This is a genomic window from Ureibacillus endophyticus (assembly GCF_003628435.1).
Taxonomy (GTDB): Bacteria; Bacillota; Bacilli; order Bacillales_A; family Planococcaceae; genus Ureibacillus; species Ureibacillus endophyticus.
In genome coordinates this window covers 1-57,671 of record NZ_RBZN01000013.1, presented here as the reverse complement: position 1 = coordinate 57,671, position 57,671 = coordinate 1, and the positions used below count along the sequence as shown (strand labels likewise).

Genomic DNA, 57,671 nt, shown 5'->3' with positions numbered 1-57,671 from the left:
CACGAATAGCTGCTACATACCCACCAGGGCCTGCACCCACAACTAAAGTATCAATTTCAATTGCAAAATCTCCAACTACCATTATTATTACGCCTCCATTAATAAAAGTTCCGGCTCACTTAGCAAACGTTTTAAATAATTTAAAGCATTTTGCGCTGTTGCACCGTCGATCATTCGATGATCAAAGCTCAATGATAATGCTAACACAGGTGCCGCTACAATTTCACCATTTTTTATTATTGGTTTTTCAGAAATTCGTCCAATACCTAAAATAGCTACTTCTGGATGGTTAATAACTGGCGTGAACCACTGACCACCTGCAGAACCAATATTTGTAATCGACATTGTGCCACCCTTCATTTCTGCTGGTGATAATTTTCCTTCACGAGCTTTTGTTGCTAGCTCATTAATTTCAGCTGAAATATTGAAAACAGATTTTCGATCTGCATGTTTTACTACCGGAACAAGTAATCCTTTTTCAGTATCTGCAGCTATACCAATATTATAGTAGTGTTTTTGAATAATTTCATTTGTCTCATCATCGAAAGAACGAGCAAATTCTGGATATTCACGTAAAGTTGATACTAATGCTTTCACTACATAAGGTAAATAAGTTAATTTAATACCCTTTTCAGCAGCAATATCTTTGAATTTTTTACGATGTGCTACTAATTCCGTTACATCTACTTCGTCCATTAATGTTACGTGAGGCGCAGTTTGTTTAGAGTGAACCATCGCTTTAGCAATTGCTTTACGAATTCCAGAAATTTTCTCACGAGTTTCTGGGAATTCACCTTCTAAGTTAACTGGAATTGTTGTAGCGTTTGTTTCTTCAACAGTTCCAACAGCTTGTTCAACTTCTACTTGTTCTGAAGCTTGAACAGGAGCTGCTCCACCCTTCATGAAGTTTTCAATATCTTCTTTTAAGATACGACCATTTTTACCAGTACCATTTACGAAGCTAATATCTACATCATTATCTCTAGCAAACTTACGAACAGATGGCATCGCGATAATACGTTTATTTGATGAATTTTCTGGAGCACCAACTGAAGAATTTGCTACTGGGGCAGCAACATTTGGTACCTCACCAGAATCACCTTGCACAGGTGCTTTTTCGACAGGTCCGCCATCTTCATTTGTAGCTTGAACTTGTGCTGCAGTTACAGAAGTGTTATTTTCTTCAGCATGCATATCACCTTTCAATTGCATGTTTTCATAACCTGGCGCATCTAAGCGAATTAATACGTCTCCAACAACTGCAACCGTTCCTTCAGCTACTAATACTTCTTCTACCGTACCTTCAACAGGAGATGGAATTTCAACTACTGCTTTGTCATTTTGGATTTCGCACAATACATCATCTTCTTGTACTTTATCCCCTGCTTTTACAAACCACTTAACAATTTCACCTTCATGGATACCTTCCCCAATATCAGGCATACGGAATTCAAACGCCATTTATTTCACCCTTCCCTATAACTAATTAGAATGTAAGAACTTTTTTTGCTGTCTCTATAATATCTTTATAGTTTGGTAACCAAATATTTTCCGCTTGTGGGAATGGATAAATTGTATCTGGTGCAGCCACACGTAAAACTGGTGCTTCCAAACTTAAAATTGCTCTTTCATTAATTTCAGCTACAACATTTGCAGCAATACCAGCTTGCTTTTGTGCTTCTTGAACAACAATCGCACGGTTTGTTTTTTCTACAGAAGCGACAATAGTATCGATATCAAGTGGTGAAATCGTACGTAAATCCACAACCTCTACTGAGTATCCTTCTTTTGCAAGTTCTTCAGCCGCTCTTAAACTTTCATGAACCATTAATCCATAAGCAAAGATAGATAAATCTGTACCTTCACGTTTTACATCCGCTTTACCAAGTGGAATTGTATAAGATTCCTCTGGTACTTCTTCACGGAATGAACGGTATAATTTTAAATGCTCTAAGAATACAACTGGATCATTGTCACGAATTGATGAAATTAATAAACCTTTTGCATCATATGGAGTCGATGGAATAACAACTTTTAAACCTGGTTGTTGAGCCATTAATCCTTCTAAACTGTCAGAGTGCATTTCTGGTGTATGTACACCACCACCAAATGGTGAGCGAATTGTAACCGGCATGTTAAACGTGTTACCCGTACGATAACGATAACGTGCTAATTGACCACTAATTGAATCCATTACTTCATATACGAAGCCGAAAAATTGAATTTCAGGTACTGGACGGAAACCAGTTAAACATAAACCTACTGCTAAACCGCCGATTCCAGATTCCGCTAATGGTGTATCGAATACTCGATCTACACCAAATTCTTTTTGAAGTCCTTCCGTTGCACGGAATACCCCGCCGTTTACACCAACGTCTTCACCGAATACTAAAACGTTATCATCATTTTTTAATTCGCAGCGAAGCGCATCAGTAATTGCTTGAATCATCGTCATTTGTGCCATAGGTTATTTCGACTCCTTTGCTTTGTAGATTTCGTATTGTTCTTTTAGGTTATGAGGCAGCTCCTCAAACATATTTGAAATAAGGTCTGTTACCTTTTGTTTTGGAGTTTCATCTGCTTTTTTGATAGCTTCTTTAATTTCTTCTTTTGCACGCTCGATTACTTCTGTCTCTTTTTGTTCATTCCATAAACCTTTCCCTTCTAAGAAAATACGGAAACGAACAATCGGGTCTTTTGCTGCCCATTCATTATCAATATCTGAAGTACGGTAACGTGTTGGGTCATCACCAGACATTGTATGTGGACCATATCGGTAACACATTGTTTCAATTAATGATGGACCTTCTCCTCTTACAGCACGATCACGAGCATCTTTAGTCGCAACATAAACTGCTAATGCATCCATTCCATCTACTAATGTACTTGGAATTCCTGCTGCAATCCCTTTTTGTGCAATTGTTTTTGCTGCTGTTTGAACTTCACGTGGTGTTGAAATCGCATATTGGTTATTTTGAACAATAAAGATTGCTGGTGTTTTTTGTGCTCCTGCAAAGTTAATTCCTTCATAGAAGTCACCTTGTGATGAACCACCGTCACCTGTATAAGTAATTGCAACTGTTTTTGAACCGCGTTTTTTAAGTCCTAATGCAACCCCTGCTGTTTGAACATATTGTGCACCGATAATAATTTGTGGTGGTACAACATTTACACCTTCAGGAATTTGATTTCCAACGAAATGTCCACGGCTGAATAAAAACGCTTTCCATAATGGTAAACCATGCCAAACAATTTGTGGCACATCACGATAACCTGGTAAAATCCAATCATCTTTTTCCAATGCAAAGTGTGATGCTAATTGTGATGCCTCTTGCCCAGCTGTTGGAGCATAGAATCCTAGACGACCTTGACGGTTTAATGAAATTGAACGTTGATCAAGAATACGTGTATAAACCATACGTGTCATTAATTCTACTAATTCATCATCAGATAAATCAGGTAATGCGTCTGGATTAACTACTTCACCTTTTTCATTTAAAATTTGGAACATCTCAAACTTATTTTCAATCTCATTTAAAGTTTCAGCTGGATTAAATACTTTTGTTATCTTTTCTCCCATATAGCACCTCTCCTTAAGTTCTGTATCAAAATTTTTTATAAAATTATTAGTACAACAATTCGTTAAATTGAGTATATAAAAATAAATTCAATCGGTCAATCATTGATTTCTGTTTATTTTTCACTTTTCTTCTAATCGTAAATTCATACTGTATTACAAACTGTTATACTATTCTCCGAAATCTGTATTATAACAATTATTTCAATGCCTGGAATCCTTTTGTTTTCTCTACATAATAATTACATCTAGTTTCCCTTTCTCTTAATTCACATATACTAATACACCTAAACTTTTCCTAAGTAAAAAACTTTTGATACTTTTAAGCTTAGGAAGTAAGATGTTTTTATGTATACTTAACTTACATAGCTTTTTTGAAAGGAAGTTCATTTATGATTTTAATGGAAGATATAATACGTGAAGGTCATCCAACCTTAAGAACTCGTGCAGAGGAAGTAAAATTCCCATTAACAGATGAAGACCGTAAACTTGCAAATGATATGCTCGAATACTTAATAAATAGTCAAAACCCTGAAACTGCTGAAAAATATGGATTACGACCTGGTATTGGTTTAGCTGCAAATCAAGTAAATTCTTTAAAAAGAATGTTTGCCCTTCATTTAGAAGATGATAATGGCGAATTATTAAGTTTTGTCGCAGTTAATCCTAAAATCGTTAGTCATTCAGTTGAAAAAACATATTTACCATCTGGGGAAGGTTGCTTATCTGTTGACCGTCAAGTTCCTGGTTATGTCCCACGATACGCGAGAATTACTGCAAAATTCTTTACTATTGATGGTGAAGAAAAAAAATTACGATTAAAAGGATTACCAGCCATTGCATTTCAACATGAATTGGATCATTTAAATGGTGTAATGTTTTATGATCATATAAATCAAGACAATCCTTTCGCTGAAGTACCAGATTCATTCCCACTAAACGGTGAATAAAATTATAGAAGGAGGTGCCCCAAAATATAGAGGCACCTCCTTAATTATGAACAAATTGATAAAAATATAGTCCAAAAAACTATATCAAGTCTGCATAAACTATTATTAGAAGCTAGATAATGTTTAAATCTTTCATTATTTTGGCCAAACCATCATCATCCACATGACCTGCAATGACGTCTGCTGATTTTTTAGCTAATTCATGGCCATTCCCCATTGCAACACCCGTTCCTACTGCTTGTAACATTTCAATATCATTCAACCCATCACCAAAAGCAAAGGAATTTTCAATTGGGATGTTCATTCTCTCTAAAAGCTTCATAATACCTCGTGCTTTTGAACCTTCTTTCGGTAAGATATCACAAGAAAATTGATGCCATCGTACAAACTTTACTTCAGGAAAAGTATTTTGATAAAGTTGTTCATCCTTCTCTTCCATAAAGATTAATGTTTGATAAACAGAATTTTCTTCATAGAACAATGGATTGATTGTTGGGTAAGGGTATTTTAATGTGTCTAAGCTACTTTGTATAAAATCATGTCCATCAATTGAAGCAATCATTTCTCGCTCATCAATAAATACTACTGGATGATTTCGTTCATTACCAAATTCAATTATTTTAGCTAAGTAATTTTTATCGACACTATCTGTAAATACTACTTCACCATTATATACAACATACTGACCATTAAACGTAACATATGTATTAATCTCTAATTCTTCAAGTAATGATTCAATCATAAATGGAGCTCTACCAGTAGCTATTGCAATTTCATAACCATTCTCTTTAGCTTTTTGTATAGCCTTCTTCGCAGAATCAGGTATTTTTTTCTCACTGTTATATAACGTTCCGTCTACATCAAAGAATAAAATATTTTTCATTTAATAAATTCCTTTCAGCGCATATTTACATGTAAATGGAAAATACTTTACATATAGAGAAAGTATGCGTATAATTTAACTAAGGAGTGATGTGCCATGTTAAAACGCCTCAAAAAAAGAATTTTGAAACGGTTAAATGGCATCCTCGGAAAAAAATCAATTGCTTAAGCCCTTCAATTTGAAGGGCTTTTCTTTATTTTAAAGGACTTGCATGATAATATAAAGGAAATGCATCATATGGAATAGTTTCACATTAAGTGGAAAATGATAATGAATGCACTAGAATGTACGTAATTAAAGGAGAGAAAACATGATTTACAAAGTTTACTATCAAGAAAATGCTAATGAAGTACCAGTTCGCGAAAATACGAAAAGTCTTTATTTAGAAGCATCTTCTGAAAGAGAAGTCCGCCAATATTTAAAAGACAGAAAAATTAGTATTGAATATATTCAACTACTTGAGGGCAACTATTTAGAGTATGAAAAAAATAGCCCGAACTTCCATTTGGAGAATGCTTAATCTTTTATGAAGTTTGTTAAAAATGATCAAGCAGCTGTTTTCGCACTTGGCGGACTAGGCGAAATCGGTAAAAACACTTATGCTGTGCAATTCCAGGATGAAATCATCGTGATTGATGCTGGAATTAAATTCCCGGAAGACGATTTATTAGGAATCGATTATGTTATTCCGGATTACACTTATTTAGTACGTAACGCTGATAAGATTAAAGGACTATTTATTACCCATGGACATGAGGATCATATCGGTGGAATTCCTTATTTATTACGTCAAGTAAATATTCCTGTATATGGGGGTAAGCTTGCACTAGGATTATTAAGAAATAAACTAGAAGAACATGGCTTACTACGAACTACTAAATTGATTGAAATTCAAGAAAGCGATGTTATTAAATTTAGAAAAACATCTGTAAGCTTCTTCCGTACTACACATAGTATTCCCGATGCTTTCGGTATCGTTGTAAAAACACCTCCTGGTAACATTGTACATACAGGAGACTTTAAGTTTGATTTTACTCCTGTAGGGGAGCCTGCCAATTTAACGAAAATGGCAGAAATAGGACGTGACGGAGTACTTTGCTTACTTTCAGATAGTACAAATTCTGAAGTACCAAACTTTACAATGTCTGAACGTAAAGTTGGGGAAAGTATCCATGATATTTTACGTAAAGTTGAAGGACGAATAATTTTTGCAACTTTTGCATCAAACATTCACCGTCTTCAACAAGTAACCGATGCTGCCGCACAATATGGTAGAAAAATTGCTGTTTTTGGTCGTTCTATGGACAATGCAATTTCAATTGGTCGTGAGCTAGGATACATTACAGCACCAAAAGAAACCTTTGTAGATGCTCAAACGATTAATCGTTTACCAGCTAATGAAGTAATGATTTTATGTACAGGTTCTCAAGGTGAACCAATGGCTGCATTATCTCGTATTGCCAATGGGACGCATCGACAAATTCAAATTCAGCCTGGTGATACAGTAGTATTCTCATCTTCACCAATACCTGGAAATACAATGAGTGTTAATAAAATTATTAACCTTTTATTCCGCGCTGGTGCTGAAGTTATTCATGGTTCTTTAAATAATATCCATACTTCTGGACATGGTTCTCAAGAAGAACAAAAACTAATGTTACGTTTAATTAAACCGAAGTTCTTCATGCCAATTCATGGTGAATACCGCATGTTAAAAATGCATACAAATCTCGCAGTAGATTGTGACGTATTACCAGAGAATACATTTGTCATGGAAAATGGAGATGTTCTAGCATTAAGTCCTAACGAAGCTCATATCGCAGGCCGTATACCATCAGGAGATGTCTATATTGATGGTAGTGGAATCGGGGATATCGGCAACATTGTTTTACGTGATCGACGAATTCTTTCAGAAGAAGGTTTAGTTATTGTCGTAGTTAGTGTAGACATGAAAAAACAAAAAATTGTTGCCGGACCAGATATCATTTCTCGCGGTTTCGTGTATATGCGTGAATCAGGTACATTAATTAGTGAAGCACAAAAAATGTTAAATACTCATTTAAATGAAATGATTCAAGAGAAATCAACTCAATGGACAGAGTTGAAAAATGAAATTACTGATGTTTTAGGTCCATATCTTTTCGAGAAAACAAAACGTCGCCCAATGATCCTTCCAATTATTATGGAAGTCTAATAAAAAATATAAAAAGCCGCAATTGTAGAATTTAATTGTTCTACATTGCGGCTTTCTTATTGTACTTAACTCATTGCCTTTTTTACAAAACGATTGATATCAACATCTGCCCCAATAACTAATAAAACATCACCTAATAAGATTTTTTCATCAGCAGCTGGAGAAATAATAATATTTTCCCCTCTTTTAATACCGACAATATTGATTCCATATTTTGCACGAATGTCTAAATCAATTAATGAATGACCTGCAATTCGATCATTCGCTTTAATTTCCATAATTGAATGTTCATCGGAAAGTTCCAAATAATCCAGTACATTACTCGACATCATATTGTTAGCAATCCGGATACCCATATCCCGCTCAGGATGTACGACAAAATCAGCACCTATTTTTTCTAGCACTCTTGCGTGATAATCATTTTGTGCTTTTACTGTAATCTGTTTTACACCTAAATCTTTTAATATGAGAGTTGTCAAAATACTATTTTGGATATTCTCTCCAATGGCAATGATAACATGTTCAAAGTTTCGTATCCCTAATGATTTAATGGCTGCTTCATCTGTTGTATCTGCAATTACTGCTTGTGTAGCAATTTTTGCAAACTCATCAACTCTCTCTTGATTTGAATCGATTGCTAAAACATCTGCACCAAGTCTTACTAGTTCTTTTACAATACTGCCTCCAAAACGGCCAAGTCCTATTACGACAAATTCTTTTTTCATTTTTTCCTCCGTACCAAAACTTTAATGGCACTATTTTAACTTACTAACTGCTTTTATACAATTATTGGTCTATGTATTATTTTATCCAACATGTTGAGCTAAAGACTTTAATCTATAAGATTAGAAAACATAAAAAAACGCAAGGGGTGGACCCTTACGCTTTCATATCTTACTTAGTTTTGTTCGTTACGCATTTCATCTAACACACGATTTACACGTTTTTCTAACATTTTCATACCGCTTCCGCCAGCTTGGAAGTGACGTAAAACGCCAGATTTATCAAAAACATAATATGCAGGGACATATTCATTTTCGAATGCATCAGTTAATTTCATTTCATTATCTACAAAAATTGGTTGTGTAATATCGAATTGTGCAGCCACTTTTTCGATTTGTTCTAAATCTGTATCTTCTTCAGAACGTGGCATATGAACTGCGATTACATTTAACTCATCTTTATATTGATCACGGAATTTGTTTACATCTGGCATTGCTTCTTTACATAAATAACAGCTTACAGACCAGAAGTGAATTAACGTAGGTTTTTCTCCTACTAATTCATCTCTTGTTACCTGACCATTTAACCATTTCGTTGCGCCTTCTAATTCTGGCATTGGTGAGCGTAATTTCATAATTCTAATCCTCCCTTTTTATAAGTAAAAAATCCCCACGAACAAATGTGGGGATTTACTTGTAATTCAAACTAGATATAACACCCTAATTAAAGAGTTGCTTGACCTGGGCGCCAGTTTGCTGGACATAATCCACCAGTTTGAAGAGCTTGTAAAACACGTAATGTTTCATCAACATCACGACCGATATTGTTGTGGAATACTGTTTGATATTGTAATTCACCTTCTGGATTAATGATGAATAATCCACGAAGAGCAATACCTTCTTCTTCAATTAACACACCATATTCTTTAGAAACAGTGTGGTTTGTATCAGCAGCTAATGGGTATTTTAACTGACCTAAACCATTTTGATTACGATCAGTGTTAATCCATGCTAAGTGAGTATGAATTGTATCAGTTGACACACCGATTACTTCTGCATCAAGATCTTCGAATTCGTCATAACGATCAGACATAGCAGTAATTTCTGTTGGACATACAAAAGTGAAGTCCATTGGGTAGAAGAATAATACTGTCCATTTATCGTTTTTCATATTTTCTTCTAAAGATACTTTACCAAATGATTTGTCAGGCAGTACTGCTTCCATTGAGAATGCAGGTGCTTGTTTTCCTACCATACGTTCAGCCATTAAAATTCCCTCCAATATTATTATCAAATGCTTAAATTAGGATATTACCCACTTTTTACGATAACAAACGACAAATTTTTTTTCAATAATTTGGACAGACTCTTAAATAAGAATTTTTATAAAAGACAAAAATTTGTCAAATTTAATTATTACCTTACTTTTTATTAATTATTCCATATTTTCAATTTCTCATTAAAATTATTGATTTACAACGAAGATTATGTATAATAGTATCGTTATTTGTAAACTCAAAGTTATGTTATTATAAACTTTTCACATTCAAAGTTTACTAACAATAAACTAGGAGAGTATTGATATGCAAATTGGTGCAAAAATAAAAGCATTACGCATAAAAAAAGGATTAACGCAAGAAGAATTAGGTGAACGAACAGATTTAACTAAGGGGTATATTTCTCAATTAGAACGAGATTTAAACTCTCCCTCTATTGAAACATTGTTTTCCATTTTAGAAGTACTTGGAACAAAGCCTAAAGATTTCTTTGATGATTCATTAGAAGAACAACAAGTTGTCTATACAGATCGTGATCAAACGATTTACTATGATGAAGAAAAAAAGTATCAATTACAGTGGTTAATTCCTACTTCTAATGAAAAAGAAATGGAACCTGTAGTTTTAACCCTTGAAGAAGGTGGAGAGTTTAAACAATTCCCTCCATCTTTAGCGGAAACATTTATTTATGTACTTAAAGGTCGTATTCGTGTCATATTAGGGGATCACGAATATATTGCCAGCACTGGGAATGCTATTTATTACGAAGCATCTCAAAATCATCAAATTTTAAATGCGAATAAAGGAGTAACTCAGCTGCTCTTAGTGGCAACTGAATCTTATCTATAGTTAAAGGAGGACAGAACATGAACGATACAATTATTCGTTTTGAAAATGTGTCTAAATCATATGACGATGGAACTGTTGTTTTAAATAATATTAATTTTGAATTAAAAAAGGGAAAATTTTATACATTACTTGGCCCTTCTGGTTGTGGAAAAACAACAATTCTTCGCTTGATTGCTGGGTTCACACTTCCATCAAGTGGGGATATTTATTTTAACGATAAAAAGATAAATAACGTGCCTGCAAACGAACGTCAAGTAAATACTGTATTCCAAGATTATGCTCTTTTTCCCCATTTAAATGTATTCGAGAATGTTGCTTTTGGTTTACGAATTAAAAAGTTAAAAGAAAGCGAAATACAAGAACGTGTAATGGAAGCATTGAAATTCGTTAACTTATCTGGTTTTGGAAACCGTGAAATTTCCGAAATGTCAGGTGGTCAACGTCAACGGGTGGCAATTGCTCGAGCGATTGTAAATGATCCAGAGGTAATTTTATTAGACGAACCATTATCTGCTCTCGATTTAAAATTACGTTCTGAAATGCAATATGAATTACGAGAATTACAACAAAGACTTGGTAAAACATTTGTATTCGTAACCCACGATCAAGAAGAAGCTCTTGCAATGTCTGATGAAATTTTTGTTATCAATGATGGTGAAATCCAACAATCAGGTACTCCTGTGGATATTTATGACGAACCAATTAACCGTTTTGTGGCAGATTTCATTGGTGAATCAAATATTGTGGATGGTGTCATGTTAGAAGATTTTAAAGTTCAATTTACTAGCAAAATCTTTGATTGTGTTGACCAAGGTATGAAACCAAATGAAAAGGTAGATATCGTGATTAGACCTGAGGATTTAGAAATCACGACTGTTGAGAAAGGGAAACTCGTTGTAACCGTTGATACTCAACTTTTCCGTGGTGTGCATTACGAACTTTCTACTTATGATAAAGATGGAAATGAATGGCTAGTCCATTCTTTGAAAAAAGCAAATGTCGGTGAACAAATTGGGTTAGATTTTGACCCAGAGGCAATTCATGTTATGCGTCTTAATGAAACAGAAGAAGAATTTGATAAACGACTAGAATCTTACGGAGAAGAAGAAAATGACTAGACAAAGAGGAGCATTATTTCCTTATATCATTTGGATTGCATTATTCGTTATTGCACCAATTGCCTTAGTTGTTTATTATTCAATGCTCGATTTAAGTGGCAATTTTACCCTTGCCAATTATAAATCATTCTTCACACCCGTTTATTTAAAAATGACGCTAACAAGTTTTTGGTATGCCTTTTTAATCACATTGTTTACGTTAATTATTGCTTATCCTACAGCTTATCTTTTAACAAAAACAAAACATAAACAGTTATGGTTAATGCTAATTATCATTCCATCTTGGATTAACCTATTGTTAAAAACTTATGCTTTCATTGGTATTTTTGGTTTATATGGACCAATCAATGCTTTCATTGAAATATTTGGCCTTGAACCGAAACAAATTTTATTTACTGATTTTAGTTTTATCTTTGTTTCAGTGTATATCTTTATTCCATTTATGATCATACCGATTTTTAATTCATTAGATAAATTAAATCCAACGCTTATTTATGCTGCTAGGGATCTAGGTGCATCTGGTTTTACAACATTCCGACGTGTTATCTTTCCTTTAACAATTGATGGAGTAAAATCCGGTATACAAGTGACATTTATACCAGCTTTATCTTTATTTATGATTACTCGTTTAATTGCTGGAAACCAAGTAATCACATTAGGTACTGCTATCGAACAACAATTTTTAGTTTCCCAAAACTGGGGAATGGGCTCAACGATTGCAGTCTTCTTAATTCTTAGCATGGTTCTTATCATGTTCCTAACAGGTCAAAAGAAAGGAGGCCGTGTACGATGAAAAAACTATCATTACCATCTAAGTTATATCTCATCATTGTTTTTCTTGTTTTATACGCGCCGATTTTCTATTTAATTTTTTACTCCTTTAATAGTGGAGAATCCATGAACAATTTTGAATCCTTTACTTTAGAGCATTATAAAGCGGTATTTGACGACACAAGATTAATTGTCATCCTTATCAATACAGTTATTGTCGCTCTTTTATCTGGCTTAATTGCAACGATTATTGGAACGTTAGGAGCGATAGGCATTGTCTCAATAAAAGATAAGAAAATGCGAAACGTTCTACTTTCTTTAAACAATGTATTAATCGTAAGTCCCGATGTTGTCATCGGAGCAAGTTTTTTAATTTTATTTACAATGATTGGTGTTAAGCTTGGGTTTGCATCTGTTGTCGTTTCCCACGTTGCTTTTAGTATTCCAATTGTTGTTTTAATGGTGCTACCAAAGCTATTAGAAATGAACACGTCTTTAATCGATGCTGCGAAAGACTTAGGAGCATCTAAACGTGACGTATTAACGAGAGTCATCTTACCTTACATTCAACCAGGTATATTTGCTGGTTTCTTTTTAGCTTTAACTTATTCTTTAGATGATTTTGCCGTAACATTCTTTGTAACAGGAAATGGCTTTTCCACTTTGTCCGTTGAAATCTATTCAATGGCACGTACCGGAATTACATTAACAATCAATGCGATTTCTGGCCTCGTGTTCCTTGTTACTGTGTTAGTTGTAATCGGTTATTACTTCTTTAACAACCGTGCAAAACGCATCCAAGAGGGGGTACAACGATGAAATCTTTAGTTCAAGCTACTATCGCCATTATTGTCGTTTGTTCTCTTCTCTTCTTTGCAACAAACAGATTAGAATCTGCTGGCTCAAAAGGTAGTAAGGATACTCTTACTGTGTACAACTGGGGAGAGTATATTGATCCTGATTTACTTGATCAATTTACTGAAGAAACAGGTATTAAAGTAATTTATGAAACGTTTGATTCTAATGAAGCTATGATGACAAAAGTTCAACAAGGCGGCTCTGCTTATGATGTTGCCGTTCCGTCCGAATATATGGTGCAGAAGATGATGGAAGAAGATTTATTAATTCCTTTAGATCATTCAAAGATACCAAATTTAAAAAATATCGATCCATACTTTTTGGATTTAGCCTTTGATCCAAAAAATAAATATTCCATCCCTTACTTCTGGGGTACAGTAGGGATTGTTTTTAATCCTAATTTAATAGAAGAGCATTTAACATTTACAACTTGGGAAGATTTATGGGATTCTTCCCTAAAAGATAAAGTATTTTTAGTAGATGGTGCCCGTGAAGTGATGGGAATGGGCTTAAACTCTATTGGTGAATCATTAAACGCAAAAGATGAAGATTTACTTCGAAAAGCAACAGATAAATTGGTTACATTAACACCTAATGTAAAAGCAATTATTGGGGATGAAATTACGCCATTAATGATCAATAACGAAGCAGCAGTGGCGCTTACATGGTCTGGGCAAGCTCAAGATATGATGTGGGAAAATGAAGATTTAGACTTTGCAGTACCTGAGGAAGGGTCAAATCTTTGGTTTGATAACTTTGTTATTCCAAAAACAGCAGCAAACATTGACGGAGCACATGCATTTATTAACTTTATGTTGGATGCAGAAGTATCTGCACAAAATAATGATTATGTCGGATACTCTACACCAAATAAAGCAGCTATGGAATTAATGGACCCAGAAGTAATTAACGATGAACGCTTCTACCCTACAGAAGAAGTACGAGAACATCTAGAAGTATACGAAAACCTAGGACCCGAATGGCTGGGTAAATATAACGAATACTTCATAAAATTTAAAATGAGTTTAAACTAAGAAAAGCGGAGCGCGTTCGTTCAGCCGTGACAGAAGCTGGAGACTTCTGACAAGTGTGCTCGCACACGCTGGAGGAAGTCGAAGTTTCCGAACGGCTAACGCGCGGAGCTAGACAACTAGAAAAGCGGAGCGCGTTCGTTCAGCTCCGACAACAACTGGAAGAATCGCTAAAAGGGCGCTTTTTGCCCTTGCAGACGATTCTGAAGTTGTCGAGGAGCTAGCGTTCGCAGCTAGACAATTAGAAAAGCGGAGAACGCTCGTTCAGCTCCGACAACAACTGGAAGAATCGACAAAAGGGCGCTTTTTTCCCTTGCAGACGATTCTGAAGTTGTCGAGGAGCTAGCGTTCACAGCTAGACAATTAGAAAAGCGGAGAACGCTCGTCCAGCTCCGACAACAACTGGAAGAATCCTTGCAGACGATTCTGAAGTTGTCGAGGAGCTAGCGTTCACAGCTAGACAATTAGAAAAGCGGAGAACGCTCGTTCAGCTCCGACAACAACTGGAAGAATCGACAAAAGGGCGCTTTTTTCCCTTGCAGACGATTCTGAAGTTGTCGAGGAGCTAGCGTTCGGAGCTAGACAACTAGAAAAGCGGAGCGCGTTCGTTCAGCTCCGACAACAACTGGAAGAATCGCTAAAAGGGCGCTTTTTTCCCTTGCAGACGATTCTGAAGTTGTCGAGGAGCTAGCGGAGGCAGCTCGCTAATGCTCATAGGTGGTGTCTAAGAGTAAAATCTCTTTGGACACCACCTATTTTTTGTACTGTTCTTCACTTTTCCTGCTCAAACCAATTCCCATATTACCGCAACACGATTTTATTAACCTGTTACAGAAAAATGCCATTGACCATTAATCATTCGTTTTTCAATTTTCCCCCGACTAATGGCGTATTCCAAATATCCAATTATCTCAGATATAATAAAAACAAATAAGTTTTCAATCCTTTTTCCATATAGAGCTTCTGCAATATCGGCTGTAACTTGATACCCATTACCTACAGCTTCAATAATTCTAGATTCTTTCTTTTTTATTCGTTCAAATTTATTCTCAATCTCTTTTTCATGGTGTTGAAATATGTTTTCATGACCTGCAAACACCCAATTAGTATATAAAGGTAAAGATTTACTTAGAGAAGATTCATATTGCGTTACAGTCGGGAGCAATTGTAAATTGTCATCAAAATCTAATAATGCGTTAGTAGAGATATTTTCTAAAACTAAGTCACCTAGAAATTGCCACCCTACCGATTCATCATAAAAGATAACGGAATCTGGCGAATGGCCTGGCACTTCGATGACTTTACAATCTTCAATCATATCGCCTTCTTGCAAAGGGTAAATGTCCCCTCTAATTTTTAACTCATTTCGATTTTTAAGTGTTTGATTCATTTTTTCAAAACGTTTTTCTGATAAATGTAAACACCCATACTCTTCATAAAGATCTTTAAAGAAATCTATTTTATTCTGTAAATAAACTTTATCAAAACGTAGTCGAGGAATTGCTTTTTTATGAGCATATATTGGTACCTGTTTTTTAGACAGTATTGTATTTACAACGCCAATATGATCGTCATGATGGTGAGTTAAGAAAATTTGGTCAATATCTTCTATCGATAATCGATAATGTTTTAAAGATTCGTTAAAAAAATCCATAAACTCTGGGGTTTTGATACCCCCATCGATTAACGTTAATGTAGAACCATTATCATATAAATAACAGTTAACTGATTTCATCGCTCCATATTTTAACGGAAAAATAATCGGATAAACCGATTTATTATTTTGTTTTATCGGATCTAACATTCAGTCACTTCCTAACTAACCATTTTTTGTATTTATAAGACTATAAACTAGCGTAAATCTTTTTAATATAAAAGTATATTGGACATTTTACTGAATTTTCCCCCTTATGTATTTAATATCTTTTTCTAGTTTAACTTTTTCTATTATGTTAATCTATAGAATACACGCTATAAGGGGATATCAGGGAAAGGTGGGCAGAAATGTCACAAAAGAAGAAAAAAATAGCATTACTATTTTTAATGTTTAATATGTTTATTACAATGGGGGGAATTGGTATTATCATTCCTGTACTTCCCTCATATTTAGAAATTTTCGGTGTAGGTGGTCAAGTTTTAGGATTTTTAACTGCTATATTTGCTTTTGCACAATTTTTATTTTCGCCAATATCAGGCGATCTCTCTGACCGTTATGGACGAAAATTATTTATAGTCGGTGGATTAATCATTTACGGTACTGCTCAAATCCTTTTTGGATTAGCTTCGGAAGTTTGGATTTTATTTCTCGCACGTTTCCTAAGTGGATTTGGTGCGGCATTTATTATGCCTCCAGTGATGGCTTATGTTGCAGACATTACAACTGTTGAGGAACGCGGTAAAGGTATGGGCATGATTGGCGCAGCTATTTCTTTAGGTTTCATGATAGGACCTGGTTTAGGTGGGTTTTTATCAAAAGTAAATTTACACTTCCCATTTTATTTAGCAGGTATTGTTGCCATCATCGCAGGTATTCTATCAATCATTGTATTACCAAGCATAAAGCCCCAAAATTCAGATACTAATAGTCAGCCAAGAGAAAACTTAATTTCCCAGTTAGTACGTTCTGTAAAAACACCATATTTTATTTTATTAATTGTTGTATTTACTTTTAGTTTTGGGATTGCTAATTTCCAAGCGACTTTATCAATGTTCCTAACAATTAAATTTGATTATTCACCTAGTGATATAGCCATCGTAGTTACTCTTGGCGGACTTTCTGGCGTTATCCTTCAAATGTTCATTATCAATAAATTATTTAAAAAATATGGTGAAATGAAAGTCATATTAGTTAACTTAGTAGTTGCTGCCGCTACAATGTTACTAATGATTTACGTTAGTGGTTTCTTTATGATTTTACTAATTTCTACGCTCTTCCAAATTGCTACAGTCTTCATTCGACCTGCTGTAAACACATTAATATCGAAATTCGCAGGAGCGGATCAAGGTTTTGCGGCTGGTATGAACAACGCGTATATGAGTTTAGGAAATATGGTCGGTCCTGCATTAGCTGGTATTTTACTTGAATGGAAGTTATCTTCTCCATTTATTTTCGGGACCTTCATATTATTAGGATGCTATGCATTAGCTTTTGGATGGACTCGTAAAAAGGCACCATCTCTAATGCATGCAGAGGTGAAATAAATTTATCTATCTAACTAGTGGGGAAAAATTATTATTTCCTTCACTAGTTTTTTATTTTCGTAGAATTCTTAACAGTTTATCTGGTCTACTTTTGCAGTAGTTTTAATAAAACTCTAATTACTATCATATCTACAAAAAAGGAAACATTTTTTTGATATGGGGGTAATTCAATGATTCAAAATAAAGTTGTACTAATTACTGGTGCTGGACAAGGTATTGGGTTAGAAATCGGGAAAGAATTTTATCAAAGAGGCTATAAAGTTGTTTTAACAGATATAGATAAGGACAAAGTAAAAAAGGCTGCTGAAGGTTTAGGAGAAGATTCTCTTGGCATTAAATGTGATGTTACAAACGAAGAAGAAATAAAGTCAACTATTATTAGAACAGTGAATACATTCGGACGTATCGATGTACTTATAAATAATGCAGGCTTTCAACACGTTTCCATGATTGAGGATTTTCCAACTGAACGTTTTGAATTAATGGTGAAAGTCATGTTAACTGCCCCTTTTATCGCTATTAAACATGTATTACCTATTATGAAAAAACAAAAGTTTGGGAGAATCATTAATATCGCTTCGATTAACGGCCTTGTCGGATTTGCAGGAAAAGCTGCATATAATTCCGCAAAACATGGTGTAATTGGATTAACCAAGGTTGCAGCTTTAGAAACAGCTACTGATGGCATCACTGTAAATGCAATATGCCCAGGTTATGTTGATACACCACTTGTACGGAACCAATTACAAGATCTAGCAAATACACGTAATGTTCCTTTAGAGAAGGTTTTAGAGGAGGTCTTGTATCCATTGATTCCTCAAAAACGGTTACTCGATGTAAAAGAAATTGCCAATTTAGCAGTCTTTCTCGCAAGCGAAGAAACAAAGGGAATGACTGGACAAGCTGTAGTATTAGATGGAGGGTATACGATACAGTAAATAAAAAGGCGACTCACGATACACCATGAGTCGTCCTTCCTTTAAATATTTCGAATAAACTGTTCTACAAAATCCACATTGAATGCTAATAAGTTTTCATCAGGAGATAATTTTGCATGATGTAATCCGTGGTCGCAATTTGCACCAGCCCAGAATAATGCACCAGGAATCTCCTTTAGAAAATAACCAAAATCTTCACCTGTCATAGCAGGTGGACATTCTACTGCATTACACCCTTCGAATGATTTTGCGAAGGATAATAAGTTATTAGCACAAGTTTCTGTATTATTTACTTCATAGTACATAGCGCCATAATCAATATCAATAGAACATTCGAAAGAAGCTTCGATACCTGCACACACAGCTTCTATTCTGCGCTTCACTTCATTCATCGCATCTGCACTTAACGTACGAATCGTTCCTTCTAATCTTGCGTTTTCTGCAATAATATTTTGAACGGTACCGCTCGTTAATTTTCCAATTGTAATAACCGCACTGTCTAATGGATTTACATTTCGACTAATAATTGTTTGCAATTGCAATACTAAATTTGCCGCAGCAACAGTCATATCTCTTGTTTTATGTGGATATGCTGCATGTCCACCTAATCCTTTTAAGTCAATAAAAAGTTCAGATGTGTTGGCAAATAAAAGTCCAGCTCTCGTAGCAACTGTCCCAACTGGATATTCTGGAGCGATATGCAATGCATAAATTTCGTCTGGCAATAAATCTGGTCTTTCTTGTTTTAACCAGTTTAGCATCGGTTCTGCTCCACCTGGTCCTTCTTCAGCTGGTTGGAAATAGACAATTACATTATGCTTTGGTTGATTTTCTGCAAATGCCTTCACAAGACCTAAAGCAATTGTCATATGACAATCATGTCCACACGCATGCATATTATCTTCATGTGTTGAAGCAAATGGTAATCCAGTTTCTTCAATTATTGGCAATCCATCAATATCTGCACGCCAACCGATTGTTTTTTCTGGGCTACTACCAGAGATTTTCACAACTACCCCTGTTTCCCAAGTTGTAACTTCCAGAAATTGTTGAGGTAATTTAGCTATCTTATCTAATAAATACTTTTGTGTCTTAAACTCCTGAAAACCTAACTCAGGAATTTGATGTAAATCTCGTCTAATTTGGATGAGTGAATCCAATCTAAATCACCCTCTTAAATATTTCTTAACGCGTCCATAATTTCTGTTTTTGATTTTGTTTTTTCATCTAGTTGTTTTAAAACGCGCGCTGGTACTCCACCTACAACAGTATATGGTTCAACATCACTAATTACAATTGCGCCTGCTGCAACAACTGCACCTTTTCCAACGCGTACACCTTCTAACACAACAGCGTTTGCACCGATTACAACATCGTCCTCAATAATAACTGGTGTTGCAGAAGGTGGCTCAATAACACCAGCAAGAACCGTACCTGCACCAATATGACAGTTTTTACCTACTGTCGCACGACCTCCTAATACCGCACCCATATCGATCATCGTTTTTTCACCGATTTCTGCACCGATATTAATGATTGCTCCCATCATAATAACTGCATTGTCACCAATTGTAACTTGATCGCGGATAATTGCACCTGGTTCAATACGTGCATTGATATGTTTTGTATCAAGTAAAGGTACCCCTGAATTGCGGCGGTCATTTTCAACAACGTAATCAGCAATTTTATCAGCATGCTCTTTTAAAGCTGCTTCAATTACACTCCATTCACCAAATACTACAGCGCTATTATTTTCACCAAATACTTTTGTATTTTCTCCGTAATTTAAATTCGCAACCCCTTCACCTGATACATATACTTTAACAGGTGTTACTTTTTTAGCATTACCAATAAATTCAATAATTTCTTGTGCATTTAATTTTTTTGTCACGATGATTTCCCCCATATATGTAATGATTTATAACATTAAATTATTGTACTAAATTTTTCATTAATTAGCACGTAAAAATTTCTGAATATACTTGCTAATTTAAATTAACCAGCATTTATTATTTCGTATAATCGTACAAACAGCTTGCGTGTTGTTTTACCACTTCAACAAACGCTGCTACTTGTCTTAATTCAAAGGAAGAATCATAGCCAATTAACCATGTATCACGAGTTAATCCTAAATCTTTTTCAGTATTTGTAATCGGAATTTTATTTACTTTTTCTTCACCGTTCAAAGTGATGGAAGGTAATATCGCATAGCCTATACCATTCAACGCCATTTGTTTACATGTTTCAATTTGATCTACAAATATTTGTCTTTTTGGATTTGAAGAAAAATGTCGTTGCCACCAAAGTTGGATTTCTTGATAATAACTCGAGTCACTTTTAAATTGAATAAATGGTCGATCAGTCGTTATTAATTCATCAAGTTGCTTTATTTCTTTATCAACTAGATACATCATATCGCGAAACAGATGTACTTTTTTCCCTTTCCATTCAGCTTGTCCGCGCACAATTCCAACATGAGCTTCTCCTTCATATAGTGCTTTAACGATTTCGGAACTCCAACCAGTAATTAAGGATATCTTTGCATCTGGATACTGTGTGACAAAATCTTTCAATACTTTAGGAAGCCAGTTTTGACCAACTATTGAAGCACAAGCTATTTTTAATGTTCCATGTACTTTTGAATTTAATGCTTGAATTGTTTCAAAAACTTCTTCTTTCCGAACTATTGTTTCGATTGCGTATTGTATGACTAATTCTCCTGCTGGGGTCGGAGTTAATCCTTTTTGAGATCTGATAAAAAGCTGCGCCCCCCAGTCCTTTTCTATGGTCTGTAAGCGTTGAGAAAGGGCTGGTTGTGTTAAAAAAAGTCGTTCCGCAGCCTTTCTCATATTCTTTTCTTCAGATAAAATTTTTATTATTTCTGCTTCAGTTGTATTCAAAATAGTCATCCCTTCAGTTTTAAAATAATGATACCAGTGAAAAAATCGACAAAATCCAAAGGAAGGATTTTGTCGACTCTACTAATCTACTGAATAAATGTACTTTTTTAATTGTTTTAAAATGACACGACGAGTTAATATTCCAACGAATGTACCTTCATGATCTACAACACACAAAAATGCATGGTTAATAACTAGATCAAGAGCTTTTTGGAATGTATCTGTTATTTTAAGATACGTTACCCCTCGATCCATAACATCATCTACTTTTATATTTGCAAGTTTTTCATATTCGATACGCTCAAGACCTAATATAGACTCAGTAATCATTTTCGTACTTAATAACCCGTGTAATCGAAACTTGATATCCAATACTGGCACTGATGAATAACCGGTTTTCGTCAATACTAATAAAGCATGTTCAGCACTATTCCCTATTTGTACATGAGCGACTTTTTCAGATGAAATAATAAACTCGCTAATTGGAGTATCTAATAACGCTTTTCTACTTGTTGAAATCATTGCCTTCTACTCCTTTTTCTGTCGAACTATTCAGAACAGGACACTACGTTACTTATATGATATCACAAATTGTTCACAAATGACCATTATAAGAAGGTAGTATTTTGGAGTAGAAGGATGATTTTTCTAAAATATCATATACTAATAGCCATAAACGGCCCAGTAGTAAAAGATCATTATTCCAGTAAATAAACCAAAGATAACATACATGATAATAATTGGGTTCATTGCAATTGGGTGATCACGTATCACTTTACTGATTGGTGTATCAGTTGCTGCAGCTCGTTTTCGAACATTTTTCATAACTCCAACTGACATATAATACGAAACTGCTACTAAAATGATACCTGTTATTAATGCTGGTATGACCCACATTCCCATCATTACAACCTCCTTTACATTAGAGTTGTAATTAGTATGCATCTCAATTCTTTTGTTATTCCAATGTACAAGTTATCAATAACTAGAATGGGTATTGATTTAACCACTGACCTCCATCTAAAGTGACACATTCTCCATTCATATAAGAAGCTTTAGGGGATAAAATAAAAGCAGCTAAATCTGCAATTTCTTCAGGTGTTCCTAGTCTTTTTAATGGAACTGCTTCAATTGTTCGTTTTGTATGTTCTTCCGATTGCCACAATCTTTCTGCTCCACCAGTTCGATCGATCGGACCTGGTGCAATTGCATTAACCCGAATCCCATATTGATGTCCCCATTCAACAGCGAGAGATCGAGTTAATGACAAAACACCTGCTTTTGCAGCAGCTGAATGGATGATTCCAGCACCTGCACCCCAAGCATAAGTAGCAACCATATTTAGAATTTTTCCTTTTATTCCATTTTCAATCCAGTACTTTCCTATTTCAGAAGAACAATAAAAAGTACCGTTTAATACGATATCAATAACTGCCTTCCAACCGTTAGGAGATAATTTTTCTGCTGGCACAATAAAATTTCCTGCTGCATTATTTACTAGAGTTGTAATCGTACCAAATTTATTAATTGTAAACTGAGCCATTGCTTGTACATGTTCAACTTCACGAACATCCATTTGAAATGTTTCTATCGTACTACCTTTTTCTAGGATCTCGCTTTTTGCTTTTTGTAATCTATCATTATCTCGGCCTGTAATAACAACATTAGCCCCTTCACTAACAAATTGCTTTGCCATTGCTAAACCCATACCACTAGATCCGCCAGTAACAATGATTGTTTCACCTTTTAATAACATTGTATCCCCTACCCCCTCAAATGAATGACTATTCAGAATCCATTTTACCGCATATTCAATCTACTGTCATTCAATTGTCAGAAAATATTGTTAATAATATAAAGTTATTTGCAAAAAAATAGAGTTTGCGACAAAAAGCGATTTTTCAAATTTATTTTAGAAATATTAGTGATGAAAATCTGTTATTTAGAAAAAGTTGATTGGAATGGAGTGTGGCTGAGTGTAGCTGACGGCATTCGCCTTTCGCTACATAGCAAAGCTTCCTGCGGGAATCGCATGAGCCGAAAATCCATTTTTGCCGGCCATAGACGGCAAAAATTAGTTGAGGCCATGCCCGCAGAAAGCGTCCACACTGAATGGAAATCAACGTCCTTCATATCAAAAAGACACCATTTTCACGTTAGAAAAATGGTGTCTTTCTAGTTTTGTCCCAGCCTGATGTTACTTCACTAAATATTGTTCAATTATGTCTTGTACCGGGAGTGGTTTATTATATAAGTAACCTTGACCTTTTTTACAGCGGTGTTGTTTTAAGAAGAGTTCCTGGGACTTCTCTTCCACACCTTCAGCTATTACATCCATTCCGAGATTTTCAGAGAGTGCTATAATCGCTTTCACAATTGCTTCATTTTTCTCATCTTTATTTAAATCAGCAATAAACGATTGGTCGATTTTAATAATATCAATGGGATATTTTTTTAAATAACTCAACGATGAGTATCCTGTTCCAAAATCATCCACAGATACGTAAACTCCTAATTCTTTCAAACTTCTTAAAATTGCTTGTGTTTCCTCGGCATTTTCCATAGAGCTTTCTGTAATTTCCAGCTCAATAAACTTCGGATTCACATCATACTTGTTTAAAATTTGTTTAATTTTTTCTGCAAAGCCTTCCTGTTTAAATTGTTTAAGAGAAATATTCACAGCAATTCGGACAGGTCTGTATCCTTTTTCACGCCATTGTTGCTGGTATTTACATACTTGCTCTAATACCCAATCCCCAATTTGTATAATTAATCCTGAAGACTCTGCAATTGGAATAAATTGCGAAGGTGGTACAAAACCAAATTTCGGATTATTCCATCGAATTAATGCCTCAAAACTGTCAATTTCATTTGTTTCAAAATCGATTTGTGGTTGTAAATGAATACTCATTTCGTTAAATTCTATTGCCCTACGTAAATGAGCTTCCATTAACACTACATTTTGGAATGTATGACTCATTTCCTCACGATAAAATCGATAATGGGATCGGCCATGTTTTTTTACATAAAATAAAGCTTGTTCAGCTTGTAATAGAAGTGTTTCTAAATCTCTACCTTGGTCAGATAAAATTGTTGAAATACCAATTGAACATGTTACAAAATACTCTTGTCCATCAATCATAAATGGATCTTTTAATTTTTCCAAAATTAGGTTTCCTAATAAATCAAGTTCTTCTCGTAAATAATACCGAACGAGGAAAAGGAATTCATCACCGTTATAATGGAATAATTCATAGTTTTCATTTTGCAACTCACTAAAACGTTCACTGATTTGTTTTAACATATTATCTGCTTTTTGTTTACCCAGGGATTCATTAAATTTTTTAAAGCGATCTAAGTCAATTAATATTAAAGCAATATTCTTATCGTCTTTATATTCTCGATATTGTTCAGACCATCTAGCATTAAGTGCACGTCGATTTAATAACCCAGTTGTTACATCTTGAAAAGACACTAAACTAAATGGGCTATTGTTATGTAAAACTTTTTTGATTATCAATGCATAATAAATATCTTCTTTATGCGCTATCGGTTGAACATAAATCGATAGCATTTTTAAATTATCAATTGATATGTATTGGATTTCTCCAGTTGGATTTTGTATGATTTCAGAAAACTGCTCCCAATCTAACAATTGAAAAAATTGTCTGGCATCCATCCCTTTTATAAAAGCAGTGGGAGATAAATTTGATGCTTTTGAATTAATCATTTCAACAGAAAATGCTTTTTGTGCCTGTTTTTGTTTTAATATGACAACTGCTTCAAAAGGGTTTAGTTTTATAATCTCATGTAAATATTCTTCAATTTCCACAATCGGAAAGTTTATCATTTTTATCCCCCATTATATTACTTACATAAGCTAGTATTGGGGGTTCCAAAAAGTCAAAACTATTTGGACACCCTCTCCCCTACTTGGTAAATATCTCCTAGAAAAAATTACTTTTGTAGGAGTCGTCCCGCAATGACTTTTCAGACGCCTCCCACACTATCCTTCGTAAATCATAAACGATTTACTCTTCTACGACAACGGTACTCACCGCTTCTAATAAGAAATATTCCTGTGAATTTAACTTCATTGAACTATCACGCTCTTTTTTATAATGATACTTACCAGATGAATTTTGGATACGTGCTTTTGCCGTATCATTTAATTCGGTTAAAAGTATATGCATTACTCTTTTCTTTATCTGATCAGAATAAATAGGGAATAAAATTTCAACTCGTTTCACCATATTACGTGTCATCATATCCGCTGAAGATAAAAATACTTTATTTTCTCCATTATGATGGAACCAAAAAATTCGAGAATGTTCTAAAAAACGTCCTACAATACTTGTCACAGTTATGTTTTCACTTATGCCAGGAATTCCTGGTCGGATACAACAGATACCACGAATTAATAATTCAACTTTTACCCCATTTATTGAGGCTTCATATAGCTTCATCATTAAATCTTTATCCGTTAAAGAGTTCATTTTTGCACGAATAAATCCATTTCCATATTCTTTATGCATTCGAATCTCTTCATCAATTAATCGAACAAATTCATCACGGATGTCATACGGTGCAACTACTAAGTGATGGAAAACTGGCTTTTCAGTATATCCACTTAAGTAATTAAAGAAATTCGTTGCATCGATGCCAAATTCCTTATTAGATGTAATAATACCCATATCCGTGTAAATTTTTGCTGTTGCATCATTATAATTCCCCGTACCTAAGTGAACAAAACGCTCAATTTTTCCATTATTTCTTCTAACAACTAATGTAATTTTCGAATGGGTTTTTAAATTATTCATGCCATAAATTACTAAACAACCTGCTTGTTCTAATTCTTTCGCCCAGTGAACGTTATTTTCTTCATCGAACCTTGCCTTTAATTCTACAAGAACAGTTACTTGTTTCCCATTTTCTGCTGCTTGTTTTAATGCATGGATAATTGGTGAGTTGCCACTAACGCGATATAATGTTTGTTTAATCGCAAGTACCGTAGGATCCGTTGCTGCATCTGTAATAAAATCAACAATAGGCTCAAAAGATTCATATGGATGATGGAAGAATATATCCTGCGTTAACGCTTTTTCAAAAATATCTTCATCTGAATCTAAATCTTTCGGGCGCTGTGGTATAAAACTTTCATATTCTAAATGTTCAAGACCTACAGAAATTTTCTTTACAAACCCAAATAAAAATGTAAGATCTAACGGACCATCTATCTTAAATACATCTGACTCTTCAATTTCAAATTCTTCTAATAGATAATCCAGAACTTCGTCACTCATTTCGCCATCGCGCACTTCTAAACGACTACCGACACCCCATTTACGTTTCTTCAACTCTTTTTCAATTTCAACTAGTAAATCTTGTGCGCCTTCTTCGTGAATCGTTAAATCAGCATTTCTTGTTAAACGGAAAGCTTGTGTAGATTTTACTTTATAACCATAGAACAATTGATCAATATGACTTGTAATGACGTCCTCCAATAATACAAATTCCTTTTCGCCTTCATTACTTGGCAGTTCAATAAATCGTTCTAAAACAGATGGAACTTGTACAATCGCCACTTTTTCATTTTGTTCTACTGTATTAGTTTCTTCTAACATTACAAGTAAATTTAACGTTCTACCTAATAACGTTGGGAACGGTCTATACGCATCCACAGCAACAGGTGTGAGAACAGGAAAAATTGTTTCTTCAAAGAATTCATCAATGCACCTTTTTTGAACAATATCTAAAGATTTAAAATCCTTAATTCTCACGTTTTCTAAAGGCAATAATTCATAAACTAAATGACGAAATAATTCCATTTGTCTTCTTACTAAAGATTGAGTTCGCTCAGCTATTTTCGTTAATTGTTCTTTTGGTGTTAAACCCGATTTATTTTCTGGTTTATTAAAACCTGCACGTACTTGATCTTGTAAACCTGCAACACGTACCATAAAAAATTCATCCAAGTTTGAACTAAAAATGGCTAGGAACTTTAATCTTTCAAGTAAAGGATTTTCTAGATCTTCAGCCTCTTCTAACACTCGTTCATTAAATGCTAACCAGCTTAATTCACGGTTATTATAATATTCTGGCTTAGCAATTTCTTGCATTAATTGCTCATAAGTGGTAACTGTTCCATTTTCCCTTTCCCCTTGAGAATCTCTCTGTATTTCTGTAGTCATCCCATTTCACCCTCTTTTAAAAATTGAATTATTACAGGCTTTTTGAATACACGTTCAATATGTTTTTTTTGACGTTCAGATTGGTAGATTTCCGCCATAGGATGTTTACTTGCTACAATGTTAATATGAACTGTATCGTTGATTAGCTCTAAATGAATTGATTTTACTAAGTTTCGCTTTGAAACATTTAATGAATAGACAAATTTTAACAACGCCCCATATTCTCTCAAAACTTTAAGTTCATCACGATTAAACCAATTTAAAAACGGAGCTGAGAAACGGCGGAAATAGTCTTTATTTTTATAAGAGGCTAACAATGCTAATTTAACACGATCTCTATGACTCATCCCTGCAATGGATTGATTCGCTAATAGATAGAACGTGTGTTGATTAGATGAATCATTTTCTATATATTCCCCAATTGAAAAGACTTGTGCAGCTTTTTTTAGTAAACTTAGATGCTTTTCATTGAATGTGAAAAGGTTCAATTTGCAACATTCCAAATATAACTGTTCTGTAGAAGAAGTTAACATTAGACATTCATCTTCAAACCGACCATACTGGTACATTATTCTTTTTGCATTTTCTTCAAAAACATTAAACTTATTGAAGCTATTTGGATCACTCTGTAGTACACGATGAATAATAAGCCCTTCTCGTAACCCCTTTTTACTAATTTGAAACTTCTTGGCTCCAACCACACCCATTAATGTTCTAAATACCTCTAATGCAATTTCGATAATATCTGCTCGATCCGTTGAAAGCCCGTCTAGTTGTTTTAACTGATCAAATGACATTCTACTTAAAAATGTATTTAATACTTCTAAATCATCAAATTTCATTTCATATTGATGTATTCCTGAAATTGGATAGTCTATTGTATGTTGATGTACTTGAGCTAGATTACGGGCACTTCCACCAATCGCAATCACCGGTAATTTTACATCTTTAATCCAATTTAATTTGTCAAATTGCTTTTTTATATATTGACGTAATAATTTTTTTTCTTCGTCATTTATAATATCGCCCGAAACAAATTTTTGCTTAAGGGATACGGTACCAAATGGAAAACTTATTGATTTTTGTAATGTTTTATTTTCGAATAGTGTTATTTCAGTAGAACCACCACCAATATCAATTGTTACCGCTGATGGCGTATCCATCGAATGAGCTACTGCTAAAAATCCAAAAAAAGCTTCTTGTTCTTCACTTAACAAGTTAATGGTAATCCCAGTCTCTTTTTTCATTCGATCAATAATTTCTGTATTATTGGTTGCTTGTCGAACAGCAGCAGTTGCAGCAGCATAAATATCCGATACTTCATAATCATCTAAAATCTTTTTATATGATTTTAATGTTTCCAATAAAATATTTATGCCCTGTTCTGACATTTCTCCATTAGGATTAATATATGTTCTTAACCTTGCAACAGTTTTTATATTTCCAAATTCATTAAGCCCTTCTTTAGGATTGTATTTATAAAGTACGAGACGAATTGTATTTGATCCGATATCTATTATCGCTATTTTTAACTGTTCCGTTGGGATCCCTACTCTCTTTTTATATTTATTCGGGGTACCAATAATATTGAACCCTATCTATAAGTAAAGAATGGTTAAATGAATCCGGAATTATGCAATATTTGTAAGGAAACTAAGTATACCTTTTCCTACCTGATCAATAAAAAAGATCGGATTGCCAAAGGGGTATCCGACCTTAAGTTAAAATTTATAAAATTTAGGATACCAATGCACACAAGTTATAAAATCAGTTCATCTGCTTTTAGAATTAACTCGGCAATTTCTGGCTTACTAATTTGGTCCTCTGCCCCTACTTCCTCGCCTTTATGACGCAGGTCATCTGTAATTAGACTTGAGAAAATAATAACTGGTAATTTCTCTAATGCAGGGTTAGATTTGATTTTTTTCGTTAAATGGTGGCCATCCATTTTTGGCATCTCAATATCCGTAATAACTAGTTGTACTTGATCTTCAATTGGTTTTCCGGTATTTAATAAACCTTCTAAATAATCTAATGCATCGCGTCCATTTTCAAAGAATTCAAGGTTAACATAACCTGCTTCAGTCAATGTGTCATGAATAAGTTTGCGCAATAATGGCGAGTCTTCTGCACAAACAATTTTCTTTTCAGATCGTTCACGTTTCCCAAGTTTTTTAACCGACTCCATGCTAATACCAGAATCCGGATTAATATCTACCATAATTTTTTCAAAGTCTAATAGTAAAATCATCGAGTTATTTTGTTTAATTACACCAATTACTTGTGAAGAACCTCCTTGATACATATCTGATGGTTTTTCAATATCATCCCAAGAGATTCGGTGAATTTGCGTTACATTGTCAACATGGAAAACCACTTTTTGCTTATTAAACTCTGCAACAATGTACTTTTGTTGAACGTTATATTGAGCATGTGGAATGCCTAGTACTTTTAACATATCAACTACAGGTAATACCTCTCCACGTAACTGCACAATCCCTTCAACGTGTGGATGTGCATGAGGGATAAATGTAACTGGAATTGGTTGAATGATTTCTTTTACTTTAATAACATTAATTCCAAATTTATTACTCGCCACTTCAAATTCAACTATTTCAAGTTCATTTGTACCACTTTCAAGTAAAATCCCTTTTTGTTCCATAGTTTTGGCGCTCCTTCCCTATTCTTACTGTATCTAGTAATCTAATTAGATTGTATCATAGGGAAGTCTTTTCTCCTATAAGCGATTTTGGGTTTCAGGTTTAACTTGTAGATGTACAAGAAGTCCAATAATTGTAAGGATTATCAGTGAACCTAAGGCAACTCGGCTCGCTAAAGTGCCATAATCTTTTAACAAAAGTGTCACAGTTCCATAAATTGCCGGTCCAATGATGGAGGATACTTTTCCTGAGAAAGCAAATAAGCCAAAAAATTGACCTCGTTTCTCTTCAGGTGATAATTCGATAATAAGCGTTCGAGAAGTAACCCACATGGAACCAAGGGAAATACCAAACATACTACCCGCAATCCAAAACATCCATTGAGCAGTTGCAAAGACTGCAAAAATTAATGCTACAATCATTAGAAGGGAAACAATTGATACTGCACGTTTTGAGCCAATTGCTTTTGTAATATAGCCAAAAGCTAATGAGCCAATAACAGTTGAAATCGTACTAACTAAATATAAAATAATAAATTGCCCGGATGAAAATCCTACAATTGCTGTAGCATAAACAGCCATCATAGCAATGGTTGTAGCAATAGCATCATTTAAGAAAAAATACGCAATCATAAAGGTGAAAATTGCCTTATACTTTTTCATTTCTTTAAAAGTGTTAACGATTTCCTTATAACCATCTATAAACTTAATCGATTTCCTATTTTCTTTTGGAATTGGACGATCTTTTATAAAGAAAAATAAGGGCAATGAAAATAGTAAATACATAATAGCTGTTGGTATAAAAGCACGATGGAAATTTCCATCACTAACCATTAGATACACAAGTAGACCAAATATTGTACCTAAATAACCTACTGCAACACCAAAACCAGATATGAGGGGCATTTCCTCTTTTGTTCCTAAGTCCCCCATCATGGAATCGTAAAATACTAAACTCGAATTAAAGAAAAATTTTGCTATGACGAAACTAATGACCACTAAAAATAAACTTAAAGGTACACCCGAAATATTGGTATTTAAATTGAGGCTCGCAAAAATCCCCATCATAAATGTAAATAGAATTGAGATGGAAGCAAACCAAACTATAAAACGCTTTTTATATCCAGTATTATCTATCCAAACCCCAAATAACGGTGAGAAAACAACTAAAAAGAAACTAGCAATTGCATTTGCATAGGAAATAAATGTACTAGCAACTTGTTGTCTTACTTCATCCGTACCTAAAACTTCATCCATATAAAAAGGAAAAAACACCGTGTTTATATTTGAAGAAAAAATCGTATTGGCAAAATCATAAAATGCCCAGGAAAGAATCGGCAAAGACATATATAAAGCGAGTTGGCTTCTTTGTCCAGGGATCTTACGGCTCAAATGTTTACCCATTGTATCTCCCCTAAATTTAGATTCTCACTACCATGCCGCCTACCTTACTCAACATAATATTTAATTAAAGCTTGAGTTCCTTTTTCTCCAAAACCATTTTCTAGTAGCTGATTATAAAGTTCTTTCGACAATTTTAAACCCGGTAAATTTAAATTCATTCTTTCTGCTTCATCAATAGCAATACGCATATCTTTTATAAAATGTTTAATATAAAAACCCGGTTCTAAATCACCTTTTACCATTCTCGGTCCTAAATTGCTAAGGGACCATGAACCAGCCGCCCCAGTAGAAATGGATTGAAACACCTTCTCAATGTCTAACCCAGCTTTAATACCATAACTAATAGCTTCACAAACGCCAATCATATTTGTTGAGATTAAGATTTGATTGCACATTTTCGTATGTTGACCAGAACCAGCCTCCCCTTGGTATACTATATTCTTTCCAAAGATTTGTAGAATCGGTAATACTTCTTCAAATGCTTCTTTATCACCACCAACCATAATGGAAAGCGTACCATTTTGTGCACCAACGTCCCCACCAGATACTGGAGCATCTAAGCTAGATATTCCCTTTTCTTTTGCTAATTCATAAAGTTTTTTCGCTAAAGATGGTTCTGAAGTTGTCATATCAATAACGATGGAACCACTTTTAGCTGATTGAAAGATGCCATCTTGATTGCAATAAACCTCTTCAACATCTTTCGGGAAGCCAACCATTGTAAAAATAACGTCTGCATTTTCAGAAGCTTCCTTTGGTGTTCTAGCCCACTTTGCTCCTAATTCTATTAAACTTTGTGCTTTCGATTTTGTACGTGTATATATCGAAACATCATAATTAGCATGAATTAAATGTTTTACAATACTTGAACCCATAACGCCTGTCCCAATAAAGGCAATTTTTTTCTGTTCACTCATCATTATCTCTCCTTCAATAATATTTTCGGCTTACTTGTAGTTTAACAAACAGCAGGAAAAATGTAGATAAATAATTGGAATTATTACACTTTTTTATAAAGTAATTATTTTTCGCAAAAAAAAGAGAGCAGAAACGTTAAGTTCTGCTCTAAAAGGGGGAAATGAGAATGTTGCTGTGTTCAAATCTAATATGTCCATTTTAATTAAAAAATAAAACAAAATTTTTAAATTTTTTATTTTGAATTTTTATCGATAATGACGTTTGGATATTAAAAGACTTTTTACCTTTGCTTAAACAAACCTTCTGAAATATATGATCTATTGTAATAGGTTATCTGATTGTTCATTTTCTTTTTTATTAGTTTGACCTTCAAATTGATTCATAAGCTGATCCAATTGTTTACTTAAACGAATTGTTTTTGGGTTTTGAAGTCCATTTACCATTCCTGATTCAATCATCATTTGACGTTTTTGCTCAAGTTTTTTTAAAAGGTTTTTGTCCACAAAACCCCTCCTAAAAAATTCATGATGTCCTCCTATTATAGAGTTTTTTATTCATTATAGAAGGAAAATCATTAGACAAAGTTCGACAACTATTAAGATCTAGGATTTTCAAGAAAGGTAAATACGACATTTCCCCCTTGTTTTGCCTCGCCACGAAAATGTTTAAACATTTCATCCTTTACTAGTACTTCTCTAAATTGTAAAAACTCCTCTTTTTTAATTTCTAAACTTTTTATTTCCCCATTTTTTAATTGTTCAATCATATTTTTATACATTTCCATCATAAAACACCTTACTTTCTTGTTAAGAAATAGTTAAAATTTATTAATTATTCAAAAAGCTCTTTACTTTTTTAAGAAAATAATGCAAACTTTCATAATATTAGTCAATAAGGAGCTGACTCTTATGAAAATAGCAGAGGTTGGAAATATTGTCGAGTTCAAAGAAGGACTACAAGGGGTAGTCGAAAAAGTTAATGAAAACTCTGTCATTGTTGACTTAACAATTATGGATAATTTTCATGATTTAGAAATGGAAGAAAAAACTGTAGTAAACCATAAAAAATATAAAATATTAAGTCAATTTTAAGAGAATTCGATTTTTGTTGTATCCTAAAATATCATAGAAAAAAATTAGGCAACAAAGGTTGAAGATAGTTTAACTCTCAGCTTCAAGTAAGTAAATTAAATTCCCCATTATTCGCAAAAAGATGATAGGGGATTTTTTTTTTGTTAAAATGTATAGAAGGAGGTCAGATTATGAAATTTTCAAAGCAAACTTTAGTACTCCTTCTATCAATAGTTTTCGTCTACATCCTGTTATTTTTCACATTTAAGGAAACTGCAATCTTTTGGTACCTTTATACATTTACCTTATTAGTAGGTATGGCTATTGCCATAATTGCAGGAAAGTTTAATGATGAACTTCCTACTTGGAAATATCTTATTTTGGGTATTGGTTACGGGACAATTTTGTATGCTATTGTTCGGCTTGGATATTTTATCATTTCGAAAGTAGATACAAGTCTATTAAAAACTATAACAAAATTCCTTAATAACTATGGCCCTAACAATATATGGCATTACTTACTTCTAATTTTTATTATTGTAGTGGGTGAAGAATTATTTTGGAGAGGATATGTCCAGCAACAATTAAAGAAATGGTTCTCACCAATTATAGCAGTTATTATAACTAGCATTTTATTTGCATTTTCTGTAGCGATTAGTGGATTTATGCTAGGAGCAATTGTTGCATTAATTGCTGGGCTAATGTGGGGCTTTCTTTATGAATGGAAGCAAAGTATGCCACTTATTATCGTAGCTCATGAAGTGTTTATCTTATTATTATTTTTGGTTATCCCACTAAATTAATAATTTTTTTGCAAAAAATGAAACTTTAACCATCTAAAAACGTTTAATTCAACAAGGAGGATGTAACTTATGAAAAATAACTTATTATTACTAATGACGTTATTTCTGTCCATTGTGATACTTGCAGCTTGTAATACAGCCGAGGAGCCTACTACAGAACCTGCAAGTGATTCAATTACCGCGGATAGTGATATTAACAACAATGCTGAAGAAAAAGAACCACCAATAACAAATGAGGAACAAGAAGAACCTCAAACTGATAGTGAAGAAGTAAAACCTGAAATTTCATACACATCAAACAATGAAGAACAAACAGAATCAACTACTTCTGTAGACAGTGAAAAATATACAATTCAAACAATAGAAGGATTTTCGTTAACTGCAGAAGAACCAGGAAAAGATGTATTATATTACGAAAAAGATGACTCAATCTTCATGCGAATTGAATACGCTACAGTAAATGATACAACTTTCGATGATTTGGTTGCTAATACGGAAGAAACAATGTCTGCTATCAATGAGGAGTATGAAACATTTGATTTCAAAACTTATCATGATGAAAATAAACTTACTAATTCAGCAGCCTATAAAACAAACTTTGAAGATGAAGAAGTATTGATGGTAGTATACGAAAAAGGCGATTCTCTAGTGCGCCTTACAATTTACGACCATGCAAAATACGATTTATCTGATGCATTTATTAAGATGGGCTTAAGTGTTCAACCAAAATAAAAACTTTAAATTAATAGGGGGTAGATCAGGTCAATTGCTAATTGACTTTGAACTACCCCCTATTTTTATTTTTTTAAACTGATCACTAACTAAGATAAATTAATAAGCTTTATATTAATAGGTATAAGAGGATTCGCAATTTGAGCCAAAAATCCCACAAAAAAAAATAGAAGCACAAAAATGCTCCCATTTTTCTTATTAATATGACAAGTCTTTAATTGATAATCCTAATTTTTTCAATAAGGTAATTGCTGTTTCTTTTTCTTCATCTGTTAAGACGCTTAATAATTCATGCAAGTTTTGTTCATGTTCCGGAAATAACGTTGACATAAATTTAGAACCTTCTTCGGTAATTTCTGCAAACGTCACGCGTCGATCTGATGGACATGATACTCGGTTTAAATATCCCCTCTTCTCAAGTTTATCAATCACATATGTAATTGAACCACTAGCAAGTAGAATTTTATTTCCAATTTGTTGCAATGGTTGACGACCTTTATGATAAAGTAACTCTAAAACTGCAAATTCCGTCGGATTTAATCCATGTTGTTGAAAAAATTGATTCGTCACTTCATTTATTGCTTTATTCGCTCGAGACAAAACGATATATAATTTTAGCGATTGCTTAATCTCATTCGTTGACATGACAATTCATCCTCTTTATCGATATATATGCATTATATCGATTAAGAGAAAGCTTTGTCAAAAATACATTTATCAAATTATACAACTGGAATTTTTTTTACGGACTCTCTATTAGTCCAATAGTTGATTAGTTCCTCTTCATCTTGTGTTTGTAAATTTTGCTCACAAAATGGAAGATTAATAATAAAGGTTGTCCCCATTCCAACAGTACTTTCTACGGAAATAGACCCATTATGTTCTTCTACAACTTTTTTTACCAATGCTAGACCTAAACCAGTTCCCGTTTCCTTTGTCGTATAGAAGGGTTTAAATAAATTACTTTGTTCTAACTCCGTAATACCTGCACCTTCATCCTTAACAGATAGCTGAATATATGAATCTTTATTTTCTAAAGTAATTGTAATTTGTCCACCATTAGGCATTGCTTCTATTGCATTTTTCACCAGATTAATAAGCATTTGCTTTAATCGATTATCATTTCCAAATATTAGTGTACTCTGATTATCATGATAATCACTTCTTAAAATTACATTATGGTGAACTGCATGAGGTAACATCAATTCAATTACTTCATCTACTATTTGCGCGATTGATAATTTTTCAAAGCTACGTTCTTTTGGTTTTGATAAGTATAAGAACTCGCTTAATATCTTTTCCATACGGTGGATTTCAGAATCCATTACATTTAAATATTTGTAACCATCTTCTGTAGAATTAATTTTCAACAACTCAATAAATCCTTTTAATGAAGTCATTGGATTTCGGATTTCATGAGCAATGCTAGCAGCCATTTGTCCAATAGCATTTAACGAATTTTGTTGCTCAAGTTGTTGTTTTAACTTAACATTTTCTGTCTCATCCGTAATTGTTGTAACAATCATGCTCATTTTATAATTGAATTTACTTTCGAGCTTATAAAACATTTCTTCACCAAAACGATTTGTTTTGGAAACGTTAATGGATGCTCGTCCGTTATTCATCAAGTTAGCAAAATATTGAAGTTTACTATAATTATAGTCAATTAAATAGTCAAAGATATTTTCATGCTGACAATTAATAATCTCGCATTTTTCACACTCAATATAATTTGATGCTATGTCGTTCAAATCAATAATTTCACCACTAATAGCCGTCAAAATCATTCCATGAGGGACATCATTAATCATTGAGAATATTTCCTCATGGATTAATGATATTCGTGCAAAAATTAATTTTTCTCTTTCATGATAATAACCAGCTAATTTAATTTTTCTATATTGGTTTTCACTTGTTTTAATATTCAACACGCAAAAACCACCCATATCCATTCGAATTTTATCTACAAACGAAGCCCATTGAAGTTTTGATGGCTCGTCCATTGGTAATGGTTGTTGTTTAGTTACATTATTTATATTAAGTAATTGCGCTGCGTAGTCATTTATTGACTCAATCTGACAAGAAGTATTTAAAATAAGTACTGGATCTTTGACGGCTTGAAACAATTTCCTAAAAATAGGACTTACAGTTTTCACCATTCTTTTTACACCAATCCTTCCATTTGGGAAAATACTCTCTCTCTATTTTTCACGCAAATCTTTTACATTTATTCTATTATCTATAATATTTGATTATGACTTATTTTTTCATTTTCAAAATATTCTCTATATAAAATATTATTAAAATTATTTCATAGTTTTTTTTATAAAAAAATGGGTAAAAAATATCATTTTCCAATTTTTATCCAATTCCAATTAGTACTTTTAAATCTAAAAAGATATTTTTTTGACTTTTTTATCGCCTTTTTTGTTGATTTGTTATTTACCATTAATTTCAAGATATTTCTAAAATCAATACTATATACCCAATAATTCACATTTTAAAACAAAATATTATAAATAGCGCACTCTTTTTTCAGATAATTCGTGCAATACTTTTACGTTATTACATATATAAAATAATATTTACAATACTTATTAAACTAAAAATGTCTCATACTTTTTAAATGTATGAGACATCAACATAATTTATCCTATTATGACACGTTCCTTCGGGTAGCGATAAGGTGGTTTTTCTGCTTTACCGCCCAAAGTATATAAAAATGAAATTAGGCCTACTCGACCAATGAACATTAAAATCATTACAACAAACTTCCCTTCAGTTGATAGGCTATCAGTAATCCCTAGGGACATACCACAAGTACCGAAGGCAGAAGTAATTTCAAAAATAATTTGTGTAGTTGTTGCATATGGCTCTGTTATTAACAACACCATTGTCGAAATCATAACCATAAAAAACGCAAGGATAATTACAACGTAAGAGCGAAAAATATCACTTAAATGGATTTCTCGTCCAAATATTTGGATTTCTGTCCTACCGTTTGCAAAGTTTATAAGGAATAAAATTGCTATAGCAAAAGTAGTAGTTCTTATTCCCCCTCCAACAGAACTTGGAGAAGAACCGATAAACATAAGAAAACTTAAAAAAATATCTGTGGCTTCACTAAATTGTGATACATCATATGTTGTTAAGCCTCCAGATCGGGAAGAAATAGAATGAAACATTGCTGTAAATAGCTTTTCATACCATGTCATCCCTTTAAAAGACAAGAACGATTCCACCAAAATTATAACGAGTGTTCCAACAATAAATAAAACAAAATAAGTTAATGCTGTAATTTTAGTAAAAAGCGAAAAGCGAAAAGTATCCTTTTTTCTAAATAAAAAATTTTTAACTTCAATTAATACTGGGAACCCAATCGCTCCTAAGACAATTAAAATCATTGTAATAAATTGAACAAAATAATCGGTATGGAACGGTTGTAGACTTTCCCCAGTGATATCAAATCCACCGTTAGTTGTTGCAGATATGGATGCAAAAACCCCATGTTTAATGGCTTCACCCCAAGTATCAAAATATTGGTGGAAGTGAAGGGAAAGAATTAATGCGCCGACTGCCTCAATAATAAATAAGAGCTTAACGATTTCTTTCAATAATTGTACAACACCAGACACTTGAGATTGATTAAAATCAATCATAATTAATTGTCTTTCTCTCATCCCAATTCTTTTCCCTGTTATTAGCCAAAGAAATGTGCCCAAGGACATAATTCCGATTGCTCCAAGTTGCAATATAACTAATAGGACTACCATTCCGAAAGGTGTTAAAGTGGATGAAATGTCAAACACAGATAATCCCGTAACACTGACCGCACTAACTGCCGTAAACAAACTATCTACTAAAGAAACTTCTTTCCCCTCTTCGTAAACAGCTGGAATTCTTAATAATAAAAACGAAGACGCAATTGCGATAAAATAGTATGAAACCAATAATTGAAATGGCGTGATTGCTCTACTATGTTTTTTCTTGTGAGTCACATATTTCGCCTCTTATCCATAATATAGAACTTTTTATTAGTATAAGGAATACAAGAGTAAAATAAAAGAGGAACAGCAATGTGCTCCTCTAAAAAACCATTTTATTTTTCTTCTACAACTTGCTTTTTCTTTTTCGCTACACTGATAAAATATCCACCAAGAGCGATAAGTAACAATACAATCCAGAATGTTAATTTCCATGGTGTTGAATGTGGAAACTCATGTGGTAAAATTCCAACTTTATCGTGTGATAATGTTAATACAACTAATTTTACACCAACCCATCCAACAATTAAAAATGCTGCAGTTTCTAAATCTGGATATTTGTTTAAGATTTTTACAAACCACTGTGCAGCAAATCGCATGATAACCATACCGATAATACCACCCAAGAACATCACAGCGAATTGTCCAGCATTAATACCTCCAATATGGAAATCTCCCATTTCAGGTAACGTTACGGCAATCGCAACAGCTGCTAACATAGAGTCTACTGCAAAGGCGATGTCTGCTAATTCAACTTTAGCAACAGTCGCCCAAAATCCTTTTCCTTTTTGAGTATGTTCTTCAATATCTTCTTTTGTTTCTTCTGACTTCTTAAATTTCGAGTCATAAATGTGTTTAATTGAGATAAATAATAGATAAGCAGCACCAATCGCTTGAATTTCCCAATAGTTCACTAAAACTGTAATCAAGAATAACGCAACAAAGCGGAAAATAAATGCACCAATTAATCCATAAAATAACGCTTTTTTCTGTTTATTTTCTGGTAAGTGTTTTACCATAACTGCCATTACGACTGCGTTATCGGCTGCTAAAAGTCCTTCTAATACAACAAGTACGACTAGTACCCAAGCATATTCCAATAATATTGCTTCCACGAGATAGTTCCTCCTTAGTCTTTTTATGCCCATATTGATGGGATTTTAAAATACACAGAAATCTCCAAATTTAGGCAAAATAAAAGACCTCTGCCTAAATAATAGGCAAAGGTCTTGCTTAGCAATAATTATACGTGCAAATTATGCTCTCACACCCGATGGAACAAACCATGTAATGACGAATGTGAAGTAAGTATCTCACAATACTTATAAGCTACTCCCCTTTGACAATAGTCAAATGGATATTTGATTTTCTGTAACCTGATTATAACACAAATTCACTAATATCTTCAATATTATTTTATTTCAATTTGGTAAAGTTTGTTACCTTTATTTTCATTATAAAATTTAACCATTGATGGAATGGATGCGATGAAGTCTGGACAAGTGATGTTCCCCTTTATCAAAATTTCCTGTGCTTGCCGACTATCGAAGGTTGCATTCCATGTTAAGTAATCTAATGTTTCTATTTCAACACCTAGCATTTTTCTTAAATTTTTTATTTTCATCATAGATCGAGCAATTTCTATTGGAAAACGTCCCCTTGGATATTTACCTGTCATTTCCTTTACCATAGTACGAAACACTTCTTGCACTGGATGGGGTTGTGGATCGGTTAAATGTAGTGTTTTATTAATCGCACTTTCCTCTGTACAAATAAATGTTGCTGCATCAACAATATAATCAACAGGGACTACATTAATCGTTGAAGTAGAATGACCTAAATAGGGTATAAAGGGTAAACTTTTTAAACGATCAATCATATTTAAGAAAAAATAAGGACCATCAAATTTAATCGTTTCACCAGTAACCGAGTGTCCTCTAACGATGCCAGGACGTATAATTGTAGTTGGGACTTTTCCCTTTAGATCCTCGACTAATAGTTCTGCTTCAAATTTTGTTTCTTCATAGTAATTTTTAAATTGAGGTGGTCGAACAAGTTCCGTCTCTAACAATACCCCTTCTCTCGTCCCTGCAACATAAGCAGTACTAAAATACATGTAACGGTTAAGATTGGGTAGTGATACAACAAAGTCATTTACCATGGATGTACCATGAACATTTACTTTCCAAGCAACTTCTCTTGGTACAGCTAAGTCATAAATTGCGGCTAAATGCCAAAAGACCGAAATCTCAGGCACAATACGTTTCAAGATGTCATGGTCCAAATCAAGGTTCGGTAACGTAATATCCCCTTTTACTAACTCCATTGTGCATCCAGGATAATGGGTAAGTATTTCTTCCATTTCTTTTTGTGCTTTTTCAATTTCCGTTGGTAACACTAATACGATTACAGAATCTGAAACTTTCTTCTCAAAAACACTTCGAATAAGTTGACTTGTAATAAATCCAGGAAAACCAGTGAAAAAATGAATCCCCATATTATGACCCCCAGTCTATTTTTTATATAGCTGTTACTTGTTTCCATTTTATCTCATTACTAAATTAAATACATCTAAGATATGAGGAAATAATAGTTTCCGATTGAAACTTTCACTATTATAAACAAGCCTGGTCTAAATTTATCCCATAAAAAAATACGGCCTACAATTGTAAGCCGCGTAAAAGTTTTCTCTTATAACAAACTATAAAGCTTAATGTTCTCATTTTTATCAGAGAACCAGCGCATTGCAAATTCGTTTTCAAATAAGAATACAAGGTTGTCAAAACGATCTTTTACAAGCATTGAACGTGTTGAAGACATTGATTCTTTTACATCTTCTTCATTTTCAATCCAACGAGCAATTTTTGAGCCAATTGGTTGCATGATAACTTCTACATTGTACTCATTTTTCATTCGATGTTCGAACACCTCAAATTGAAGTTGTCCTACTGCTCCGAGGATGACTTCTTCTGTGTGCAATGTTTTGTAATATTGAATTGCACCTTCTTGAACTAATTGTAAGATCCCTTTATGGAATTGTTTTGATTTCATTACATTTTTAGCAGAAACTTTAACGAAAATTTCTGGTGTAAACTGCGGTAATTTTTCAAATTGGAAGGTCTTTTTACCACCGACTACTGTGTCTCCAATTTGATATGTCCCTGTATCGTATAGACCAATGATATCTCCTGCCACAGCCTCGTCAACTGTTTCACGGTCATCGGCTAAGAATTGTGTAGATTGAGACACTTTAAAGGATTTCCCTGTACGTGATAATGTTATATTCATTCCACGCTCAAATTTACCAGATACAATACGGACAAAGGCAATACGATCTCGGTGTGCTGGATTCATATTCGCTTGAATTTTGAAAATAAATCCAGAAAAATCTTTATGTTCCACTGGGTCGATGAATTGCTCATCCTCTGTAATACGTGGTTGTGGTGCAGGTGCAAATTGTAAGTACGTTTCTAAAAATGTTTGAACACCGAAGTTCGTTAAAGCCGAACCGAAAAATACTGGAGTTAATTCGCCACGACGTATTTTATCCTCAGAAAATTCATTACCTGCTTCATTTAAAAGAATGATGTCATCCATTGCTTGTGTATAGTATGATGTCACTTTCATTGGATGGTCCACAGCTAATTCGCCATCCTCGTCGATTGGTAGAAAGCGTTCTGAATCTTCTGTACGGAACTGTTCAATACGTTTGTTATAACGGTCATAGATTCCTAAAAATTCTTTCCCCATACCAATTGGCCAGTTCATAGGGTATGCATTAATTCCAAGTACTTCTTCAAGTTCTTCGATTAATTCAAGCGGCTCTTTCCCTTGTCGGTCTAACTTATTAATAAAAGTAAAAATTGGAATACCGCGCATACGACAAACTTTAAATAGTTTTAATGTTTGTGCCTCAATCCCTTTGGCGGCGTCAATAACCATTACCGCGCTGTCTACAGCCATTAAAGTACGATACGTATCTTCAGAGAAGTCTTGGTGCCCAGGTGTATCTAAAATATTAACTCGAAAACCTTGATAGTCAAATTGCATAACAGAAGATGTAACAGAAATTCCACGTTGCTTTTCAATTTCCATCCAGTCTGATGTTGCAAATTTACCTGTTTTCTTCCCTTTTACAGTACCAGCATCACGAATGGCACCACCAAATAAAAGTAATTTTTCAGTAATCGTCGTTTTACCAGCATCCGGGTGGGAGATGATGGCGAAGGTACGACGTGAAGTTATATCTTGTTCTATTTTTGAAGTCATAGTTTAAGTCTCCTTTATTAATACCTTTCCTATCATATAAGAATTTAACTAAATTACACAACCTTTTTTCATTCTATCCAATAAAATACCCTCTCTATTATAGTTAGAGAGGGATAAGAAGCAAAAATTACACAAATTTTAATCGTCCAGCCTCAATCGCGATTTCTGCATCACTATGAGGATATTTCGTGTTACCGATAATTTGATAATCTTCATGACCTTTACCAGCGAAGATAATAATATCTCCTGGTTCTGCAACCGAAACTGCATGTCTTACAGCTTCTGCTCTGTCACCAATACATGCATAATTTTCATGTTGCATACCTTTTTCTAAGTCACCAGTAATACTGTCATATTCTTCATAACGTGGGTCATCTGTTGTCAATACAACATAGTCCGCTTTCGATGCTTTTTCAGCCATTGCTGGACGTTTTGATTTATCACGGTTACCACCAGTCCCAACAAGGAAGATGATTTTTTTGTCCGGCTTTTTATATGGAAGTGCTGCATTGATTGCCTTTTCGATTGCATCTGGAGTATGCGCATAATCAATAAAGATTTGTAACGGTAAATCAGTTACAATTTTCTCCATACGACCGCGCACAGGGTTTAAATCTTCAATCTGTTCAATGATTGCTTCCAATTCGAAGCCTCTTGAATAGAATACCGCTGTAGCAGCTAATATATTGTAAACATTAAATTCCCCAATTAACTTCATAGAAACAGGGAATTTCCCTTCAGGTGTTATCATGTCGAAGGTTGTAATGTTATCATCATAACAACAATTTTCTGCACGGAAATTTGCATCATTTTTTAAACCATATGTCCAAACTGGATATGGAGTTAATTGTGCATATTTTTCAGACCATGGATCATCGGCATTTAAAATAACTGATTTATTTTTCGTTAGATCTTGTCCAAGTTGTGAGAATAATAAACCTTTTGCGTTTCCGTAGTTCTCCATTGTTCCATGGAAATCAAGATGGTCGTGGGTTAAATTCGTAAATACGGCCACATCATAATCAACTCCAGCTAATCTTCCTAATGCTAATCCGTGAGAAGAAACTTCCATCACCATCGCACGACAACCTTCCATTTTCGCACGGAAAATCATTTGTTGTGTACTTAATGCATCGCTAGTTGTATTAGCTGATTCGTATAAAACGCCATTTAAATTAAAGCCGATTGTACCAGAAACCGCTGACTTTTCTCCCATACCAATAAGCATATGATGAATTATGCCAGATACGCTTGTTTTCCCATTTGTACCAGTAACACCAATCATTGTAATATCATTTGAAGGATATTCAAAAAATTTCGCTGCTAATAATCCCAATGCTCGATTCGTATCTTGAACAATGATTTGAGCAACTTCACCTTCTAATTGTAATTTTCGTTCCGTTACAATGACGATAGCACCCATCTCGACTGCTTTTTGAGCATAGTCATGTCCATCTACGGTATATCCCTTAATACAAATAAATATACTTTTTGGTTGAACACTTCTAGAATCGATTGAAATATCCTTTATTGTTGTTGGTAACTGCCCTACTATTTCTTTATAAGGAATTACGCTAATTAATTCTTCAGTATACATACCTCACTTAATCCTCCTTAACCATTGCTGAAGTGACATAGACATATAACAATTGTGCAGTTGCCTTAAGTGAGTCAATATGTGTTCGTTCATATGCATGGCTCGACTCAATGCCCGGACCGAATAATGCGTGCTTCACATCAAACCCAGCTCGAATTGCAGCAGATGCATCCGATCCGTAATATGGATAAATATCTAATTTATAATCAATTTTATGTTGTTCGGCTAAATTTACAAGATGTCTTGTTAAATCATAATGATATGGGCCACTAGAATCCTTTGCACAGATGGATACAGTGTATTCATCTGTGGCTTGACCATCACCAATAGCACCCATATCAACCGCAATATATTCTACAACTTGCTCAGGTATATTTGAATTTCCACCATAGCCAATTTCTTCGTTATTTGAAATATAGAAATGTGTTGTATAAGGAAGCTTAATATTATTTACTTTAATATATTTCATTAATTGCAATAATAGAGTTGTACTTGCTTTATCATCTAAATGTCGCGATTTAATAAAGCCAGATTCTGTAACTTCAAAACGTGGATCAAAAGATACGAAATCCCCTACATTAATTCCAATATTTCTTATATCTTCTGAGTTTTTCACTTTTTCGTCAATCCGTACTTCAATATGTTTCTCATCGCGTTTGATTTCTCCTGCTTTCGCATAAACATGAACTGATGTTTCATGCATTAAAATTGTCCCGCGATTTTTTTTTCCAGAAGCAGTATGGATTGTACAATATTCACCTTCAACCGCATTCCAATTAAAGCCACCTACCATTGCAAGCTTTAATCGACCATTTGATTTTACTTCTTTTACCATAGCTCCTAATGTATCCACGTGGGCAGTTAAAAGTCTATGGGATTCATTATCTTCTCCAATAAATGTAGCAATAATAGCGCCTTTATTCGTCTTTTTATAGTCAATACCTAGGTCAGATAAATACTCCCCAATAAACTTTATGATTGTCTTTGTATATCCTGATGGACTAGGAATGTTTACGATTCGGCCTAATAAATCTATGGTATCTTCTTTATAAAATACATCATTCATCAATAAGCCCCCCAACTTATCCATTCATAAATGAAATCTGAATAAAAATAATCATATCAAAATTCGCCAATTATCGACACCCTTGAATAAAGAAAAATGTCTAAAATAGCCATAAGTTTTTAATAAATATATCATTTTTATTCTTTTACCATAATCTAGTGAACATGTATGTAATTCGAAAGACCGAGAAATTTGAAAACAAACTTCTCGGTCGATACTATTTTAAAATAGAACGAACTAATTTTATTTTTTGTTTATAAGGTGGAAATGCGATATTTGTTGCTAATTTTGAAGAACGTTTCATAACTGATTTTGCATGAGTAAAGTTTTCAAAACTCGCTCTACCATGATAAGCATTCACACCTGAAGGACCTACGCCACCAAAAGGTAAAAATGGGTTTCCGACATGTGAAACAGTATCATTAATACATCCTCCCCCAAAAGGCAACTCTTGTAGGAAGTACTCTATTGCCTTTTCATGTTCAGAAAAGAAATAGCCAGCTAATGGTTTGGGAAGTTGCCGAATCTGATGAATCGCTAACTTTAAATCATCATAAACCATAATCGGTAAAATTGGACCAAAAATTTCGTCCTCCATAATAGGATTATTCCATGTGATATTTTCCAAAATTGTTGGTTCAATAAATAAATCTTTGCTGTCTGTTTTCCCACCAAATGTAATGTTCTTTTGCTCTATCTCAATTAACTTGTGTAAACGATCGAAATGTCGTCTATTAACAATTCGACCATAATCCTTACTTTGTTGAATATTACGACCATAAAACTGTGTAATAGTATTTTTAAGTAGAGTAACAAACTTGTCGTAAACTGAAGAATGTACTAATAAATAGTCTGGAGCAACACAAGTTTGACCAGTGTTAGTAAATTTCCCCCAAACAATTCTTTTTGCTGCCACTTCAAGATTAGCCGTCTGATCAACAATTGTTGGACTTTTACCGCCAAGTTCCAATGTAATAGGCGTTAATCTTTCAGCTGCAGCTCGCATAATAACTTTTCCTACAGACACACTACCTGTAAAGAAAATATAATCAAAGGAAGAATGAATCAGTGCAGTAACTTCTTCTTTCTCTCCCTCAACCACACGAACGTAACATGTATCAAAAGTTTCTCCGATTATTTTTTTAATAATGTTAGTCGTGTGAATCGTTGTTTCTGAAGGCTTAACGATTGCTGTATTACCGCTAATTAAAGCACCAATTAATGGCTCCATAACCAGTTGAAATGGATAATTGAAAGGGGCAATGATTAATACTACTCCATACGGTTCTCTTACGATAAAGCTTTTTGCAGGTTGAAAATGAATTGGTGTTTTCACTTGAACGGGTGTTGACCATTCATCAATATTTTTAATCATCAATTCAATACTACTAAGAACTAATCCAACCTCATTTGTATACGCTTCAAATTCACTTTTTCCCAAATCTAAATTCAACGCATGTAAAATGTCTTTCTCATACTTTTTTATTTTATTTTTTAATTTTTCTAGTTGTTTTTTTCTGAAATCAATACTTTTTGTACACCCTGTAAAAAAGAAGTTCCTTTGTTCTTCTATCATTAATTCTACTTCTTCTTCAGTGAATTTCATCATTTCTCTTCCCCCAATCAATACATAATATTTTTTTTTCGGTTCATAATAATTATGTACAATTTACTACTAAATGTCTTTCAAAATCCTTTTTACAACGCTATTGAAGTCAATATTGATTGTAAATTAGATTCGAAAGACGTTATAAGGGGGCAATTTATTTATGATTTCGACTGATACTTGGTGGGAAAAAATCTTTTCAGGACCTTTGTCAATTGGTTTAAATGAAGAAAAAGTACATCAATTAGAGGACGAATCCTTTTTATTCCTAAGTGAAGAAGAACAATTGCCACAAGACAATGAATATCAAAGTGAATAAGAATTCTGGATGAAAAAAATTGTATAAGTAAAGAAAAAGGACTGTTTTTCTATTTTGAAAGACAGTCCTTCTATTTTTTAGTTTTGAATTACCTCTGGATGGAACCCATCTTTTTGTAGGTAATTTTCATGTTCCCAAATATTTAATTTATTAGCTTTAGCAGTTTCTTCAATTTCACGAAATTCTTTTTCCAGTGTGTTATTTGGCTCATTTATATATCGAACAGCAGCATATCCTTCTTTTAGTAGAAGCTCTTGTAGAAGAACATCATCTACAAAAACATAAGTCAATAATCTACCATAGTTATCTGTTTCAGGTCCCACATCATAAAGCAATTCAATTTTAGACGCATTTTCTAATAAGTTTAATGTATAACTTTTCGCTTCTTCTGCATAAGGCATAGGATCCTTTTTATCATAATTCATTTCCGGAGTATCGATCATGAGTAATCGAATTCGCTCTTCTTGTCCATTCACTTTTACACGAAATGTATCGCCATCATTAATGGAAATATACTGCGCTTCAATCAACTCATTACCAGTAGCCTCCACAGCAAGTTCTGGCGTGATTTTATACTCATCACTAATTTGCTCAGATTCTTTCGACGAATTATTAAACAATAAATAAAGCACAACTGCGAGAATAACTGTCCCACTAGTAATAATCGTTTTTATATCAGAAGCTTTCATCTTACTACCTCATTCTTTCATTTTTCCTTAGTAATAGTACCATACAATTACATGTCAAAAAATAAAATTTATATTTATCACGAAAAGAACAGATTTGATTACTATCATTTGTGCTAGGGCCAATTAACAAAAAATAAGTATGCCTTAAAGAAGGCAAAATATTATTAATTCATAAAGTAGTTATTCTATTTTAAGTAATCGCGGCCTACAACTGTAAGCCGCGCACTTATACTAGAAAGTTTAGAGGCTAAAACAAAAAAGTGAGCGGACCTTACACAAGCAGGTGACAAAAACGCCACATCGTGTGGCATTGTCACCATGACCAACATCGTGTTGGCCCCAAAAACAAGTCGTAAAGACAACACAAGTTGGCTTTGCGGCTTGAGTGCAACGTCCGCTCACAAAAGTTAAATCCTTTTTAGTATCCCGATACGAGAAATCGAAAGAACGATTCCCATTGATTCAAAAAAGTGGTCATTCTATTTAAGTAGCCGCGGCCTACCACCGTAAGCCGCGCACTTATACTAGAATGTTTAGAAGGTAAAACAACAAGTGAGCGGACTTTACACGAGCAGGTGACAAAAACGCCACATCGTGTGGCATTGTCACCATGACCAACATCGTGTTGGCCCCAAAAACAAGTCGTAAAGACAACACAAGTTGGCTTTGCGGCTTGTGTGCAACGTCCGCTCACAAAATAAAATACTTTATTAGTATCCATAATAAAAATAAATAAAAAGAGCACTATTACACTAACGTAAATAGCACTCTTCATCGGGATTATTCACTTTCTTGATTTTTCGGTGGCTTTGGCCCTAAATCTTGTGGAGGTATATCTGCAAACGTCTCGCCCTCTTCTTCAAGATCGCGCATACGGTGTGCAATTCGTGAAGCCGCACAAGCAGCAATACTTCCAACCAAATCATCTAAAAACGTATGAACCCCATTACCAACTTTCGTATCTAACTTTTTAATAATCCCAACTTTATTCTTATCTAAATGCCCATAAGTTGTTAAAGCAATACTTCCATAAGTCATTACCGAACCAAGAGCAAGCGTTTCATCAACACCAAATAAACCTTCATCAGATTCAATAATTGATTGTAATGGTTGCGATAATAAATTTTTCTCAGCTAACTCATCTAATTCGATTCCAACTAAAACCGAATGCTGAACTTCACGTTTACGAAGGACTCTTTCAACTGAGTTAATACAATGCTCAATTGTCAGTCCCTCATTATATGGTATTTGCATATCATAAACGATCTCTGCAATATCATTAATTGTGACACCACGTCTTTCTAAAGCTGCTTTCGTGGCTTTTGCTACTTCTTCTGAAGAAATTCGTTTTTTTACCATTTTTTAGCCCCATTTCTTTTAATGACAAAATAAAATTCTTTCTGTTTTTTCTACTATTACGACCATAGTACACGTAGAAATACGGATATGATACAATTTTAATACATCAAAGATATGATAGGAGGTCCCCTCGTGGATCAAGGAAAAGTAAAAGATATTACATTTTTTAGCAATTCTTTGCAAGAGGAAATGGAATTACTGATTTATGTACCAGCAAATTATACTCCTCTTAATAAATATAACATCTTAATTGCATCAGATGGAAAAGATTATTTCCAACTAGGTGGAATCTCACGCCTAGCAGATAAATTAATCGATGACTTTGAAATCGAAAATCTAATAATCGTCGGTGTACCTTATAAAAATATTGAAGATAGAAGAAAAAAATATATTCCAACTGGAGAGCAACATGAAGCATATTTACGCTTTTTAGCACATGAACTAATCCCATATTTAGACAATGAGTTTTCAACATTTCAACTTGGCTCGACACGTGGTTTAATTGGCGATTCTATGGCTGGAACAGCATCACTTCTTGCAGCAATAAAGTATCCAAACATTTTTTCAAAAGCCATTTTACAATCACCGTATGTTGATGAACATGTACTACAATTAGTTGAAAAAACTCCAGTTAACAATACCTTATCGATTTACCATGTTATTGGCACAGGTGAAGACAAAGTATTAACGACTGATAAGAAAATTAAAGATTTTCTAACACCAAATAGACACCTTCATAATTTACTTTTAGAAAAAGGCTATAATACTTTTTACGAAGAATTTAACGGTAACCATACTTGGAAATATTGGAAACCAGATTTAAGAAGAGCATTAATTGAAAACTTTAGTTAACAAAATGCTCGTTAAAATGCCTAAATTTCTCTAATCTGCTATAATTAAATTCGAAAAGAAGATTTAGGGAGGTAATGAACGATGAAATATGGAATTGTTGCTTTTCCATCTAAGAAATTACAAGATTTGGCAAACACTTATCGAAAACGATATGACTCACATTATACAAAAATAACGCCGCATATTACATTAAAGGAAGCTTTTGATGCTGATGAAATCGAAATTCAAAAGATCTCTAAAGAAATCGCATCAATTGCTAATAATTTTGCGCCGTTAAAAATTCATGCATCTCGTATCAGTTCGTTCTTCCCAACGACAAATGTAATCTTTTTCAGAATTGAACCGACAGATCAGTTGAAAAACCTTCATCAAGAACTTCAAAGTCGAATAAATATCGGAAAACCGAAACATGTATTTATTCCACATATTACGATTGCTCAAGATTTAACTGAAACAGAGCATGACGATATATTTGGTCAATTACGTATGATTGGTATTAATGAACAAGAAACGATTGATCGAATCCATTTACTATACCAATTAGAAGATGGTTCATGGACAACGTATGAAACATATCGCTTAACTGGGGATGAGTAATGAAGTGTTTGAAGTTAAAGTAGTTAAAACAAAGGAAGAATTAGAACTAGCATTTGCCATAAGAAAAAAAATATTTGTAATGGAGCAGGGGGTTCCTTTACATCTAGAATTAGATGAATATGATGCTATTTCTACTCATTTTATCGTTCTTGATCAAGACAAAACAATCGCTGCTGCAAGATTACGTGAAATTGACAGTAAAGTAGGCAAAGTTGAACGAGTTTGTGTGTTAAAAGAATACCGAGGAAAAAAGCTAGGTGTTCTGATTATGCAAAAAGTTGAGGAATACGCTATTAAACAGGGCTGGAAAAAACTTAAGTTAAATGCACAAAGTTATGCCGTTCCTTTTTATGAAAAACTAGGGTTTAAAGTAACATCTCCTGAATTTTTAGATGCCAATATTCCTCACCGAGCAATGGAAAAAATAATATAAAAAGGACGCCACTTTAGTCGAAACCAATCTTCTTATTGGTCTGAGTACTAAAGTGGCGATATTTTTATCCTAGCATTTTTTGAATTTTTGATAGATCTAAAGATTGACCTTCTTGAATAATTGACTTTACGATTTGATTTTCTAAGTCTTTAGAAATTGGCTTATTCGCTAATTTACTTACTCGTTGTACGATTTTTCGAACTTGCTTTTCATTTTTAAAATCAGCATATTGAATGGCATTTGCCAAAGCAAAAATTTCTTCCATGTTTACGCCAGTTTTATTTTCTATTTGTTTAAAAAAAGGGTTCTGCATTTTTTTCCCTCCCTACTTAAAGCAGCTTCCTACGATTATCAATAAAATAAATAACACAACAATTAATACAAATAACGATCCGTTGTATTTATTGCCTCCACAACAAACGTTCTTTCCCATATCATATGCTGGACTTTCTTGAGTGTGACCACAGTAATTATATGGCATAACTTGATCGTGTCCGTAACACATTAAAGGACTTTCTTGACCATTATGTTCCCACATAAAAATCCCCTCCTCTCGACTGTATATTATGCTCATATACATTCGAAAGGAGGGGTTAAACGCCCTAGTTCACTTTTCCTTTAGGTTTAAAAATTAATGCAGCAATAAAACCAAAAACAATTGCAGAACTTATACCTGAGCTCGTAACTTCAAACATTCCTGTTAATACCCCAACCCATCCATGTTTTTCAGCCTCTGCAATTGCACCAGATGTTAATGCATTGCCGAATGATGTAATTGGGATTGTTGCACCTGCTCCAGCTAAATCGATTAATGGCTCATACCAACCTAGTCCTGCTAAAATGGATCCTGCAACTACTAAGGTCGATAATGTATGGGCGGGAGTTAATTTTCCAACATCCATTAAAAGTTGGCCAATTACGCAAATCAACCCGCCTATTACAAAAGCTAATAGAAAATCAATAAAAATCATCTATACTCCTCATTCCACCGTAATTTCAACTGCGTGTGCTGTACAAGGGATCGATTCCCCTTGTTGAAACGATAATGGAGAAAGGAGCGCACCAGTAGCACAGAGTAATACCCTTTTATACCGACCAGTTTTTAATTGCTGTTCCATATAACTATAATAAACACTTGCCGAGCACCCTGCTCCACTTGCCCCAGATTGGAAACTTTTATCTTCTCCATAAAATTCAGCACCCGCATCACGGAATATTTCTAATTCTTCTTGTTTTGCACCAGTTTGAGCAAACATCGCTTTTAATATTTTCAACCCAATTTTTCCTAAATCTCCGGTCATAATGACATCATAATCTGAAATCTTTTGATTACGCTTTTTCAAATGTGATTGAATCGTATCAAATGCAGCAGGTGCCATTGCTCCTCCCATATGGAAAGGATTCACCTCACCATAATCCACTACTTTCCCAATTGTTCCAGCTACAATGGAAGGTAAATTTGGTTGATGTTTTCCGACTAATGCATAACCTGCAGCAGTAACTGTCCATTGTGCAGTTTCTGGCTTTTGTCCACCATAATCAATAGGATAACGGAATTGGCGTTCAATTGAATTATGCTGACTGGATGACCCAGCGATTGCATATTTTGATGCTCCTAGTTCTGTTAACAGACTAGCAACAATCAACGATGATACAGAGGTTGCACAGGCAGAAAACATACCGATAAATGAAATAGCTAGTTCCCTCGCTGCGAAATTTGTTGGTGTCATCTGATTAACTAAATCACCACTAAGGAAATAATCGATATCTAAATTATTTGTTATATTTGCTTTCTTCATAATAATTTTGCAAGCTTCTTGAATCATCATTGCATGGCCTTGTTCATTCGTTTGTTGATTCCAACGTTCATCTTCTACTACCGAATCAAAATACGAATAAAAAACACTTTTTTTCTCTAATGGCCCCGCAACTGACCCACATGCAATAATTGATGGTTTTGTATTAAATAAAATTACCATTCTACCACGCCCATTGATACTAAGATTAGTTTAATTAACGCTACGAAAAATGCGGAAGCTACACCAAACACGATTACAGATCCTGCAAGTTTAAATATATTTCCACCAACACCTAATACAAGACCTTCTGTTTTATGTTCGATTGCAGCTGAAACGACAGCGTTACCAAAACCTGTTACAGGTACTGCACTTCCTGCTCCAGCAACTTGTCCTAATTTACGATAGAGCCCGAACCCAGTTAAAAGCATGGCAAGAAAAACCATAGTAGCGGCAGTTGGATTACCAACTGTAGTTTCTGTAAAATCAAAAAAGATAATATAAAAGTACGTAATTGCATGTCCTATCGTACAAATTAATCCACCAATTAAGAAGGCTTTTATTATGTTCTTTAAATAGGGGGTAGGTGGTGTGATTTTATCTTCTATTTGTTGATATTGTTGCTGGTCCACTATGTTTCCTCCTTAGCAAGATCTTTTAGCTTTTCAACTTCATCGCTAATCTTTTTTTCATCCTCTTCTTCAAGAAGTTTTTGTGTTTCCCAAAATAATTTATAATCAGCTGAAACAAACACTTCTAAATCAGGAAATTTCTCTTCAATTTGTTTTTTTAAGTTTTTTTCAATTTTTTTCTTTTTATAATCTAGCCAAGGTTTCGCCTGTACTGCTACTAATAGTTGATTATCTACAAAAATTGCATTACCAGCGTATACTTCATTAGAGTTATTAATCACTTCCCTGACGCCTACATCGGTTTCATTATTAACAGTATTGTTAACTTCAACTGTTTGTTCACCAGAGCATCCAAATAGAAAAAATGGAATGCAAAATAATGTCCATGCTATTTTTTTCAAAATGAAACCCCCTTTTTTTATCCATTATGAGCATGTCTATTTAAAATTATTCAGAACGACAAAATGCACTATTTTAAGCCATTTTTATTTTTTCCCGATTTTTCAAAAAGAATGTAGACTAATGAAAAAAATCAAAGAACAATTAAGAAGACCTTCATCAATTTAGTAAAATTGTGCTGAACTACCACAAATTTTAGAACAACTAACTATATCAAAACTTTTCAACAAAAAAACTGTCCTAATTATGCGGCCTAAGGACATTCGCCCGTTTTTTAAATTCAATTTGACATATTGTAGATTGAAGTCAAAATAAGTGAGGTGAAAGATAATGGGTTGTGGTAGAAATAATGTTGAAGGCACTTCACATCATGAGGGTTGTGTATGTGAAGTAGTAAAAACAATCTTAAAACTACAAAACCATGTAGTAAGACATGAATGTGATGAGTGTGGAACAAGTTGCTTCTTAGAGCCACTAGGAGGTTTAAGAAACCATTCTCGTAACAATGCAGATACTCGTGTGTTCATGCTATTAAATAAAGACGGTACTCCATTCAAAGCTTTTTTCAAAGAAAAAGATAATAATAATAAAAATGGTAGAGGTAGAGACGGTAAAGATGGTAAGGATGGAAAAGATGGCAAAAAGGATAAAGAAATGTTCCATTTTTCACCATTCTTCCGTGTAGAAGATGTATTTGGTGATTGCTGTGCAACATTACGCGTTTTAGCACCAGTTGACGAAGATGGTGAAGTTGTTGATGTGTTTAATGGTAATGGTGATGGCAAAGGCGGTCACAATCATGGTAATAACAATGATGGAAATCTAGACTTAGATGAGTTAGAAGATGTTGTAGACTTCGAAAAAACAGACAGCTGCTTAACTGTTGATTTAGCAGCATTCGTTGCTATCCAATGTATCGCAGACGTTGACTTAGATATCTGCAGAAGATAATTTACAAAATGGAGGGACTAATCATTGCGATTAGTCCTTCTTTTAATTTTTCGTAAAGATTCGTGCAAATTTAGCTCCAAATGAAATACAAAGATTCTTTGAGCAAATGGAGATATTATCTAAATCCTTAATAAATAAACAAAAATAAAAACTGACAAACCGCTTAAGCGGTTTTGTCAGTTTCATATTTTATCTTGAAGTAGTAATTACCTCGATTTGATTTCCATCAATTTCGATAATGTCTTCATTATTATTTATTTTCACTATATTCCCATTTATTTCTTGAATCTTTCCAGTGATCGATTCCCCATTACTTAAATAAAATCGTAAAATCCGATTGCTATTTATTGGTTGGGAAAAGAAATTGAGTTGTCTAGCAATAACAGGATTTACTACACGACCTGATCTAGCGATTTCATAAACGGAAGTACTTTCCTCCATAGACACATCCAGTACATCCTGGGGTTCTGCCTCTTCTACCTCAATATAATAAAATGGTGGAGTTGGAATAAATAATAACGGTTCTTCCATTTTGCACATCCTTTTTTTCATAAAATATGCAAAATCTTAAAATACGTGAATATTGCCTAACTTAACCTATTTGTCCTAAAAAAGTTGTTGCTAATCCTAAATAAATTAAAATACTCGTTACGTCATTTAAAGTTGTAATAAATGGGCCGGAAGCTACGGCTGGGTCAACTCCTAGCTTATGAATTAACAAAGGAATAAAGGAACCTGCGATCGTTGCAACAAGGATGGAACAACAAATTGCTGCTCCTACTAATAAACCTATAATAAGGGAATGCTTCCAAAAGAAAATAATACCAATTACAACAAGACCACATATTAAACCTGTAATTAGTCCTGTCATAATTTCACGCATCAACATTTTAAATTTGCTTTTCTCTTGAATTTCACCTGTAGCTATACCGCGAACAGCAACGGCTAAAGCTTGTGTCCCACTATTCCCTGAAGTACCAGAAATCAATGGGATAAAGAGGGCAAGCAGTGCAACTTTATCTAAGGTTGCTTCAAATTGAGCCATAATTGTCGCCGTAATCATCCCTAAAAACAGTAATATAATAAGCCAAGGTAAACGTTTCGTTGCCGCTTTTAATGGACCGCCATCAATGTCATCAATATCGGATACCCCTGCTAGTTTGGAATAGTCATCTGAAGCCTCTTCGTCAATTACGTCAATAATATCATCGACCGTAATAATCCCTTGCATTTCATGTTGTTCATTGACAACTGGAATTGCTAAGAAGTTATAATCTTTCATAATTTGTGCAACTTCTTCTTGATCATCGGATACTTTAACATATACAACTCGCTCATTCATAATGTCGCGGATTAACGTATCTTCCTCTGAAATAATTAAATCACGTAATGAAATAACTCCCGTTAAATGGTGTTGGTCATCCACTACGAAAACATAATAAATCGTTTCGGCATTTGGAGCTTCATTGCGAAGAACAGTCATTGCTGATCGGACTGTTGAATTTTCCAATATCGAAACATACTCGGTTGTCATAATAGCCCCAGCCGTATACTCTTTGTAGGCTAGTAATTCGTTTATTTCTTCAACCGTTTCACTATCCATCATTTCAAGAAAACTTTCCCGTTGTTCCTCATCAAGCTCATGTAACACGTCAACGGCATCGTCTGTATACATAAAAGAAAGCATTTCTGCTGCGTAAGATGTGTCCATCTCGTTTAAGAATTGCTCATATTCTTCATCTTCTAATTCAATTGATTCAAAGATTAATGCCATTTCTCGAGGAGACAAGAATTGATAGATGGTGATACGTATGTCAGGTCCAACCTTCTCATAAAATTGTGCCTGATCGTACGGATGAAGTGCTAAATAGTTTTCACGAAACGAATCAATATCTTCATCTAGTAATAATTGTCGTAAAAATTCTTCGTCATATTGAGTTTCTTGATTATTTTTACGTTGTTCTACCATACTTGTCCCCTCCTCTCAAACTTCATCATATGTGCAAATACAATACAGGTAAATACCTTTTTTTAAGTTCACAATACTTTTACAAATATGATTCTTTTTCTTAAAAGTTCTAGCCATTAATTAGATAGATTATCATTTTTCTAATATAACATAGATTTTCAAATGAGCGATTTGAAAATAAAAAGATGTTCGATTCATTTTCGAACTGATATTATCCCCTTTAAGTAGACAATGTAAAAAAGGCTACGGTAATCTGTAGCTAACAGTCTATTTAGAGGGGATTTTTCTATGTCCAGAAAAAACAATACTTATTCAAATGATTTCAAA

The 57,671-nt window shown here is 34.0% G+C and carries 60 protein-coding genes (1 of these 60 running past the window's edge); 18 read left to right on the top strand and 42 right to left on the bottom strand.

Annotation, left to right across the window (positions count from 1 at the left end; translation table 11 throughout):
• The 4 genes in view from lpdA to pdhA are tightly spaced (at most 25 nt apart) and all read right to left on the bottom strand, a layout consistent with a single transcriptional unit that may run on beyond the window.
• Window positions 1-82 carry the 5' end (the start) of a dihydrolipoyl dehydrogenase gene (lpdA, locus tag D8M03_RS07360; protein WP_121214136.1) on the bottom strand. Its footprint begins 1,331 nt before the window's first position, so 82 of the gene's 1,413 nt are visible here — the first part of the coding sequence; it begins with the start codon at window positions 80-82; the stop codon falls past the left edge of the window.
• A 5-nt stretch (window positions 83-87) separates the two neighbouring features.
• Window positions 88-1,461, bottom strand: a complete 1,374-nt coding sequence (locus D8M03_RS07355) for a dihydrolipoamide acetyltransferase family protein (protein WP_121214135.1) — start codon at window positions 1,459-1,461, stop codon at window positions 88-90.
• 25 nt (window positions 1,462-1,486) lie between these two features.
• Window positions 1,487-2,464, bottom strand: coding sequence for an alpha-ketoacid dehydrogenase subunit beta (locus tag D8M03_RS07350; RefSeq protein WP_121214134.1), 978 nt, complete (start codon window positions 2,462-2,464; stop codon window positions 1,487-1,489).
• A gap of 3 nt (window positions 2,465-2,467) precedes the next feature.
• Window positions 2,468-3,580, bottom strand: a complete 1,113-nt coding sequence (pdhA, locus tag D8M03_RS07345; RefSeq protein ID WP_121214133.1) for a pyruvate dehydrogenase (acetyl-transferring) E1 component subunit alpha — start codon at window positions 3,578-3,580, stop codon at window positions 2,468-2,470.
• A 389-nt stretch (window positions 3,581-3,969) separates the two neighbouring features.
• Here pdhA and def point away from each other — a divergent pair, with 389 nt between their 5' ends.
• Window positions 3,970-4,527 carry a peptide deformylase gene (def, locus tag D8M03_RS07340; RefSeq protein ID WP_121214132.1) on the top strand — a complete coding sequence of 186 codons (558 nt, stop codon included), beginning with the start codon at window positions 3,970-3,972 and terminating at the stop codon, window positions 4,525-4,527.
• Window positions 4,528-4,639: 112 nt separating this feature from the next.
• On the opposite strand, the gene D8M03_RS07335 is transcribed toward def, so the two are convergent.
• Window positions 4,640-5,410 (bottom strand): Cof-type HAD-IIB family hydrolase, encoded by a 771-nt coding sequence (locus D8M03_RS07335; protein ID WP_121214131.1) that lies wholly within the window; start codon window positions 5,408-5,410, stop codon window positions 4,640-4,642.
• 310 nt (window positions 5,411-5,720) lie between these two features.
• On the opposite strand from D8M03_RS07335, the gene D8M03_RS07330 reads away from it, so the two are divergent.
• Both D8M03_RS07330 and rnjA read left to right on the top strand, forming a co-directional pair.
• Complete coding sequence (locus tag D8M03_RS07330; protein ID WP_121214130.1) at window positions 5,721-5,930, top strand: DNA-dependent RNA polymerase subunit epsilon; 210 nt, start codon at window positions 5,721-5,723, stop codon at window positions 5,928-5,930.
• 6 nt (window positions 5,931-5,936) lie between these two features.
• The gene (gene rnjA / locus D8M03_RS07325) at window positions 5,937-7,604 is read left to right on the top strand and encodes a ribonuclease J1 (RefSeq protein WP_121214129.1); all 1,668 of its coding nucleotides are present in this window, start codon (window positions 5,937-5,939) and stop codon (window positions 7,602-7,604) included.
• 65 nt (window positions 7,605-7,669) lie between these two features.
• On the opposite strand, the gene D8M03_RS07320 is transcribed toward rnjA, so the two are convergent.
• The 3 genes from D8M03_RS07320 to D8M03_RS07310 form a co-directional block, all read right to left on the bottom strand.
• Window positions 7,670-8,329 carry a potassium channel family protein gene (locus D8M03_RS07320; protein WP_121214128.1) on the bottom strand — a complete coding sequence of 220 codons (660 nt, stop codon included), beginning with the start codon at window positions 8,327-8,329 and terminating at the stop codon, window positions 7,670-7,672.
• 173 nt (window positions 8,330-8,502) lie between these two features.
• Entirely contained in the window at window positions 8,503-8,961 is a 459-nt protein-coding gene (locus D8M03_RS07315) for a TlpA family protein disulfide reductase (RefSeq protein ID WP_121214127.1), read from the bottom strand.
• Between the two features lie 89 nt (window positions 8,962-9,050).
• Window positions 9,051-9,593, bottom strand: a complete 543-nt coding sequence (locus D8M03_RS07310) for a peroxiredoxin (RefSeq protein ID WP_121214126.1) — start codon at window positions 9,591-9,593, stop codon at window positions 9,051-9,053.
• Between the two features lie 316 nt (window positions 9,594-9,909).
• Here D8M03_RS07310 and D8M03_RS07305 point away from each other — a divergent pair, with 316 nt between their 5' ends.
• The 5 genes from D8M03_RS07305 to D8M03_RS07285 are packed head-to-tail and all read left to right on the top strand — an operon-like array spanning window position 9,910 to window position 14,233.
• On the top strand, window positions 9,910-10,452 hold the full coding sequence (locus tag D8M03_RS07305; RefSeq protein WP_121214125.1) for a helix-turn-helix domain-containing protein: 543 nt from the start codon (window positions 9,910-9,912) through the stop codon (window positions 10,450-10,452).
• Between the two features lie 17 nt (window positions 10,453-10,469).
• On the top strand, window positions 10,470-11,570 hold the full coding sequence (locus D8M03_RS07300) for an ABC transporter ATP-binding protein (protein WP_121214124.1): 1,101 nt from the start codon (window positions 10,470-10,472) through the stop codon (window positions 11,568-11,570).
• Entirely contained in the window at window positions 11,563-12,363 is an 801-nt protein-coding gene (locus D8M03_RS07295) for an ABC transporter permease (protein WP_121214123.1), read from the top strand. Before D8M03_RS07300 ends, D8M03_RS07295 begins: the two co-directional genes overlap by 8 nt.
• Window positions 12,360-13,160, top strand: a complete 801-nt coding sequence (locus D8M03_RS07290) for an ABC transporter permease (RefSeq protein WP_121214122.1) — start codon at window positions 12,360-12,362, stop codon at window positions 13,158-13,160. Before D8M03_RS07295 ends, D8M03_RS07290 begins: the two co-directional genes overlap by 4 nt.
• Window positions 13,157-14,233 (top strand): ABC transporter substrate-binding protein, encoded by a 1,077-nt coding sequence (locus D8M03_RS07285; RefSeq protein WP_121214121.1) that lies wholly within the window; start codon window positions 13,157-13,159, stop codon window positions 14,231-14,233. The genes D8M03_RS07290 and D8M03_RS07285 overlap by 4 nt, the downstream gene beginning before the upstream one ends.
• A gap of 817 nt (window positions 14,234-15,050) precedes the next feature.
• Here D8M03_RS07285 and D8M03_RS07280 read toward each other — a convergent pair.
• Window positions 15,051-16,034, bottom strand: coding sequence for an MBL fold metallo-hydrolase (locus D8M03_RS07280; RefSeq protein ID WP_121214120.1), 984 nt, complete (start codon window positions 16,032-16,034; stop codon window positions 15,051-15,053).
• Between the two features lie 200 nt (window positions 16,035-16,234).
• Here D8M03_RS07280 and D8M03_RS07275 point away from each other — a divergent pair, with 200 nt between their 5' ends.
• Together D8M03_RS07275 and D8M03_RS07270 are read left to right on the top strand one after the other, a co-directional pair.
• Complete coding sequence (locus D8M03_RS07275; RefSeq protein ID WP_121214119.1) at window positions 16,235-17,431, top strand: MFS transporter; 1,197 nt, start codon at window positions 16,235-16,237, stop codon at window positions 17,429-17,431.
• Between the two features lie 170 nt (window positions 17,432-17,601).
• On the top strand, window positions 17,602-18,369 hold the full coding sequence (locus D8M03_RS07270) for a 3-hydroxybutyrate dehydrogenase (protein WP_121214118.1): 768 nt from the start codon (window positions 17,602-17,604) through the stop codon (window positions 18,367-18,369).
• Between the two features lie 41 nt (window positions 18,370-18,410).
• On the opposite strand, the gene D8M03_RS07265 is transcribed toward D8M03_RS07270, so the two are convergent.
• The 14 genes from D8M03_RS07265 to D8M03_RS07200 form a co-directional block, all read right to left on the bottom strand.
• Window positions 18,411-19,529 (bottom strand): N-acetyldiaminopimelate deacetylase, encoded by a 1,119-nt coding sequence (locus D8M03_RS07265; RefSeq protein ID WP_121214117.1) that lies wholly within the window; start codon window positions 19,527-19,529, stop codon window positions 18,411-18,413.
• Window positions 19,530-19,543: 14 nt separating this feature from the next.
• Window positions 19,544-20,260, bottom strand: coding sequence for a 2,3,4,5-tetrahydropyridine-2,6-dicarboxylate N-acetyltransferase (gene dapD / locus D8M03_RS07260; RefSeq protein ID WP_245987496.1), 717 nt, complete (start codon window positions 20,258-20,260; stop codon window positions 19,544-19,546).
• 118 nt (window positions 20,261-20,378) lie between these two features.
• Window positions 20,379-21,278 (bottom strand): LysR family transcriptional regulator, encoded by a 900-nt coding sequence (locus D8M03_RS07255; protein WP_121214115.1) that lies wholly within the window; start codon window positions 21,276-21,278, stop codon window positions 20,379-20,381.
• Window positions 21,279-21,350: 72 nt separating this feature from the next.
• A complete protein-coding gene (cbpB, locus tag D8M03_RS07250; RefSeq protein ID WP_121214114.1) occupies window positions 21,351-21,791 on the bottom strand; it encodes a cyclic-di-AMP-binding protein CbpB in 441 nt (146 codons plus the stop codon).
• A gap of 141 nt (window positions 21,792-21,932) precedes the next feature.
• Window positions 21,933-22,175, bottom strand: coding sequence for a short-chain dehydrogenase (locus D8M03_RS07245; RefSeq protein ID WP_245987495.1), 243 nt, complete (start codon window positions 22,173-22,175; stop codon window positions 21,933-21,935).
• 79 nt (window positions 22,176-22,254) lie between these two features.
• Window positions 22,255-23,025, bottom strand: a complete 771-nt coding sequence (gene fadH, locus D8M03_RS07240) for a 2,4-dienoyl-CoA reductase (protein WP_121214112.1) — start codon at window positions 23,023-23,025, stop codon at window positions 22,255-22,257.
• A gap of 441 nt (window positions 23,026-23,466) precedes the next feature.
• On the bottom strand, window positions 23,467-25,119 hold the full coding sequence (locus D8M03_RS07235) for a putative bifunctional diguanylate cyclase/phosphodiesterase (protein ID WP_121214111.1): 1,653 nt from the start codon (window positions 25,117-25,119) through the stop codon (window positions 23,467-23,469).
• Window positions 25,120-25,300: 181 nt separating this feature from the next.
• Window positions 25,301-27,460 carry an RNA degradosome polyphosphate kinase gene (locus D8M03_RS07230; protein ID WP_121214110.1) on the bottom strand — a complete coding sequence of 720 codons (2,160 nt, stop codon included), beginning with the start codon at window positions 27,458-27,460 and terminating at the stop codon, window positions 25,301-25,303.
• Window positions 27,457-29,007, bottom strand: coding sequence for a Ppx/GppA family phosphatase (locus tag D8M03_RS07225; protein WP_121214109.1), 1,551 nt, complete (start codon window positions 29,005-29,007; stop codon window positions 27,457-27,459). The genes D8M03_RS07230 and D8M03_RS07225 overlap by 4 nt, the downstream gene beginning before the upstream one ends.
• A 212-nt stretch (window positions 29,008-29,219) precedes the next feature.
• On the bottom strand, window positions 29,220-30,122 hold the full coding sequence (locus D8M03_RS07220) for a chemotaxis protein (protein WP_121214108.1): 903 nt from the start codon (window positions 30,120-30,122) through the stop codon (window positions 29,220-29,222).
• A gap of 75 nt (window positions 30,123-30,197) precedes the next feature.
• Window positions 30,198-31,523 carry an MFS transporter gene (locus D8M03_RS07215; protein ID WP_121214107.1) on the bottom strand — a complete coding sequence of 442 codons (1,326 nt, stop codon included), beginning with the start codon at window positions 31,521-31,523 and terminating at the stop codon, window positions 30,198-30,200.
• A 44-nt stretch (window positions 31,524-31,567) separates the two neighbouring features.
• Entirely contained in the window at window positions 31,568-32,440 is an 873-nt protein-coding gene (locus D8M03_RS07210) for an NAD(P)-dependent oxidoreductase (RefSeq protein WP_121214106.1), read from the bottom strand.
• A gap of 318 nt (window positions 32,441-32,758) precedes the next feature.
• On the bottom strand, window positions 32,759-32,944 hold the full coding sequence (locus D8M03_RS07205; RefSeq protein ID WP_121214105.1) for an aspartyl-phosphate phosphatase Spo0E family protein: 186 nt from the start codon (window positions 32,942-32,944) through the stop codon (window positions 32,759-32,761).
• 92 nt (window positions 32,945-33,036) lie between these two features.
• Window positions 33,037-33,225 carry a hypothetical protein gene (locus D8M03_RS07200; protein ID WP_121214104.1) on the bottom strand — a complete coding sequence of 63 codons (189 nt, stop codon included), beginning with the start codon at window positions 33,223-33,225 and terminating at the stop codon, window positions 33,037-33,039.
• A gap of 124 nt (window positions 33,226-33,349) precedes the next feature.
• Here D8M03_RS07200 and D8M03_RS07195 point away from each other — a divergent pair, with 124 nt between their 5' ends.
• The 3 genes from D8M03_RS07195 to D8M03_RS07185 all read left to right on the top strand — a co-directional run bounded on the left by D8M03_RS07195 (window position 33,350) and on the right by D8M03_RS07185 (window position 35,046).
• The gene (locus D8M03_RS07195) at window positions 33,350-33,532 is read left to right on the top strand and encodes a YkvS family protein (RefSeq protein WP_097071958.1); all 183 of its coding nucleotides are present in this window, start codon (window positions 33,350-33,352) and stop codon (window positions 33,530-33,532) included.
• Between the two features lie 170 nt (window positions 33,533-33,702).
• On the top strand, window positions 33,703-34,314 hold the full coding sequence (locus D8M03_RS07190) for a CPBP family intramembrane glutamic endopeptidase (RefSeq protein WP_121214103.1): 612 nt from the start codon (window positions 33,703-33,705) through the stop codon (window positions 34,312-34,314).
• A gap of 69 nt (window positions 34,315-34,383) precedes the next feature.
• The gene (locus D8M03_RS07185; protein WP_121214102.1) at window positions 34,384-35,046 is read left to right on the top strand and encodes a hypothetical protein; all 663 of its coding nucleotides are present in this window, start codon (window positions 34,384-34,386) and stop codon (window positions 35,044-35,046) included.
• A gap of 198 nt (window positions 35,047-35,244) precedes the next feature.
• On the opposite strand, the gene D8M03_RS07180 is transcribed toward D8M03_RS07185, so the two are convergent.
• The 9 genes from D8M03_RS07180 to D8M03_RS07140 form a co-directional block, all read right to left on the bottom strand.
• Window positions 35,245-35,691, bottom strand: a complete 447-nt coding sequence (locus tag D8M03_RS07180; protein ID WP_121214101.1) for a MarR family winged helix-turn-helix transcriptional regulator — start codon at window positions 35,689-35,691, stop codon at window positions 35,245-35,247.
• Window positions 35,692-35,768: 77 nt separating this feature from the next.
• On the bottom strand, window positions 35,769-37,205 hold the full coding sequence (locus D8M03_RS07175; protein WP_121214100.1) for an ATP-binding protein: 1,437 nt from the start codon (window positions 37,203-37,205) through the stop codon (window positions 35,769-35,771).
• A 489-nt stretch (window positions 37,206-37,694) separates the two neighbouring features.
• The gene (locus tag D8M03_RS07170) at window positions 37,695-39,044 is read right to left on the bottom strand and encodes a TrkH family potassium uptake protein (protein WP_121214099.1); all 1,350 of its coding nucleotides are present in this window, start codon (window positions 39,042-39,044) and stop codon (window positions 37,695-37,697) included.
• Window positions 39,045-39,145: 101 nt separating this feature from the next.
• Complete coding sequence (locus D8M03_RS07165; RefSeq protein ID WP_121214098.1) at window positions 39,146-39,925, bottom strand: TerC family protein; 780 nt, start codon at window positions 39,923-39,925, stop codon at window positions 39,146-39,148.
• Between the two features lie 296 nt (window positions 39,926-40,221).
• A complete protein-coding gene (locus D8M03_RS07160) occupies window positions 40,222-41,307 on the bottom strand; it encodes an SDR family oxidoreductase (RefSeq protein ID WP_121214097.1) in 1,086 nt (361 codons plus the stop codon).
• A 194-nt stretch (window positions 41,308-41,501) separates the two neighbouring features.
• Window positions 41,502-43,079: a peptide chain release factor 3 gene (locus tag D8M03_RS07155; RefSeq protein ID WP_121214096.1), complete on the bottom strand. Its 1,578-nt coding sequence runs from the start codon at window positions 43,077-43,079 to the stop codon at window positions 41,502-41,504.
• Between the two features lie 127 nt (window positions 43,080-43,206).
• Window positions 43,207-44,676, bottom strand: a complete 1,470-nt coding sequence (locus D8M03_RS07150) for a UDP-N-acetylmuramoyl-L-alanyl-D-glutamate--2,6-diaminopimelate ligase (protein WP_121214095.1) — start codon at window positions 44,674-44,676, stop codon at window positions 43,207-43,209.
• 7 nt (window positions 44,677-44,683) lie between these two features.
• A complete protein-coding gene (locus D8M03_RS07145) occupies window positions 44,684-45,742 on the bottom strand; it encodes a M42 family metallopeptidase (RefSeq protein WP_121214094.1) in 1,059 nt (352 codons plus the stop codon).
• 217 nt (window positions 45,743-45,959) lie between these two features.
• A complete protein-coding gene (locus tag D8M03_RS07140) occupies window positions 45,960-47,348 on the bottom strand; it encodes an aldehyde dehydrogenase (RefSeq protein WP_121214153.1) in 1,389 nt (462 codons plus the stop codon).
• A gap of 163 nt (window positions 47,349-47,511) precedes the next feature.
• On the opposite strand from D8M03_RS07140, the gene D8M03_RS17680 reads away from it, so the two are divergent.
• A complete protein-coding gene (locus D8M03_RS17680) occupies window positions 47,512-47,667 on the top strand; it encodes a hypothetical protein (RefSeq protein WP_170148402.1) in 156 nt (51 codons plus the stop codon).
• 77 nt (window positions 47,668-47,744) lie between these two features.
• On the opposite strand, the gene D8M03_RS07135 is transcribed toward D8M03_RS17680, so the two are convergent.
• On the bottom strand, window positions 47,745-48,356 hold the full coding sequence (locus D8M03_RS07135) for a thermonuclease family protein (RefSeq protein ID WP_121214093.1): 612 nt from the start codon (window positions 48,354-48,356) through the stop codon (window positions 47,745-47,747).
• 780 nt (window positions 48,357-49,136) lie between these two features.
• Window positions 49,137-49,715, bottom strand: coding sequence for a phosphatidylglycerophosphatase A family protein (locus D8M03_RS07130; protein WP_121214092.1), 579 nt, complete (start codon window positions 49,713-49,715; stop codon window positions 49,137-49,139).
• Window positions 49,716-49,847: 132 nt separating this feature from the next.
• Between D8M03_RS07130 and D8M03_RS07125 the strand changes: the two genes are divergently transcribed.
• From D8M03_RS07125 to D8M03_RS07115, 3 genes are all read left to right on the top strand, one after another.
• Complete coding sequence (locus D8M03_RS07125) at window positions 49,848-50,567, top strand: alpha/beta hydrolase (protein ID WP_121214091.1); 720 nt, start codon at window positions 49,848-49,850, stop codon at window positions 50,565-50,567.
• Between the two features lie 81 nt (window positions 50,568-50,648).
• Window positions 50,649-51,164 (top strand): YjcG family protein, encoded by a 516-nt coding sequence (locus D8M03_RS07120; RefSeq protein WP_121214090.1) that lies wholly within the window; start codon window positions 50,649-50,651, stop codon window positions 51,162-51,164.
• 4 nt (window positions 51,165-51,168) lie between these two features.
• A complete protein-coding gene (locus D8M03_RS07115) occupies window positions 51,169-51,597 on the top strand; it encodes a GNAT family N-acetyltransferase (RefSeq protein ID WP_121214089.1) in 429 nt (142 codons plus the stop codon).
• Window positions 51,598-51,661: 64 nt separating this feature from the next.
• On the opposite strand, the gene D8M03_RS07110 is transcribed toward D8M03_RS07115, so the two are convergent.
• From D8M03_RS07110 to D8M03_RS07085, 6 genes are all read right to left on the bottom strand, one after another.
• Window positions 51,662-51,910: a stage VI sporulation protein F gene (locus D8M03_RS07110; protein WP_121214088.1), complete on the bottom strand. Its 249-nt coding sequence runs from the start codon at window positions 51,908-51,910 to the stop codon at window positions 51,662-51,664.
• Between the two features lie 12 nt (window positions 51,911-51,922).
• Window positions 51,923-52,135 (bottom strand): YjcZ family sporulation protein, encoded by a 213-nt coding sequence (locus D8M03_RS07105; RefSeq protein WP_414674153.1) that lies wholly within the window; start codon window positions 52,133-52,135, stop codon window positions 51,923-51,925.
• Between the two features lie 64 nt (window positions 52,136-52,199).
• The gene (spoVAE, locus tag D8M03_RS07100) at window positions 52,200-52,568 is read right to left on the bottom strand and encodes a stage V sporulation protein AE (protein WP_121214087.1); all 369 of its coding nucleotides are present in this window, start codon (window positions 52,566-52,568) and stop codon (window positions 52,200-52,202) included.
• Window positions 52,569-52,577: 9 nt separating this feature from the next.
• Complete coding sequence (locus D8M03_RS07095) at window positions 52,578-53,576, bottom strand: stage V sporulation protein AD (protein WP_121214086.1); 999 nt, start codon at window positions 53,574-53,576, stop codon at window positions 52,578-52,580.
• Window positions 53,570-54,025 carry a stage V sporulation protein AC gene (gene spoVAC, locus D8M03_RS07090; protein ID WP_121214085.1) on the bottom strand — a complete coding sequence of 152 codons (456 nt, stop codon included), beginning with the start codon at window positions 54,023-54,025 and terminating at the stop codon, window positions 53,570-53,572. The genes D8M03_RS07095 and spoVAC overlap by 7 nt, the downstream gene beginning before the upstream one ends.
• Window positions 54,025-54,426 (bottom strand): YhcN/YlaJ family sporulation lipoprotein, encoded by a 402-nt coding sequence (locus D8M03_RS07085; RefSeq protein WP_170148401.1) that lies wholly within the window; start codon window positions 54,424-54,426, stop codon window positions 54,025-54,027. Before D8M03_RS07085 ends, spoVAC begins: the two co-directional genes overlap by 1 nt.
• Before the next feature lie 328 nt (window positions 54,427-54,754).
• Between D8M03_RS07085 and D8M03_RS07080 the strand changes: the two genes are divergently transcribed.
• Entirely contained in the window at window positions 54,755-55,375 is a 621-nt protein-coding gene (locus D8M03_RS07080) for a CotY/CotZ family spore coat protein (RefSeq protein ID WP_121214083.1), read from the top strand.
• A gap of 189 nt (window positions 55,376-55,564) precedes the next feature.
• On the opposite strand, the gene D8M03_RS07075 is transcribed toward D8M03_RS07080, so the two are convergent.
• Both D8M03_RS07075 and mgtE read right to left on the bottom strand, forming a co-directional pair.
• A complete protein-coding gene (locus tag D8M03_RS07075; protein ID WP_121214082.1) occupies window positions 55,565-55,906 on the bottom strand; it encodes a hypothetical protein in 342 nt (113 codons plus the stop codon).
• Window positions 55,907-55,967: 61 nt separating this feature from the next.
• Complete coding sequence (gene mgtE, locus D8M03_RS07070) at window positions 55,968-57,344, bottom strand: magnesium transporter (RefSeq protein ID WP_121214081.1); 1,377 nt, start codon at window positions 57,342-57,344, stop codon at window positions 55,968-55,970.
• Window positions 57,345-57,671: the final 327 nt, after the last annotated feature.

Coding starts and splice junctions, on each gene's coding strand:
- D8M03_RS07355 (WP_121214135.1), bottom strand. CDS start 1,461: ATGGCGTTTGAATTCCGTATGCCTGATATTGGGGAAGGTATCCATGAA.
- D8M03_RS07350 (WP_121214134.1), bottom strand. CDS start 2,464: ATGGCACAAATGACGATGATTCAAGCAATTACTGATGCGCTTCGCTGC.
- pdhA (WP_121214133.1), bottom strand. CDS start 3,580: ATGGGAGAAAAGATAACAAAAGTATTTAATCCAGCTGAAACTTTAAAT.
- def (WP_121214132.1), top strand. CDS start 3,970: ATGATTTTAATGGAAGATATAATACGTGAAGGTCATCCAACCTTAAGA.
- D8M03_RS07335 (WP_121214131.1), bottom strand. CDS start 5,410: ATGAAAAATATTTTATTCTTTGATGTAGACGGAACGTTATATAACAGT.
- D8M03_RS07330 (WP_121214130.1), top strand. CDS start 5,721: ATGATTTACAAAGTTTACTATCAAGAAAATGCTAATGAAGTACCAGTT.
- rnjA (WP_121214129.1), top strand. CDS start 5,937: ATGAAGTTTGTTAAAAATGATCAAGCAGCTGTTTTCGCACTTGGCGGA.
- D8M03_RS07320 (WP_121214128.1), bottom strand. CDS start 8,329: ATGAAAAAAGAATTTGTCGTAATAGGACTTGGCCGTTTTGGAGGCAGT.
- D8M03_RS07315 (WP_121214127.1), bottom strand. CDS start 8,961: ATGAAATTACGCTCACCAATGCCAGAATTAGAAGGCGCAACGAAATGG.
- D8M03_RS07310 (WP_121214126.1), bottom strand. CDS start 9,593: ATGGCTGAACGTATGGTAGGAAAACAAGCACCTGCATTCTCAATGGAA.
- D8M03_RS07305 (WP_121214125.1), top strand. CDS start 9,910: ATGCAAATTGGTGCAAAAATAAAAGCATTACGCATAAAAAAAGGATTA.
- D8M03_RS07300 (WP_121214124.1), top strand. CDS start 10,470: ATGAACGATACAATTATTCGTTTTGAAAATGTGTCTAAATCATATGAC.
- D8M03_RS07295 (WP_121214123.1), top strand. CDS start 11,563: ATGACTAGACAAAGAGGAGCATTATTTCCTTATATCATTTGGATTGCA.
- D8M03_RS07290 (WP_121214122.1), top strand. CDS start 12,360: ATGAAAAAACTATCATTACCATCTAAGTTATATCTCATCATTGTTTTT.
- D8M03_RS07285 (WP_121214121.1), top strand. CDS start 13,157: ATGAAATCTTTAGTTCAAGCTACTATCGCCATTATTGTCGTTTGTTCT.
- D8M03_RS07280 (WP_121214120.1), bottom strand. CDS start 16,034: ATGTTAGATCCGATAAAACAAAATAATAAATCGGTTTATCCGATTATT.
- D8M03_RS07275 (WP_121214119.1), top strand. CDS start 16,235: ATGTCACAAAAGAAGAAAAAAATAGCATTACTATTTTTAATGTTTAAT.
- D8M03_RS07270 (WP_121214118.1), top strand. CDS start 17,602: ATGATTCAAAATAAAGTTGTACTAATTACTGGTGCTGGACAAGGTATT.
- D8M03_RS07255 (WP_121214115.1), bottom strand. CDS start 21,278: ATGACTATTTTGAATACAACTGAAGCAGAAATAATAAAAATTTTATCT.
- cbpB (WP_121214114.1), bottom strand. CDS start 21,791: ATGATTTCAACAAGTAGAAAAGCGTTATTAGATACTCCAATTAGCGAG.
- D8M03_RS07245 (WP_245987495.1), bottom strand. CDS start 22,175: ATGATGGGAATGTGGGTCATACCAGCATTAATAACAGGTATCATTTTA.
- fadH (WP_121214112.1), bottom strand. CDS start 23,025: ATGTTATTAAAAGGTGAAACAATCATTGTTACTGGCGGATCTAGTGGT.
- D8M03_RS07235 (WP_121214111.1), bottom strand. CDS start 25,119: ATGATAAACTTTCCGATTGTGGAAATTGAAGAATATTTACATGAGATT.
- D8M03_RS07230 (WP_121214110.1), bottom strand. CDS start 27,460: ATGACTACAGAAATACAGAGAGATTCTCAAGGGGAAAGGGAAAATGGA.
- D8M03_RS07220 (WP_121214108.1), bottom strand. CDS start 30,122: ATGGAACAAAAAGGGATTTTACTTGAAAGTGGTACAAATGAACTTGAA.
- D8M03_RS07215 (WP_121214107.1), bottom strand. CDS start 31,523: ATGGGTAAACATTTGAGCCGTAAGATCCCTGGACAAAGAAGCCAACTC.
- D8M03_RS07210 (WP_121214106.1), bottom strand. CDS start 32,440: ATGAGTGAACAGAAAAAAATTGCCTTTATTGGGACAGGCGTTATGGGT.
- D8M03_RS07200 (WP_121214104.1), bottom strand. CDS start 33,225: ATGGAAATGTATAAAAATATGATTGAACAATTAAAAAATGGGGAAATA.
- D8M03_RS07195 (WP_097071958.1), top strand. CDS start 33,350: ATGAAAATAGCAGAGGTTGGAAATATTGTCGAGTTCAAAGAAGGACTA.
- D8M03_RS07190 (WP_121214103.1), top strand. CDS start 33,703: ATGAAATTTTCAAAGCAAACTTTAGTACTCCTTCTATCAATAGTTTTC.
- D8M03_RS07185 (WP_121214102.1), top strand. CDS start 34,384: ATGAAAAATAACTTATTATTACTAATGACGTTATTTCTGTCCATTGTG.
- D8M03_RS07180 (WP_121214101.1), bottom strand. CDS start 35,691: ATGTCAACGAATGAGATTAAGCAATCGCTAAAATTATATATCGTTTTG.
- D8M03_RS07175 (WP_121214100.1), bottom strand. CDS start 37,205: ATGGTGAAAACTGTAAGTCCTATTTTTAGGAAATTGTTTCAAGCCGTC.
- D8M03_RS07160 (WP_121214097.1), bottom strand. CDS start 41,307: ATGGGGATTCATTTTTTCACTGGTTTTCCTGGATTTATTACAAGTCAA.
- D8M03_RS07155 (WP_121214096.1), bottom strand. CDS start 43,079: ATGACTTCAAAAATAGAACAAGATATAACTTCACGTCGTACCTTCGCC.
- D8M03_RS07150 (WP_121214095.1), bottom strand. CDS start 44,676: ATGTATACTGAAGAATTAATTAGCGTAATTCCTTATAAAGAAATAGTA.
- D8M03_RS07145 (WP_121214094.1), bottom strand. CDS start 45,742: ATGAATGATGTATTTTATAAAGAAGATACCATAGATTTATTAGGCCGA.
- D8M03_RS07140 (WP_121214153.1), bottom strand. CDS start 47,348: ATGAAATTCACTGAAGAAGAAGTAGAATTAATGATAGAAGAACAAAGG.
- D8M03_RS17680 (WP_170148402.1), top strand. CDS start 47,512: ATGATTTCGACTGATACTTGGTGGGAAAAAATCTTTTCAGGACCTTTG.
- D8M03_RS07135 (WP_121214093.1), bottom strand. CDS start 48,356: ATGAAAGCTTCTGATATAAAAACGATTATTACTAGTGGGACAGTTATT.
- D8M03_RS07130 (WP_121214092.1), bottom strand. CDS start 49,715: ATGGTAAAAAAACGAATTTCTTCAGAAGAAGTAGCAAAAGCCACGAAA.
- D8M03_RS07120 (WP_121214090.1), top strand. CDS start 50,649: ATGAAATATGGAATTGTTGCTTTTCCATCTAAGAAATTACAAGATTTG.
- D8M03_RS07110 (WP_121214088.1), bottom strand. CDS start 51,910: ATGCAGAACCCTTTTTTTAAACAAATAGAAAATAAAACTGGCGTAAAC.
- D8M03_RS07105 (WP_414674153.1), bottom strand. CDS start 52,135: ATGTGGGAACATAATGGTCAAGAAAGTCCTTTAATGTGTTACGGACAC.
- spoVAE (WP_121214087.1), bottom strand. CDS start 52,568: ATGATTTTTATTGATTTTCTATTAGCTTTTGTAATAGGCGGGTTGATT.
- D8M03_RS07095 (WP_121214086.1), bottom strand. CDS start 53,576: ATGGTAATTTTATTTAATACAAAACCATCAATTATTGCATGTGGGTCA.
- D8M03_RS07080 (WP_121214083.1), top strand. CDS start 54,755: ATGGGTTGTGGTAGAAATAATGTTGAAGGCACTTCACATCATGAGGGT.
- D8M03_RS07075 (WP_121214082.1), bottom strand. CDS start 55,906: ATGGAAGAACCGTTATTATTTATTCCAACTCCACCATTTTATTATATT.
- mgtE (WP_121214081.1), bottom strand. CDS start 57,344: ATGGTAGAACAACGTAAAAATAATCAAGAAACTCAATATGACGAAGAA.